Annotated in this window: 57 protein-coding genes and 1 riboswitch (1 of these 58 running past the window's edge); of the genes, 23 read left to right on the forward strand and 34 right to left on the reverse strand. The window is 43.7% G+C overall.

Annotation, left to right across the window (positions count from 1 at the left end):
* The first annotated feature begins 216 nt into the window (after window positions 1–216).
* A complete protein-coding gene (locus tag EKM80_RS06915) occupies window positions 217–453 on the forward strand; it encodes a DUF1858 domain-containing protein (protein ID WP_125552388.1) in 237 nt (78 codons plus the stop codon).
* Window positions 440–2059, forward strand: a complete 1620-nt coding sequence (locus tag EKM80_RS06920) for a DUF438 domain-containing protein (RefSeq protein WP_125552438.1) — start codon at window positions 440–442, stop codon at window positions 2057–2059. Before EKM80_RS06915 ends, EKM80_RS06920 begins: the two co-directional genes overlap by 14 nt.
* A gap of 73 nt (window positions 2060–2132) precedes the next feature.
* On the opposite strand, the gene EKM80_RS06925 is transcribed toward EKM80_RS06920, so the two are convergent.
* The 14 genes from EKM80_RS06925 to EKM80_RS06990 all read right to left on the reverse strand — a co-directional run bounded on the left by EKM80_RS06925 (window position 2133) and on the right by EKM80_RS06990 (window position 12584).
* A complete protein-coding gene (locus EKM80_RS06925; RefSeq protein ID WP_125552389.1) occupies window positions 2133–3110 on the reverse strand; it encodes a polyprenyl synthetase family protein in 978 nt (325 codons plus the stop codon).
* A gap of 15 nt (window positions 3111–3125) precedes the next feature.
* A complete protein-coding gene (locus tag EKM80_RS06930; protein WP_125552390.1) occupies window positions 3126–4109 on the reverse strand; it encodes a hypothetical protein in 984 nt (327 codons plus the stop codon).
* Between the two features lie 116 nt (window positions 4110–4225).
* Window positions 4226–4486, reverse strand: coding sequence for a hypothetical protein (locus EKM80_RS06935; RefSeq protein WP_125552391.1), 261 nt, complete (start codon window positions 4484–4486; stop codon window positions 4226–4228).
* Between the two features lie 27 nt (window positions 4487–4513).
* Window positions 4514–5275 (reverse strand): flavodoxin family protein, encoded by a 762-nt coding sequence (locus EKM80_RS06940; RefSeq protein WP_125552392.1) that lies wholly within the window; start codon window positions 5273–5275, stop codon window positions 4514–4516.
* A gap of 246 nt (window positions 5276–5521) precedes the next feature.
* Window positions 5522–6181 (reverse strand): response regulator, encoded by a 660-nt coding sequence (locus EKM80_RS06945; protein WP_125552393.1) that lies wholly within the window; start codon window positions 6179–6181, stop codon window positions 5522–5524.
* Window positions 6182–6294: 113 nt separating this feature from the next.
* Entirely contained in the window at window positions 6295–7323 is a 1029-nt protein-coding gene (locus tag EKM80_RS06950) for a sensor histidine kinase (RefSeq protein ID WP_125552394.1), read from the reverse strand.
* Between the two features lie 231 nt (window positions 7324–7554).
* Entirely contained in the window at window positions 7555–7992 is a 438-nt protein-coding gene (locus tag EKM80_RS06955) for a GAF domain-containing protein (RefSeq protein ID WP_125552395.1), read from the reverse strand.
* Between the two features lie 110 nt (window positions 7993–8102).
* Window positions 8103–8330, reverse strand: coding sequence for a hypothetical protein (locus tag EKM80_RS06960; protein ID WP_125552396.1), 228 nt, complete (start codon window positions 8328–8330; stop codon window positions 8103–8105).
* Window positions 8320–8937, reverse strand: coding sequence for a molybdenum cofactor guanylyltransferase (locus EKM80_RS06965; RefSeq protein ID WP_225418831.1), 618 nt, complete (start codon window positions 8935–8937; stop codon window positions 8320–8322). The genes EKM80_RS06960 and EKM80_RS06965 overlap by 11 nt, the downstream gene beginning before the upstream one ends.
* Complete coding sequence (gene moaC, locus EKM80_RS15020; protein WP_386699622.1) at window positions 8894–9334, reverse strand: cyclic pyranopterin monophosphate synthase MoaC; 441 nt, start codon at window positions 9332–9334, stop codon at window positions 8894–8896. Before moaC ends, EKM80_RS06965 begins: the two co-directional genes overlap by 44 nt.
* A 42-nt stretch (window positions 9335–9376) precedes the next feature.
* The gene (gene mobB / locus EKM80_RS15025) at window positions 9377–9871 is read right to left on the reverse strand and encodes a molybdopterin-guanine dinucleotide biosynthesis protein B (RefSeq protein ID WP_125552398.1); all 495 of its coding nucleotides are present in this window, start codon (window positions 9869–9871) and stop codon (window positions 9377–9379) included.
* Entirely contained in the window at window positions 9850–11070 is a 1221-nt protein-coding gene (locus EKM80_RS06980; RefSeq protein ID WP_125552399.1) for a molybdopterin molybdotransferase MoeA, read from the reverse strand. Before EKM80_RS06980 ends, mobB begins: the two co-directional genes overlap by 22 nt.
* 9 nt (window positions 11071–11079) lie before the next feature.
* On the reverse strand, window positions 11080–11547 hold the full coding sequence (locus tag EKM80_RS06985) for a MogA/MoaB family molybdenum cofactor biosynthesis protein (protein ID WP_125552400.1): 468 nt from the start codon (window positions 11545–11547) through the stop codon (window positions 11080–11082).
* Window positions 11544–12584, reverse strand: coding sequence for a HesA/MoeB/ThiF family protein (locus tag EKM80_RS06990; RefSeq protein ID WP_125552401.1), 1041 nt, complete (start codon window positions 12582–12584; stop codon window positions 11544–11546). The genes EKM80_RS06985 and EKM80_RS06990 overlap by 4 nt, the downstream gene beginning before the upstream one ends.
* Before the next feature lie 401 nt (window positions 12585–12985).
* Here EKM80_RS06990 and EKM80_RS06995 point away from each other — a divergent pair, with 401 nt between their 5' ends.
* From EKM80_RS06995 to ahpF, 6 genes are all read left to right on the forward strand, one after another.
* Window positions 12986–16657 carry a nitrate reductase subunit alpha gene (locus EKM80_RS06995; RefSeq protein ID WP_164509513.1) on the forward strand — a complete coding sequence of 1224 codons (3672 nt, stop codon included), beginning with the start codon at window positions 12986–12988 and terminating at the stop codon, window positions 16655–16657.
* Entirely contained in the window at window positions 16647–18206 is a 1560-nt protein-coding gene (gene narH / locus EKM80_RS07000; RefSeq protein ID WP_125552403.1) for a nitrate reductase subunit beta, read from the forward strand. The genes EKM80_RS06995 and narH overlap by 11 nt, the downstream gene beginning before the upstream one ends.
* On the forward strand, window positions 18199–18771 hold the full coding sequence (gene narJ, locus EKM80_RS07005) for a nitrate reductase molybdenum cofactor assembly chaperone (RefSeq protein ID WP_125552404.1): 573 nt from the start codon (window positions 18199–18201) through the stop codon (window positions 18769–18771). Before narH ends, narJ begins: the two co-directional genes overlap by 8 nt.
* Window positions 18772–19470: a respiratory nitrate reductase subunit gamma gene (gene narI / locus EKM80_RS07010; protein WP_125552405.1), complete on the forward strand. Its 699-nt coding sequence runs from the start codon at window positions 18772–18774 to the stop codon at window positions 19468–19470. It begins immediately after the preceding gene.
* 165 nt (window positions 19471–19635) lie between these two features.
* On the forward strand, window positions 19636–20199 hold the full coding sequence (gene ahpC, locus EKM80_RS07015) for an alkyl hydroperoxide reductase subunit C (RefSeq protein ID WP_125552406.1): 564 nt from the start codon (window positions 19636–19638) through the stop codon (window positions 20197–20199).
* A 313-nt stretch (window positions 20200–20512) separates the two neighbouring features.
* A complete protein-coding gene (ahpF, locus tag EKM80_RS07020) occupies window positions 20513–22081 on the forward strand; it encodes an alkyl hydroperoxide reductase subunit F (RefSeq protein ID WP_125552407.1) in 1569 nt (522 codons plus the stop codon).
* An 87-nt stretch (window positions 22082–22168) separates the two neighbouring features.
* Here ahpF and EKM80_RS07025 read toward each other — a convergent pair whose 3' ends face one another.
* Window positions 22169–23500 (reverse strand): metallophosphoesterase, encoded by a 1332-nt coding sequence (locus tag EKM80_RS07025; RefSeq protein ID WP_386699620.1) that lies wholly within the window; start codon window positions 23498–23500, stop codon window positions 22169–22171.
* Window positions 23501–23721: 221 nt separating this feature from the next.
* Between EKM80_RS07025 and EKM80_RS15185 the strand changes: the two genes are divergently transcribed.
* Together EKM80_RS15185 and EKM80_RS07035 are read left to right on the forward strand one after the other, a co-directional pair.
* Window positions 23722–23850, forward strand: a complete 129-nt coding sequence (locus tag EKM80_RS15185) for a type II toxin-antitoxin system PemK/MazF family toxin (protein WP_125552440.1) — start codon at window positions 23722–23724, stop codon at window positions 23848–23850.
* A gap of 3 nt (window positions 23851–23853) precedes the next feature.
* A complete protein-coding gene (locus EKM80_RS07035; protein WP_125552409.1) occupies window positions 23854–24039 on the forward strand; it encodes a hypothetical protein in 186 nt (61 codons plus the stop codon).
* Between the two features lie 84 nt (window positions 24040–24123).
* Here EKM80_RS07035 and EKM80_RS07040 read toward each other — a convergent pair whose 3' ends face one another.
* Window positions 24124–25293: an iron-containing alcohol dehydrogenase gene (locus EKM80_RS07040; RefSeq protein WP_125552410.1), complete on the reverse strand. Its 1170-nt coding sequence runs from the start codon at window positions 25291–25293 to the stop codon at window positions 24124–24126.
* A 247-nt stretch (window positions 25294–25540) separates the two neighbouring features.
* Between EKM80_RS07040 and map the strand changes: the two genes are divergently transcribed.
* The gene (gene map / locus EKM80_RS07045; protein ID WP_125552411.1) at window positions 25541–26335 is read left to right on the forward strand and encodes a type I methionyl aminopeptidase; all 795 of its coding nucleotides are present in this window, start codon (window positions 25541–25543) and stop codon (window positions 26333–26335) included.
* 46 nt (window positions 26336–26381) lie between these two features.
* Here the strand turns inward: map and EKM80_RS15110 are convergent, their stop codons facing one another.
* Window positions 26382–26708 (reverse strand): WYL domain-containing protein, encoded by a 327-nt coding sequence (locus tag EKM80_RS15110; RefSeq protein ID WP_263853731.1) that lies wholly within the window; start codon window positions 26706–26708, stop codon window positions 26382–26384.
* Window positions 26671–27318 carry a helix-turn-helix transcriptional regulator gene (locus EKM80_RS07050; RefSeq protein ID WP_263853732.1) on the reverse strand — a complete coding sequence of 216 codons (648 nt, stop codon included), beginning with the start codon at window positions 27316–27318 and terminating at the stop codon, window positions 26671–26673. The genes EKM80_RS15110 and EKM80_RS07050 overlap by 38 nt, the downstream gene beginning before the upstream one ends.
* 81 nt (window positions 27319–27399) lie before the next feature.
* Between EKM80_RS07050 and EKM80_RS07055 the strand changes: the two genes are divergently transcribed.
* A complete protein-coding gene (locus EKM80_RS07055; RefSeq protein ID WP_125552412.1) occupies window positions 27400–28026 on the forward strand; it encodes an FMN-dependent NADH-azoreductase in 627 nt (208 codons plus the stop codon).
* Between the two features lie 305 nt (window positions 28027–28331).
* Here EKM80_RS07055 and EKM80_RS07060 read toward each other — a convergent pair whose 3' ends face one another.
* Both EKM80_RS07060 and EKM80_RS07065 read right to left on the reverse strand, forming a co-directional pair.
* Window positions 28332–29264 (reverse strand): FAD:protein FMN transferase, encoded by a 933-nt coding sequence (locus EKM80_RS07060; RefSeq protein WP_125552413.1) that lies wholly within the window; start codon window positions 29262–29264, stop codon window positions 28332–28334.
* Window positions 29265–29269: 5 nt separating this feature from the next.
* The gene (locus EKM80_RS07065; protein ID WP_125552414.1) at window positions 29270–31666 is read right to left on the reverse strand and encodes an NAD(P)H-dependent oxidoreductase; all 2397 of its coding nucleotides are present in this window, start codon (window positions 31664–31666) and stop codon (window positions 29270–29272) included.
* 218 nt (window positions 31667–31884) lie between these two features.
* Between EKM80_RS07065 and EKM80_RS07070 the strand changes: the two genes are divergently transcribed.
* Window positions 31885–32811 (forward strand): LysR family transcriptional regulator, encoded by a 927-nt coding sequence (locus tag EKM80_RS07070; RefSeq protein WP_125552415.1) that lies wholly within the window; start codon window positions 31885–31887, stop codon window positions 32809–32811.
* A 32-nt stretch (window positions 32812–32843) separates the two neighbouring features.
* On the opposite strand, the gene EKM80_RS07075 is transcribed toward EKM80_RS07070, so the two are convergent.
* The 4 genes from EKM80_RS07075 to EKM80_RS07090 all read right to left on the reverse strand — a co-directional run bounded on the left by EKM80_RS07075 (window position 32844) and on the right by EKM80_RS07090 (window position 35752).
* The gene (locus EKM80_RS07075; RefSeq protein ID WP_125552416.1) at window positions 32844–33242 is read right to left on the reverse strand and encodes a hypothetical protein; all 399 of its coding nucleotides are present in this window, start codon (window positions 33240–33242) and stop codon (window positions 32844–32846) included.
* A gap of 53 nt (window positions 33243–33295) precedes the next feature.
* A complete protein-coding gene (locus EKM80_RS07080; protein ID WP_125552417.1) occupies window positions 33296–34279 on the reverse strand; it encodes a hypothetical protein in 984 nt (327 codons plus the stop codon).
* 84 nt (window positions 34280–34363) lie between these two features.
* A complete protein-coding gene (locus tag EKM80_RS07085; protein ID WP_125552418.1) occupies window positions 34364–34654 on the reverse strand; it encodes a hypothetical protein in 291 nt (96 codons plus the stop codon).
* Between the two features lie 309 nt (window positions 34655–34963).
* Window positions 34964–35752: a hypothetical protein gene (locus EKM80_RS07090; RefSeq protein ID WP_125552419.1), complete on the reverse strand. Its 789-nt coding sequence runs from the start codon at window positions 35750–35752 to the stop codon at window positions 34964–34966.
* Between the two features lie 204 nt (window positions 35753–35956).
* Window positions 35957–36001: riboswitch (PreQ1 riboswitch) on the forward strand.
* A gap of 17 nt (window positions 36002–36018) precedes the next feature.
* Between EKM80_RS07090 and EKM80_RS07095 the strand changes: the two genes are divergently transcribed.
* Together EKM80_RS07095 and EKM80_RS07100 are read left to right on the forward strand one after the other, a co-directional pair.
* Window positions 36019–37008 (forward strand): nucleoside hydrolase, encoded by a 990-nt coding sequence (locus EKM80_RS07095; RefSeq protein ID WP_125552420.1) that lies wholly within the window; start codon window positions 36019–36021, stop codon window positions 37006–37008.
* Complete coding sequence (locus tag EKM80_RS07100) at window positions 37005–37559, forward strand: ECF transporter S component (protein ID WP_125552421.1); 555 nt, start codon at window positions 37005–37007, stop codon at window positions 37557–37559. Before EKM80_RS07095 ends, EKM80_RS07100 begins: the two co-directional genes overlap by 4 nt.
* Window positions 37560–37650: 91 nt before the next feature.
* On the opposite strand, the gene EKM80_RS07105 is transcribed toward EKM80_RS07100, so the two are convergent.
* Window positions 37651–38592, reverse strand: a complete 942-nt coding sequence (locus tag EKM80_RS07105) for an alpha/beta hydrolase (RefSeq protein WP_125552422.1) — start codon at window positions 38590–38592, stop codon at window positions 37651–37653.
* A gap of 71 nt (window positions 38593–38663) precedes the next feature.
* Window positions 38664–39905 carry an MFS transporter gene (locus EKM80_RS07110; protein WP_125552423.1) on the reverse strand — a complete coding sequence of 414 codons (1242 nt, stop codon included), beginning with the start codon at window positions 39903–39905 and terminating at the stop codon, window positions 38664–38666.
* Window positions 39906–40158: 253 nt separating this feature from the next.
* Between EKM80_RS07110 and EKM80_RS07115 the strand changes: the two genes are divergently transcribed.
* Window positions 40159–40845 (forward strand): DUF975 family protein, encoded by a 687-nt coding sequence (locus EKM80_RS07115; protein WP_125552424.1) that lies wholly within the window; start codon window positions 40159–40161, stop codon window positions 40843–40845.
* 96 nt (window positions 40846–40941) lie between these two features.
* Here EKM80_RS07115 and EKM80_RS14835 read toward each other — a convergent pair whose 3' ends face one another.
* The 3 genes from EKM80_RS14835 to thrC all read right to left on the reverse strand — a co-directional run bounded on the left by EKM80_RS14835 (window position 40942) and on the right by thrC (window position 43103).
* Complete coding sequence (locus EKM80_RS14835) at window positions 40942–41097, reverse strand: hypothetical protein (protein WP_164509514.1); 156 nt, start codon at window positions 41095–41097, stop codon at window positions 40942–40944.
* Window positions 41098–41128: 31 nt separating this feature from the next.
* Window positions 41129–41386 (reverse strand): hypothetical protein, encoded by a 258-nt coding sequence (locus EKM80_RS07120; protein WP_125552425.1) that lies wholly within the window; start codon window positions 41384–41386, stop codon window positions 41129–41131.
* Between the two features lie 220 nt (window positions 41387–41606).
* Window positions 41607–43103, reverse strand: a complete 1497-nt coding sequence (thrC, locus tag EKM80_RS07125; RefSeq protein ID WP_125552426.1) for a threonine synthase — start codon at window positions 43101–43103, stop codon at window positions 41607–41609.
* A gap of 521 nt (window positions 43104–43624) precedes the next feature.
* On the opposite strand from thrC, the gene EKM80_RS07130 reads away from it, so the two are divergent.
* The 5 genes from EKM80_RS07130 (at window position 43625) to EKM80_RS07150 (ending at window position 49396) form a co-directional block, all read left to right on the forward strand.
* Window positions 43625–44791 (forward strand): 2-isopropylmalate synthase, encoded by a 1167-nt coding sequence (locus EKM80_RS07130; RefSeq protein ID WP_191985938.1) that lies wholly within the window; start codon window positions 43625–43627, stop codon window positions 44789–44791.
* Window positions 44788–45849, forward strand: a complete 1062-nt coding sequence (leuB, locus tag EKM80_RS07135) for a 3-isopropylmalate dehydrogenase (RefSeq protein WP_125552428.1) — start codon at window positions 44788–44790, stop codon at window positions 45847–45849. Before EKM80_RS07130 ends, leuB begins: the two co-directional genes overlap by 4 nt.
* Entirely contained in the window at window positions 45849–47222 is a 1374-nt protein-coding gene (gene leuC, locus EKM80_RS07140; RefSeq protein WP_125552429.1) for a 3-isopropylmalate dehydratase large subunit, read from the forward strand. Before leuB ends, leuC begins: the two co-directional genes overlap by 1 nt.
* A gap of 182 nt (window positions 47223–47404) precedes the next feature.
* Window positions 47405–47992, forward strand: a complete 588-nt coding sequence (leuD, locus tag EKM80_RS07145; protein ID WP_125552430.1) for a 3-isopropylmalate dehydratase small subunit — start codon at window positions 47405–47407, stop codon at window positions 47990–47992.
* Between the two features lie 114 nt (window positions 47993–48106).
* Entirely contained in the window at window positions 48107–49396 is a 1290-nt protein-coding gene (locus EKM80_RS07150; protein ID WP_125552431.1) for an MFS transporter, read from the forward strand.
* 60 nt (window positions 49397–49456) lie between these two features.
* Here the strand turns inward: EKM80_RS07150 and EKM80_RS07155 are convergent, their stop codons facing one another.
* Window positions 49457–50461 (reverse strand): LacI family DNA-binding transcriptional regulator, encoded by a 1005-nt coding sequence (locus tag EKM80_RS07155; RefSeq protein WP_125552432.1) that lies wholly within the window; start codon window positions 50459–50461, stop codon window positions 49457–49459.
* Between the two features lie 175 nt (window positions 50462–50636).
* On the opposite strand from EKM80_RS07155, the gene EKM80_RS07160 reads away from it, so the two are divergent.
* Together EKM80_RS07160 and EKM80_RS07165 are read left to right on the forward strand one after the other, a co-directional pair.
* Window positions 50637–52658, forward strand: coding sequence for an alpha-L-rhamnosidase-related protein (locus EKM80_RS07160; RefSeq protein WP_225418832.1), 2022 nt, complete (start codon window positions 50637–50639; stop codon window positions 52656–52658).
* Between the two features lie 59 nt (window positions 52659–52717).
* The gene (locus tag EKM80_RS07165; RefSeq protein ID WP_164509515.1) at window positions 52718–54031 is read left to right on the forward strand and encodes an MFS transporter; all 1314 of its coding nucleotides are present in this window, start codon (window positions 52718–52720) and stop codon (window positions 54029–54031) included.
* Window positions 54032–54253: 222 nt separating this feature from the next.
* On the opposite strand, the gene EKM80_RS07170 is transcribed toward EKM80_RS07165, so the two are convergent.
* The 4 genes in view from EKM80_RS07170 to EKM80_RS07185 are tightly spaced (at most 16 nt apart) and all read right to left on the reverse strand, a layout consistent with a single transcriptional unit that may run on beyond the window.
* Window positions 54254–55180 carry an ABC transporter substrate-binding protein gene (locus EKM80_RS07170; RefSeq protein ID WP_125552433.1) on the reverse strand — a complete coding sequence of 309 codons (927 nt, stop codon included), beginning with the start codon at window positions 55178–55180 and terminating at the stop codon, window positions 54254–54256.
* A 16-nt stretch (window positions 55181–55196) separates the two neighbouring features.
* Window positions 55197–56198 (reverse strand): FecCD family ABC transporter permease, encoded by a 1002-nt coding sequence (locus EKM80_RS07175; RefSeq protein WP_125552434.1) that lies wholly within the window; start codon window positions 56196–56198, stop codon window positions 55197–55199.
* Window positions 56195–57175, reverse strand: a complete 981-nt coding sequence (locus EKM80_RS07180; RefSeq protein WP_125552435.1) for a FecCD family ABC transporter permease — start codon at window positions 57173–57175, stop codon at window positions 56195–56197. Before EKM80_RS07180 ends, EKM80_RS07175 begins: the two co-directional genes overlap by 4 nt.
* On the reverse strand, window positions 57175–57671 hold the 3' portion of the coding sequence (locus EKM80_RS07185; RefSeq protein ID WP_125552436.1) for an ABC transporter ATP-binding protein. It continues 316 nt past the right edge of the window; 497 of the gene's 813 nt are visible here — the last part of the coding sequence; the start codon falls outside the window, past its right edge; its stop codon occupies window positions 57175–57177. The genes EKM80_RS07180 and EKM80_RS07185 overlap by 1 nt, the downstream gene beginning before the upstream one ends.

Below are 57671 nucleotides of genomic sequence, written 5' to 3' on the forward strand. Positions count from 1 at the left end.
GATTTTGACTTAAATTATTAGTTTTTACCCTCTTGACTTATAACCACAAGGCTTACTTAATAGCTTCAATGGTACCACGACTCCGTTTGCAGTTGGTAGTGGATCGGCTTAGACAAATTAAAGTTAGGGCTGACCCTAATTTTTCATTGAGAATCGTTCTCAATGGTAGCGTTAACTGTTATAATTGAAGTTATTTAGTAGAAGGGGGTTTAGTCTATGGCAACACTCGATCTGCAACAATCAGTTTATGAATTAGTAACGGCACACCCTGAAGTGGCCGATGTTTTATATGAAATTGGACTAAAAGATATTAAGAATCCGGCGATTCTCAACACAATGGGCCGGTTTATGACAATTCCTAAAGGGGCAGCTATGAAAAAAGTCCCACTGACGGAAATTATCGATAAATTAGAAGCAAAGGGATTTGAGGTGATCAATGATGCCGGAAACTGAACATAATAGCGTTTATCGCCAGAAAAAAATTGTCGAAATTCTAAAAATGTTGCACAACGGTGGTAGTTTTGATGAAGCCAAGCGAGTTTTTGATAGCACCTTCTCCAGCGTTGATGTGTCAGAAATTACCTCAGCCGAGCGCGAATTGATTGGTAGCGGCTTAAACCCGATGGAAATTCAACGGCTATGTAACGTCCATGCCGCTGTTTTTAAAGGGTCGATCAATCCTGGCTCCGGTGATAGCGTTGAGGAAGTCCCAGGCCATCCCGTTGCCGTCATCAAGTTGGAAAATACCGTCATCACGTCACTGCTAGATGATGAGTTATTGCCAGTCTTGAAAAAGTGGCAACAATCCAGTAATGACGATACGCCAGCACCACGCGACCAAGAATATTTACGACGCATGAAAACGGCTTTAAATGATTTGCGTACGATCGATAAGCACTATTTGCGCAAAGAAAATTTGTTGTTCCCAATTATGGATCGGTATGGCATCACCGCACCACCAAAGGTTATGTGGGGTGTCGATGATGATATTCGTAGCTGGATCAAGGATGCCATTCGGCTGGTCAACGCTGAGCCGACGCCACCTAAATACGATATCGAGGCCGCCATCGAAAAGGCGCGCAAGGATATTGAAGAAATGATCTTCAAGGAAGAACAGATCTTGTTGCCAATGGTCGCTGAGGTTTTCACGCCAGATGATTGGGCGCTGATTCAAAGCGAAAGTGACGATATCGGCTACACGCTGATTTCGGAACCACTACCTTGGCAGCCGTCAGAGCGCGATTACGCGGAAGCTGCCAAGCGTAAACCGTCAAAAATGGCCCAAGAATTGAATAAAATGGCGCAATCGATGGCAGACGAGCAAGAATTAGCTAATAAACGCCACCTTGAAACACCGGCACCAACTGATGATGAACCGCTGATTCCTGATGATTTAAAAGCAAAAGCTGATGATCCTGCAGCAATAGCGGCATTACCGTTACATTTACGTGCTGAAATGGGTCAAGTCCAAGCCGATGAACCAGCTAAGGAAGACGCACGAGCGCAAATCAACGTTAATATTAGCCAACCACCAGTAGAAAAGAAGCCAGAAATGCCTGATTTTGTTAAGCAGATGTTGGCTGATGAAGACGCAAAGCCGGCACACAAACGGCGGCCGCGGATCACGGAATCGCATTTGGAGATTGGGGCAGATAATCATGCCACGATCGTCATGCCAACCGGTGATCTTGATTTAAGCCAGTTAACGGCTGTTTTCAGCGTATTACCAGTTGATGTCACCTTCGTTGATGCCGGCGATATTGTGCGCTGGTTCTCCGACAATGGCGACCGAATTTTCCCACGGACACGCGCAGTCATCGGTCGTGCGGTGGTCAATTGTCACCCACCTAAGAGTATGGGCAAGGTTCAAAAAATCTTGGACGATTTCCGCAGCGGGGCGCAACAACATGCTGATTTCTGGATCGACTTACACGGTACTAAGAAAGTCTACATTCGCTACTTCGCCATGCACGATACCAAAGGCAAGTACCTTGGCTGTTTAGAAGTTTCTCAGGACATTACGGAAATTCAACAACTAGGTGGCGAAAAACGCCTGTAAGCAAAAAAGCTGTTCGCAATTGCGAGCAGCTTTTTTGGGTTTCGAACAGTATAAGTTAAGCGAAAGGTACTATTTATTTTTGGCGCTTTAGTAACCGGCGGGTCAATTTTTCTAGATCATTGCGTGCCCGTGAGTCCGGTAAAGTTTGAATATCGAGTAGTGCTTGATCAGTGAGCTCATTGGCCATGGTTTGTGCTTGTTCAAGGCCGCCGCTATCAATGACTAGCTGTTGTAATTCTTGTAGCTCAACCGGGGTCAAACGCGCTTGCTTACTGAGTAAGGCGCGTGTTGCTTCTGGCTGTGTTTCCAGCGTGAATAATAGCGGTAAGGTGTAGATGCCTTGTTGGATATCTTGCAAAATTGGTTTGCGGATACTATCTTGCGTCCCGGTGTAGTCGAGAATATCGTCAAGAATTTGATAGGCTAGGCCAAGTGAGCGGCCGATTTGTTCACCAGTTTCAACAATGATTTCGTCAGCGTGGGCCAACTTAGCGCCTTGTGCACAGGCTAAGGCGAATAACTTGGCTGTTTTGCCTTCAATTTCACGCAAATATTGGGCAACGGTTTCGTTGAGCCGATAATTCAGATCATATTGATCTAGCTCACCGGATAAAATACCGTGCATAGCTTTAACGTTGGTGTCGATATCGTCAAAACTCTCTGCAGAGCGCAACACTTGGTCAAAATACAGCGTAAATAACAGATCACCGGCATAAACGGCATTGCGATTGCCAACGCTGGTTTGCACCGTTGCTGTATGGCGGCGTTCAGTGGCTTGATCGATCACATCATCATGGATCAATGTGGCTAAATGTAAAAGTTCGATGGCTGCCGCGCCGGCCTGTAACCGGGCTGGATCTGCAGTTGTACCGAATTCGCTGAACAGATAAAATAGCCCGGCGCGGACTAATTTACCCCCATTTTGGATCAAAGCTTGCACACGCTGATTGACAGCGGGCTGCTTAACGCGTGCAGCCTTAAGCAAATAAGGTGTCAGCGGGGTTAGTTTTTCTTGAATGTGGGGGAAGTCATCCCAAATTTGAAGCGTCATAGGCTACCTCTTGTTCTAGTGATTGAATTTGGCGATCTCGCCGGTTAATTGCTCAGCCAGTGGCATAAACACGGCGCTGAACATCCGTTCGAGATCTTTTTGAGTGGTTTTAGTATCGGTGGCTAATTCGCTGGACTTGTCCCAAGCGTCTTTGCGCATTCGCGATAACAAGCCACCCTTAATATGATTTAAATGCTTGGCTAACTTACTATCTTCAGCGGTATATTTGCGCAAAAAGTAGTAAAAGATTTCATGGAAAGTATTGTCTAGATCCCAGAAGAAGGTACTCCGTAAAATCCGATCATTCATCGCTTGGCCAAATAACTGCTCACCGACGATCTCGTGAGTGGCAAAGGCGGCTGCGGAAGAAATCACCGTTTTAACTTCATGATTATCTGATAAATAACGACTAAATTGATCTAATTCAGCATCAGGTAATTCAAAGCCGACCATTTTTTCACGTTCGGCGGCCGACATATCAGTTAATTGGCCGACAAATTTAGGCGCGATTTTCTTGCTATCAGTGATCAGGTCAGCAACTAATTCTTCTAATAAAGCTTGGTTTTTGGCTAAGTAAATTTTGACTTGCGCCCAGATTTTATCAAAAGCTGTGGTGAAGTCACTGAAAAGTTCATCAGCAGTGGTGACCAATTCGCGTTCAATCGTGGCTTTTTCAGTATGTGGTTCAAATTGTACCACTAATGGCAGTGCAAAGGTATCCTCGCCGGCAATTAAGGCCTCGGTTTGGCGCTTTTTAGCAGTGTAGTCACGTAATTCCTGTAGATCCAACAAGCCGAGCGGGGCGATGGTCAATTCAGAGTTAGTCGCCATAATTTGCAGGGCAAAGGGGCTGGTTGCATCTTGATTTTGGGTAAATGACTTCAGTGTTGTTAATAATGTGGACCGACTTTTTAGCGGATCTTCAGGATCAGCGTAAAAGCCAGATGTATAGATTGGTGTATTTTCGTATTTTGCATTTAATTTTGCTTGAATATCCATTTGATCAGTCCTTTTGTAGGGTACCAGTCAACGCGTGTGCTGGCAAGTCGCAATTAGCGTGTTTTTGGAAAAGCAACTAACGCTAAGACAGATAATTTTATGCTGATAGCCGCAATCTAGGCTGTCGGTTGGTGCGCTGCCAAAAATTCTTCGCCAGCTTTAGTCAAGCTAGCTTGGTGCAGGTCGATGCTGGCGATTGGCTTGTTGGTGCCATCTTCAACGAACGCATCAGTAATTAATTTTTCCTGCACGGCATAATGCGTGGTTTGGTAGAGCATTGATTCTGGGTTGATGCTGCGTGCTTGGCGGAACCGATGCCGCGAAACATCGGTTAAAATACCAATCAATTCTTCAGTGCGACTAACATTATGAGCCATAAGGAGACCTGCTTTCTTTGTGTGAGTTTAGCGCCGCCGATGCCGTAAAAAAGTGAAAAAGTGCAATAAACTGGCTAGCAGAACATAGAAAATGAGGACAAAAGTAGCGTATGTGATCCAAAATTTACCACCACTAAAGACGCCGAAAATCAATTGTTGTAAGCCCATTGTGACTAGTGCCATCACGGCAATCATGCAAAATAACTGTATGTATCGTTTCACGGTATTGTCATCCTTTTTTTGTTTAGTGGCGAGCTTGGCGCCCCAACGCTGACACAAAGCCAATTTAGCTGGATCAGGTTGCTTTTGGCTCCAAGTGCCGGTGCCGACAATTTCGGTAACTTTGATCAAGCCAGCACCAGTCATGGCGCGGTCGATGGTTTTAAACGTGTCATCAGTGATACCGACAAAGAAGTTCTCCAAGCTGGACTGAAAACAAGTGGTCAGTGATAAATAGTGTTTATCTTTAAATTGGGCTGGTAGCGTGTCGGCAGCTTTAGTCATTCGAACCATCCGTGGGCGCATACAATCTAAGAAATTCTTCATGACACCGGACAGCGCACCCCAATAAGTTGGTGCGGCCATGATCCAAATATCACTTTCCTGCAGCTTTTTTTCTAATTTATCTAAAACTGGGTTCAGCTGACCTGTGTCTGGTGTGATCGTATAATCAGCCAGATAAAGGCATTCATAAGTAACGGTTTGCGGTAAGCCCTTAGCAATCGCTGCCAAGTACTGCGCCGTTAAACCGTCTTTTTTATGCGCACCCAAAATTCCTAAAACTTTCACGGTGACGATTTCCTCCTACTACACAATTAAGGTAATTTGTTAGCCTAGCTGCTAATAAATCAGGTTGTTGGCGGTGATATCTATTTTTTAGCACGATTAAAGGCGCATAGGGATAACAGGCGCAGCTTTTGCCGTAAGAAATATGATTTCAAAAATAGATCTATGTAAAAACTATATACAAAAAGTATATAGTTACTAACTCTTATCATAATAATTTTGGCGTGCCACCGCCATTAGGGTATTACCTCAAAAGTCGATCAAACCGTGATGGAGTGCATAGTGAACTAACTCGACGCGATTTTTAAAACCTAGCTTACGGTTAATGCTGGCTTTGTGCGCTTCAACGGTTTTGATCGAAATATATAATTTTTTAGCAATTTCTTTGTTTGAATAGCCTAGCGCAATCAAGGGTAAGACTTCACGCTCACGGCTAGAAAGGTCTGCATAGCCCTCCATTTTTAGGTTGACATTATTATCGTTATCATTGATTTCCGCCACATCTGTTTTGGTCAAAATAATATTTTGATCAACGTAGGTTTGGTGGTTGGCCACTGCCTTCAAAGCACTAAGTAACTCGGTATCTGGTGAGCTTTTTAGCACATATGAATCAGCACCATTTTGCATTGCACGGTCAATATAATCCTGCTCTTCATGCATTGAAAGAATGACGATGCCAACCTTAGGAAAGCGGTCATGGATTCGCTGCGTGGTGATCAGACCATTTTCACCAGGTGGCATATTTAAATCAAGGACGATCAGGTCAACGCCAGCACGCTCCACTTCGAAAAACGCTTCGTTGCCACTAGCTGCTTGCGCAACAACTTGAAAATTAGCTTGCTGGTTGATAAGGAATGACAGACCACTACGCACGATGGCATGGTCATCGGCAATCAATACTTTATACAAGCGCGGTCCCTGCTTTCTGCGGTTAAGGCAAGATTGCTGCCTTAACGATTTATTTTTAGCTGACTTTTCACTTAAATCACGCTGCGAAAAGGCGCTTAGCGATGCTGATAAAATTAGGCGATTGGAAAAGTAGCTGTCACGGTGGTGCCACTACCTGGTTCTGACGTGATCTGGAAGGTACCGTTTAACGACTTAACGCGTTCATTCATGTTGAGCAAGCCCAGCGAATGACCATTGAAGCTAATGTGTTGTTTAACGTCAAAGCCCGTGCCATCATCGATGACCTCTAAACTGATTTCGTGCTCGTGGGCAACGAGGAATAAATTAATTTCGTTGGCCTGAGCATGCTTTAAAGCGTTGGTCATAGCTTCTTGTGCGATCCGATAAAGCACTGTTTGGACGTCTTCCGATAATTTGAGTTCCGCGGTATCGCGGGCGACAACGGTAATATCGATACCGGTATTTTCCTCTAATCGTTTAGCCAACGCTTTTAGTGCAGCTGGCAGTCCAAAACTATCAAGAACTGACGGCCGAATATCCAGTGCCATACCCTTGATTTCCTGCAAAGTAGCATACAATTGACTTTCGATTTGCTTGGTTTGCCGTTCAAATGCGGCTGAATCGGCATCCTGGACAGCTGATTCCAAGTGACGCACGCCCATGATCGACGAGTAAACGCCTTGCGCAATACTGTCATGTAAATCTTGTGACAGCCGCTTACGCTCTTCTTCATGCGCGCGGTTGACGTACTGCACTAACTTACGCTGCTGCGCCAATTGATCGACCCGTTGCATCAAATCATTACTTTTCAACGTCAGGGAATAAACGTTTTGTGCAGGATCTAACTCAGAATACACTAGGAAAAAGGACAATGAGTGGCCATCTTTGACCGGCAATGTGAATGGAATCGCCGTTTTGGCCATATCTAAAGCAGCACAGTTAAAGCAATCATTGGTATTGGACCGTTGTTGCCTAACAACACTGTTCATTAATTTAGTAATATAAGCGGTGCTCAACGCATAGTCAGCCTGCAGCGCTTGGGCCGCATGGTTGCTGACTAGTAATTGATCATCACGAAAAATGAAAATCGCATCTGGCGTTTCATTGAAATTTTTTTCAACCCAACTGACAGATTCTAACATGTTGTTCACCTCGAAACTTAACAGTTACTATGATAGCAGATTAGCAAAGCGCTTTCAGCTGTTTTTAACCGACTTCGCAATTAAAAATTGTAGTACATTAGATTGTTAGCAATTCGTAGTCCTGCAGATATAGGTAGAATAACGAACTAACACCCCTAATAGCAAGTTTTTGAATTGAAAAGGGTATAAAAAAAGTGACAAGGAAGACCTTGCCACGTGATGAAGCGTGATTTACTGGAATTGTTGTAAATATTCCTGCAACACGTGACTGGAGTGAGCAGTGACTGATTGTTGTTGCCGATAGCCGGCTAATAAAACACCAATGACGATTTGATCCTCATCAAAAATTGGTACCGCCACCGCACTAGTCAAGTGTTCGATCATCGTGATCGGCTGCGACATATAGCCTGCGTATTGATGATGAGCTAAGTCGTTTTCAGCAAATGGTTCGCCGGTACGAATGACCAATCCAGCAATACCGATACCGCTACGCAAAATGATTTTGCGGAAACGTTGGTTGGTATTACCAGCCGCATACTGCCAGCGAATCTTGTGCCAGCTGGTCGCATCTTGTAAGGCAACGCCAACAAAATCAAAGTCTTCTTGCTGATGGATTGTACGTACTAGTTCGTGATAAGCGATGTTTTTGGCGATCTTTTCGTCACCCATATCAGTGTCACTCCTTCCTGAGTATAGCATAATTTAGTCGGTTTTTTACGCTAGAACTAGATTTTAATCACATAGATGTCGAAAAAACTAGTTAAAATTTATAATTTATGTTATTTTTCAGTTTCTAAAAATTGTTTATAATGATCGTAATCGCGCCGAATTGGCTGAATTTGTTGTTCGAGATCCTCAATCGCTTCATCCTGTTCCAAGGTGCGTAGATCAGCACGTTGATCGGCAATTTCATTTTCGAGTAGGGTACGATGAATGCGCAGGTCCATTAATGCAATGTTCAATAATTTTTGAAAATCAGCATCGGACATGTCGTTTTTATTTAGCATGGGGTTCACTTCCTATATTTTGATTCAGATTAGTCAATGCGTTACTGGCAGGTACGTTTAGGGGCTGACAGCGGGCGATGTTGACGATAAAGGTTTGTAACCGGCGCTGGCCACTGGTTAAAAATTGGCGGACGGTAGCCTGCTCAGTGTAAAAATGGGCCAACGCGTAATGCGCTTGTGCAGGCGTTTGTAGAAAATGCCGCGGCTGTTGTGCCAGTTTTGTTAGCAGGTCCGGGGTTAGATAAGGATAATCGGTTGCCACCATTAGATAGTCGCGGCGCCGCGGTTGTTGTGCCGTAACGGCGTACAAACCGCCAAGTGGCCCGCAATCTGTAAACTCAGGCTGATCGACGCAAACTTGCACGTGATCATTGGTGGCGAATAAATGCTGTAAGGCGACGGCATTATCAGCGTTGGCGGCAATAAAAATTTGTGCCGTTAAGGGCAATAAATGTTGCACCGCTAAAACTACATTCGGTTGTGTTTGCGCCGCCACGATAGCCAATGCTTTATCACGGCCAAAGCGGCGCGAACGCCCACCGGCCAGCACGATACCAGTTGGTTTATTTTTCAGCATGATAGGTGAAGTGGCCGCTTTTGCCGCCATCCTTCTCCAATAAATGCACGTTGCTGATCAGCATGCCGCGATCCATGGCTTTACACATGTCGTAAATCGTTAGTAGGCTGATCTGACAGGCGTTCAAGGCTTCAATTTCTACACCGGTAACGTGCTTAGTCTTAACGGTGACCACCGCTGTGATCGTATCTTGCTCGTTATCGCTAAAATGAATATCAACACCAGTTAATGGAATTAAATGGCACATTGGAATGAGGTTACTGGTTTGCTTAGCGGCCATGATACCAGCGACTTGGGCCACGGCCAGCACGTCACCTTTTTTCATAGTGCCGGCGTGGATGCGGTCTAAGGTTTCTGGATGCATCGTGATCTGGCCGGTGGCTTTGGCAGTACGTGCCGTGACGGCTTTAGCAGTCACATCAACCATTTTGGCGCGATTTTGGTCGTTGAAATGAGTTAGTTCAGCCAATTAGAGTCCTTCTTTCTGTAAATAGGTCGTAAACCAAGCTTGGCGCGCTGCGGTAGTACCGAAATCAAGGCAGTCGTTGAACTCAGGTGCGTGTAAGCTGGCGTAGGCCATAATGTGACTTAAGTGATCAAAGTCGCTGGGCCGTTCACCTGGACGCACCAAAACAATTTTCGGATAGGCGGCTTTTTTAAAGCCTTCTAATAGGCAAAATTGGCCTGGCTGCGCGTAAGTGGCAATCAATTGTGCAGCGGTTGGCGGTTGGGTCACCTGCTGCTGTAACATGACAGCCTGATCCGTTGCTAGCAAAACCGTTTGGGTGCCGGCAGCGGTGAAACGCGATGTGTCAGTACCTGGTTGATCCATTTGGCCACGATGCACGTCGTGTTTAAGCACAAAAACGGCGTGCTGGCGCTGTTTTAAAATGACCAAAAAGTCATTAACAGTCGTCGTTTTACCACTTTTTTTAAAGCCGACTACTTGAAGGGGAGTAACCATGTTTCCACCTCGCTGTGCAGTGGTAACGGTTCATGGCTGTGCGGAATTTTGAATAGGCAGGTGGTTGATTGTAAGTTGCCTAGCGCACCAGAAACGTCACTGCCGTTTAATTGGACTTGATAATGACCATCGACTAGTTGATAAACACCACGCAAGACTTTATCGTAGCCGTTAGTTTTCGGATAAACACGTGCCAATCTAGCGCTGACTTTTTGGCTGCGTGATGGCTGATGAACCCAACGGCGTAGTAAAGGTTCAGTGAATAAGTAAAAACCAGTATAGCAAGCACCAGGGTTGCCTGACAAGGCAAAAATTAAAGTATCGTCATCGACAAAAGCGGTGGTGACACTGCCGGGGCGCATTTTCAATTTATTAAATAATAATTGATCGGAATCGCGTGCGGTAGTGGCTAAGTAATCGAAATCGCCGACTGAGACGCCACCATCAGTAATGATTAAGTCATTGGTCTTTTTCAACCGCTCTAAGTTGGTTTGAAGTAGTTCGAAATCATCAATTAGTTGAATCGTTTCGGTGACGATGGCGCCGCTTTCTGCGACTAAGTTAGCGATCAATGGACCATTACTGTTGAAAATTTTACCAGGTTGTGGTGCATCGCCGGACTGCAATAATTCGGTGCCAGTGGTGACGATGGCAACGCGTGGTTGGCGGTAAACGTTAACTTCAGTGGCGCCAAAAGCAGTCAATAGACTAAGGCCGCCAGGGTTTAATTCAGTACCAGCGGCAATCAACAAGGCGCCGGCTTTGAACTCGGAGCCAGCCGGGGTAATGTTATCGCGGTCTTGGCTGACCATAATTTTAACGGCATCTGGCTGGTCAGGCACGCTGCGGGTTTGTTCCAGCATAATTACTTTAGCGGCATTGTCTGGTACAAAGGCACCAGTCATGATCCGTGCTGTTTCATTTTCACCCAGGTCGCCGTCAAAGGTAGCACCGGCCTGAATTTCGCCTACAACATGAAAATTCTTGGGAAAATCGTGATCGTCGGCGTCACGAATGGCATAACCGTCGTAACCAGAGCGACGGAAATTGGGATAATCGTACGCCGCTAATGCATCTTCAGCGAGAACGCGATGATTGGCGTCGCTGATGGCGATGGTTTCAACTTGTTGTGGTAGCTTTAAAGCTACCAATTTAGCTTGAGCTTCTTCTAATGTAATTGGTTTACGTCGTTCTAACATAAATGTAACCTACTTTCGTCTTTCAAATAACAAATGGTGTAATTCTGGCAAAATTAGCTGCTGCAGTGCCGTTTGACAAGCACTGGTCGAGCCGGGCAACACAAAGCACAATTGCTCGCGGACGTTGAAGCCAGCCAAGGCCCGTGAGGCTAGGGCGTGGGTGCCGATTTCTTCAAAACTAATTTGACGAAATTGTTCGCCAAAGCCGGGAATCGTTACAGGCAGCAGTGGTTCTAAAGCGTCAAAGGTAACATCGCGGCGGGCGATACCAGTGCCACCGTTGGTAATAATAATATCAGGATCAGTTTGTTCTTCCTTTAAGAAGGCACTTTGAATCGCCACAATATCATCAGGGACAACTAAGCGCTGACTAACAGAGATTTCTGCAGTCGCTAACGCGGTAGCAATCGTTTGACCACTTTTGTCATTGTCTAAGGTACGGGTATCGCTGATGGTTAAAATTGTTGCCGTAGTCATTGTGGTTGACCTTCTTTCTTGATTGGAGCTTTCAGTAGCTGCCACAGCGCGCGATAATGCTGCTGGGCTTGTTGTTCATTTAATTTATAGAGTTGTACTTTGCCGGTTTTAAAGTAGCTGGCCGGTGCCTCATGCCAAGTGAAGGTCACCATACTTGGTGTTACCCGATACGCAACTTGATTGGCGGCTAACGTAGCCGTCACTTCGGTAATGCTACGGCTTTGAGGCAAATACACGGACCACGCATCGCTGCCACATAAGCGGCGCAATAACGTTCTATCATTGAGCTTGATTGAAACCTGTTCGTGCTGACAAACAGGACAGTCCGGCTGCTTTTTAACGTGAAAGGTTTGCTGAGCAGGCGGCCAACAACTGACCGTCGTTAACTGGTCGAGCGCACCTTCACCGCTAACAATGTAACGCATGGCAATTGCTACTTGTAAGCTGGAGACCAAGGGAATCAGCGGGGTGGCCACACCTAAAATGTCGCAGTCACGTTCTTTTAGCTTGGTTAGATCAGGGAAGACGCATTCTAGGCAAGGACCCTGACTGGGATTTAGCAACATCAATTGGCCGGAAACACCAGCACAAGCGGCAAAGACAAACGGAAAATGCTGATTTAGCGCTAACCGGTTGAGCATATCGCGCACGCTAAAATTGTCGCTACAATCGAGTGCTAATGTCAATGGCTGCATTTGTGCTAACAGCTCTGGCCGCAGTTCTACTGGGAAAACTTCGATTTGAACTTCGTGATTGATTTGGCGTAATTTGGCGGCGGCGGCATCGACCTTGAATAGCTCGTTGGCCGCATCAGCTTCGGTGAACAGGCTTTGTCGCTGTAAGTTAGTCTCACTAACGGTATCAGGGTCGACGAGATAAAGCGTGCCGACACCAGCACGGACTAATTGTTCCGCGGCGTAAGTGCCTAAGGCGCCGCAGCCGACGAGCATAATCGTGCTGGCACTGATTTCAGCTTGGCCAGCGGCACCAATTTGTTTGACGCGAATTTGCCGATCATAGCGTTCGATGATGTTCACCTCCACTTGGTTTCTAGATCAGGGTTATAAGTTGAGTTTGAAATACTTTTAATGGCAAAATAAGAGCTGTAAACGGAAAAATTAAGCGCTCACACAAAATCTGCTCATTTTTTACAAAAACTTCTATGTTTTTCGCAAAATTCGGGCAATTCCCTAATCGAAGTATAGCATTGTAAATGATATTGTGAATATTAGGGAAAAGTCTTACTTTTGTGTGCAACTTTTCGCCAACCAAGATAGCGGCACCAAATGATCCAATTGAACAAATTAGTTCACTGAGTTATTTTGGACGTTTTTTTGATTGTTAAACCTTCAGTAAAGTTAATGTGTAGTAACCAGTGGTACAGCAACGATAACGTTCAAAAAATCGCAATCAAGTTCTGGAAGGGACGTGAGTCATCGTGAAATCTCGCTTTTTCAAGCAAGTTGAGAAGTTTAACGGCAGTTTTACCCAGCTAGAAGAAAATAACCGTCGTTGGGAAAAATTGTACAAGCAACGTTGGGCCCATGACAAAGTCGTTCGTACGACACATGGGGTCAATTGTACAGGTTCTTGTAGTTGGAATGTTTATGTCAAACAAGGCATTATTACTTGGGAACATCAAGCAACGGATTACCCGTCGTGCGGCCCGAATATGCCAGAATTTGAACCCCGTGGCTGCCCACGTGGTGCTAGCTTTTCTTGGTATGAATATAGCCCGGTTCGGATCAAGTATCCTTATATCCGCGGCAAGTTGTGGCAATTATGGACTGACGCGAAAAAAGCTACCGGTGATCCAGTAGCAGCGTGGCAAAGTATTGTTGAAGATAAAGAAAAAACTAAATACTACAAGAGTGCCCGCGGTCATGGTGGCTTAGTTCGTGTTCATTGGAACGAAGCGCTGGAATTGATTTCTACCATGCTGATCTACACGTTGAAAAAATATGGTCCTGATCGTATCGCTGGTTTTTCACCGATTCCAGCTATGTCGATGATCAGTTACGCTTCTGGTGCCCGTTTCCTTTCATTATTAGGCTCAGAAATGTTGAGTTTCTATGATTGGTACGCGGATCTACCACCGGCTTCACCACAAGTTTGGGGTGAACAAACCGACGTGCCAGAATCCAGTGACTGGTATAACAGTCAATACATCATGATGTGGGGCTCCAATGTGCCATTGACACGGACGCCTGATGCGCATTTCATGACCGAAGCACGTTATCATGGTGCTAAAATTGTGGCCGTCAGCCCTGATTATGCGGAAAACGTTAAGTTCGCCGATAACTGGTTAGCGCCACATCCCGGGACCGACGCGGCATTAGCGCAAGGGATGACCCACGTTATTTTAAATGAATATTATCAAAAGCGGCAAGAGCCACAATTTATTAACTACGCTAAGCAATTTACTGACTTACCGTTCTTAGTTTTCTTAGATCCAAGTGCCGCTAATGATAGTCACTTTACATCAGGTCGCTTTGTTCGTATTAGTGATTTGACTAGCGACGAAGCAGTCGCCAATGCGGAATGGAAACCAGTTGTTTGGGACGAAGATACGCAGAAAATCGTCGTACCAAATGGCACAGTCGGCCAACGCTGGGAAGATAACCGTAAGTGGAATCTGACCTTGAAGGACGACGATGGGAACCCAATTAATCCTGAATTAAGTGTTGGCGCCGATAGCGAAAATGTTATCGTTGACTTTCCAGTATTTGACAGCCAAGGTAATTCTGTTTTACCACGGCATTTACCAGTCCGTTCGGTGACGCTCGCTAATGGTCAACAAAAATTAGTTACTACCGTTTACGATTTGATGATGAGTCAATACGGCATTAAGCGCAATGCGGATGACGATTTGGCTGCCAATGGCTACGATGATGCAGCTAGCACATACACACCAGCGTGGCAAGAAGGTGTGACTGGCGTTAAGCAAAGTATCGTTGTGCAAATTGCACGTGAATTCGCGCAAAATGCCATCGACACTGGCGGTAAATCAATGGTGATCATGGGTGCCGGAATTAATCACTGGTTTAACAGCGATATGAATTACCGGACGATCATTAATATGTTACTGCTGTGTGGCTGTGAAGGCGTTTCTGGTGGCGGCTGGGCCCATTATGTTGGCCAAGAAAAGCTACGACCAGCTGAAGGTTGGGCGACAATTGCCTTTGCCAATGACTGGCAACCAGGTGGCGCCCGCCAGCAAAATGGGACTTCCTTCTTCTATTTTGCCAGCGATCAGTGGAAGTACGACGAATTGGACAATCGCGCGTTGAAGTCACCAGTTAAAAAGGTGAAACACAGCTACGATCATCCTGCCGACTACAACCAAATGGCGATCCGCCTTGGTTGGTTGCCTGGTTATCCACAATTTAACCGCAACTCCTTGGACTTTGCCAAGCAGTATCAGACCACCGATATTGGTGAAATTAGCAAAAAAGTGGTTAGCGAGCTGAAATCTGGCGACTTACATTTTGCTGCTGAAGATCCTGATGCACCATTGAATCAGCCTAAAGCGATGTTTGTTTGGCGCTCGAACTTATTTGCTTCATCTGGTAAGGGCCAAGAATATTTCATGAAACACTTATTAGGCGCTGAAAATGGGTTATTGGCGAAGAGTAATGATAACTTCAAGCCAACTGAAATGAAGTGGAACGACGAAACGGTCGAAGGCAAGCTAGACTTGTTGGTTTCCTTAGATTTCCGGATGGTTACGACGCCATTGTATGCTGATGTTGTTTTGCCGGCAGCAACTTGGTACGAAAAGGAAGATTTGTCATCTACTGATATGCATCCGTTTATCCATCCATTTAACGCTGCTGTTAGCCCATTATGGGAATCTAAGAGTGATTGGCAGACCTTTGCTGCTATTGCCCGTAAGTTCTCTAGTATGGCGGCTAAATACATGCCAGAGCCAGTTTATGATTTGAAGACACAACCATTGGCGCATGATACCAAGCAAGAAATCTCACAACCATTAGGCGAGATCAAGGATTGGAAGTACGGCGAAGTTGAACCAATTCCGGGTAAAACAATGCCAAGCTTATCCTTAGTCAAGCGTGATTATACGCAGGTTTACTCAAAGTATGTTGCCTTAGGACCACATGCTAACGGTAATACTGGCGCCACTGGTTATTCTTACAGTGTTAAGCCAGAATACGCGGAGTTACGTGATCGTAACTCGGTTTGGGATGATGGTATCAACGCTGATTGTCCAAAACTAGATCAAGATAAGAAAGTTGCGGAAGCAGTCTTATTGCTGTCTAGTGCAACCAATGGTCATGTGGCACAACGGGCTTGGGCTGATGCTGAAGCTAAAACTGGCCGTAAGCTGCAAGATATTAGTGCTGGGCGTACTGAGGAGAAGATCACCTTTAAGGCCATCACCACTGAGCCACGGGAAGCCATCCCAACGCCAGTTTTCAGTAGCTCCAAGCATGACGGTAATCGCTATTCACCATTTACCTTAAATATTGAACGTTTAGTGCCATTCCGAACCTTAACCGGTCGGCAACAGTTCTATTTGGATCACGAAACGTTCCAAGAATACGGTGAAGAACTCGCCACGTACAAGCCAACCTTGCCACCGACAGTCATGGGGCCAAAAGACACCAAGATCACGCCGGAAGCTAACGAGTTGACGCTACGTTATATGACACCGCATGGTAAGTGGAATATTCACACGATGTACTACGATAATTTGACCATGTTAACGTTATTCCGCGGTGGCCCTAACGTTTGGCTCAGCCCAGTAGACGCTGATAAAATCGGCATCAAGGATAACGATTGGTTGGAACTTTATAACCGTAATGGTGTTGTCACCGCGCGGGCTGTCGTTAGTCACCGGATGCCTGAAGGTTCCATGTATATGTATCATGCACAAGATATGGAAATTCAAGAACCGCTGTCAGTTATCACTGGTAACCGTGGTGGTAGCCATAATGCGCCAACGCAAATTCACATTAAGCCAACGCAAATGGTTGGTGGCTATGCACAATTGAGTTACGGCTTTAACTATTATGGTCCAATCGGTAACCAACGTGATCTTTACGTTAAAGTCAGAAAATTGAAGAAGGTGAACTGGAATGAGGATTAAAGCGCAAATTGGGATGGTCTTAAACTTAGACAAATGTATCGGCTGTCACACGTGTTCAGTAACGTGTAAAAATACTTGGACGAATCGCCCAGGGGCTGAGTACATGTGGTTTAACAACGTTGAGACTAAGCCTGGTGTCGGCTACCCAAAACGTTGGGAAGATGAAAGTCACTATCATGGTGGCTGGGAACTTAACAGCAAGGGTAAATTACAATTAAAAGCAGGCAACAAATTAAATAAAATTGCTTTAGGTAAGATTTTTTACAATCCCGACATGCCAGAACTAGATGATTATTACGAACCATGGACCTATGATTACCAAACGTTATTTGGCCCTGAAAAGAAGCATCAGCCTGTCGCACGGGCAAAATCACAAATCACCGGCGAATATATGGATCTTAAAAATGGTCCAAACTGGGATGATGATTTAGCAGGCTCACCAAATACGTTTGATCAAGATCCAAATATGCAAAAAATTGAAACTGACATCAAGGCTAACTTTGAACAGGCCTTCATGATGTACCTGCCACGGTTGTGTGAGCATTGTTTGAACGCACCCTGTGTAGCTTCTTGCCCATCTGGTGCGATGTACAAACGGGACGAAGACGGCATTGTGTTAGTCGATCAAGAACGCTGCCGCGGCTGGCGTTTCTGCATGACGGGCTGCCCTTACAAGAAAGTCTACTTCAACTGGCGGACGAATAAAGCAGAAAAATGTACTTTCTGTTATCCAAGAATTGAAGAAGGCATGCCAACTGTTTGTGCTGAAACTTGTGTTGGCCGGATTCGCTACATCGGTGTTATGTTATACGACGCTGATCGCGTGGCTGAAGCTGCCGAAGAACCTGATGATACTAAGTTATACGAAAGCCAATTAAGCTTATTCTTAGATCCCAATGATCCTGACATTATCGAACAAGCTTATGCAGACGGTATCAGCGATGAAATGATCACTGCTGCCCAAAATTCACCGATTTACCGGATGGCCGTTACTGAAAAAATTGCCTTCCCATTGCATCCCGAATATCGGACAATGCCAATGGTTTGGTACGTACCGCCTTTATCACCAATCATGAACTACTTTGAAGGCCGCGATTCGATCGGTGATCCAGAAATGATTTTCCCTGGTATTGATGAAATGCGGATTCCAGTTGATTATCTAGCTAACTTGTTAACTGGTGGTAACCGGATCGCGATTAAATCAGCCTTGTACAAATTAGCGATGATGCGCTTGTACATGCGGGCACGGACTAGTGGCAAGGATTTCGATACTGAAAAGTTAGCACGCGTTGATTTAACTGAACGTAGCGCAACATCATTGTATCGCTTGTTGGCCATCGCTAAATACGAAGATCGTTTTGTTATTCCAATGAACCATAAAGAACAAGTTGAAGATGCTTACGACGAACAAGGCACATTAGGCTATGATGAATGCCAAGGCTGTAGCTTAGCACCACAGCACAGCAGTATGTTCCGCAAAGCTGAAGCTGGTAAGTCAACGGCAGAAATTTATGCCGAAACATTCTATGGGGGGATCTGGCGTGATTAATATTGAACGCGTGGACCAATTACGGCCTGGCTTCGTTTATTTTTCGCACTGGCTGGATTACCCTAGCGACGAATTATTGCGGCCAACGCTGGTTGCTGATTTTGCTCGCGACTATCCAGAAACACCGAATAAAGCGGCGTTGGTGGACTGGATCAAGCAATTACAGCAGAAATCGTTATTTGACCTACAGCAGGAATATTCAAATCTCTTTGACTTGAATAAGCGGTTTACGCTATATTTAAGTTACTACCGTTATCAGGACTCGCGGGAACGCGGGCAACTGTTAGCTAAATTGAAGATGTTGTATGAAATGTTTGGCGTCTCCGTTGACGGCGACGAACTGGCGGATTATTTTCCGTTGATGCTGGAATTTTTGACCTATGGCAATTGGGATCAGGACGAGCGTCAACAAGATATCGACCTAGTATTCCAAGTCATTGAAGATGGCACCTACAATCTATTGAAAAATGAAGCTGAATATGCCGGAGAAGCGTATCTTGAATTGATTCGCCTACTACGGCAAGAATTCAAATCCTGCATCGTCGCACAACAGGAGGTGTCATAGATGATTGCGAGCCATCCGTTTCAATTTTTCTTGTGGTCAATTTATCCGTATCTTATGCTGGGGTCATTTGTCTTCGGCACAATCATCCGCTTCGCCTTTTTCCACCCAACGGTCACCGCTAAATCTAGTGAACTGTTGGAAAAGAAGACGTTGATGATCGGTAGCATTATGTTTCACGTCGGCATTATCGGTGTGTTCTTTGGCCATATTATCGGGGTGCTGATCCCGAAAGCATGGACTGACGCGCTAGGTATCAGCGATGAGTTTTACCATCATATTATTGCGATGCCAGCCGGTGCGTTTTTCGGCATCTTGGCAACAGTCGGGGTCTACATCTTGTGCTTCCGCCGTTTCCATGATCACCGTGTGTTCCATGCCAGCTCGACTGGTGATTTAGTCGTCATTGTGGCGTTGACTGCCGAAATTACATTAGGGATGCTGTCCTCATTTGTTGCTGGACCAACCAATCCTGACTTTAATTATCGGACGTCACTAGCAATCTGGGTACGCCAAATTTTCATGTTCCACCCAGATTTTCGCTTAATGCTCCAAGTACCATTAATGTTTAAATTCCACGTGATTTTCGGTTTTATGATTTTTGGTGCCTTTCCATATACACGTCTGGTGCACGCTTTGGCGTTACCATGGCAGTATGTTTCACGGCGCTTTATCGTTTATCGGCGGCGGCCAAAAATTTAAGGTTAATAATAAGTTCTTACTCTTTTTTAGAGTAAGAACTTTTTTGTTGTCTTAATCATGATTAGCACAGATTAATTATTTTTACTTTTGATTTAGACTTGACTTAGAATGATTATCATTTAGAATAAAGGTTGTAGGCAATTAAATTTTAGGAGGCTACCACTTATGTCATTAGTTGGAAAAAAGATTGGCGAATTTAACGCACATGCATATCGGCAGGGAGAATTTGTTGACGTTTCAGATAAAGATCTATTAGGTCATTGGAGTATTGTCATGTTCTATCCCGCGGATTTTTCATTTGTTTGTCCGACTGAATTAGAAGATTTACAAGATAATTATGCTCAATTACAGTCATTGGGTGTTGAAGTTTATTCTGTTTCTGCAGATACACACTTTGTACATAAAGCGTGGCACGATGATTCTGAAGCTGTTGGCAAGGTTCAATATACAATGATTGGCGATCCTTCTCAGAAAATTATTCGGCTATTCGATGTTTTAGACGAAGAACAAGGTCTGGCGCAACGTGGGACTTTCATTCTTGATCCAGAAGGTGTTGTTCAAACGATGGAAGTCAACGCTGATGGCATCGGCCGTAACGCTAGTGAATACTTAGACCGCATCAAGGCTGGCCAATACGTCGCTGCGCATCCTGGCGAAGTTTGTCCTGCTAAGTGGAAGGAAGACGAAGCAACCCTCACGCCTGGTTTGGATTTAGTTGGCAAAATCTAAATAGTGCTAAAAGGCGCTTAGATTTGAGCACTAGCCTACTACTCCGCAATCAGAGAAGTTTATTAGCAAAGAACGCTAATAAACATTGATGTTACGGGCGTTGGCCATTCTTGTGGCAAAAAGCTTGCCGCAAGAAACATGGCAGTAAGGCAATAAGTAACGCGTAGTGATGCGTTTGACCTTACGTAGCTAGGCGCAATAATCTGCCTTTTTTTGCACGTTTCAACCAACTCAGTCTAAAGAACAATATGAAAAGGCCGTTAACACGGTCTTTTTTCAAACAGATTCAAGCTTTTAAGGAGGGTCTACGTTTATGGCAATTGATGAAACAATTAAACAACAACTTGCTGGATACTTAAAATTATTGGAACATGATGTGGTGATCACCGTCGATTTAGGAACTGATCAGCGTTCGCAAAAAGTCAGTGATTTTGTGAACGAAGTGAGCGCACTATCACCTAAAATTACGGTAGCGAGTGGTCAATTAAAACGGCAACCAAGCTTTGCCCTTGATCAAGCTGGCCAAGCTAGTAGCGGTATTGAATTTGCCGGTGTTCCCCTAGGTCATGAATTTACCTCATTTGTGTTGGCGCTGCTACAAGTGTCTGGGCATGCACCAAAAATCAGTGCTGAAACAAAGCAACGAATCGAAGCTATCACCACTGACTTATATTTTGAAACTTTTGCTAGTCTTAGCTGTCATAACTGTCCTGATGTTGTGCAGGCACTGAATATTATGAGCGTGCTGAATCCACATATTAGCCACACCATGATCGAAGGTGGCATGTATCAAGATGAAGCCACGGAGAAAAATATTCTTGCCGTACCAACCGTCTTTTTAAACGATGAAGAATGGCACAATGGTCGTGCTACGCTGGAAGAATTAGTCGATAAAGCTGCTGGCGCGGCGCCACAACATGTCGCTGAAGATTGGACTGACCAAGAATTCGACGTTGTGATCGTTGGTGCTGGTCCAGCTGCGGGTAGTGCTGCAATTTACGCGGCGCGCAAAGGTATTTCTACAGCGATTGTTGCTGATCATTTTGGTGGTCAACCACTTGATACAGTAGGAATTGAGAACTTGGCTGGAACTGATTATGTTGAAGGCGAACAGTTGATGGCTAATATTCAAACTCAGGTCGAAAAATACGGCGTTAAAGTATTAACTGGCCAACGCGTTGAACATATTGCTAAGCATGAAACGGTAGAACTGACATTGGCGTCCGGCGATGTGCTGAAAGCCAAAACAGCAATCATCGCTACAGGGGCACAGTGGCGGACAATCGGCGTTCCTGGCGAAGCTGAGTTTAAGAATAAGGGTGTTGCGTACTGCCCACATTGTGATGGCCCGCTGTACGCCGGTAAAGACGTTGCCGTCATTGGTGGCGGTAATTCTGGCATTGAAGCCGCAATCGATCTAGCCGGTATTTGCAATCACGTCACCGTACTTGAATTTGCACCAGCGCTTGGTGCTGATAGTGTTTTGCAGGCTAAAGCGAACAGCTCAGCTAACATCACCTTGATTACTAACGCTGCCACCAAAGAAATTACCGGTGCTGGTCGCGTTAACGGCTTAACTTACACTGATCGTACTAGTCAAACAGAACATCATTTGGATCTAGAAGGTGTCTTCGTCCAAATCGGCTTAGTACCAAATACAGATTGGATCAGCGCACCACTCGAAGTTAGTTCACATCATGAAATTGTCACTGATGCGCGCCAAGCAACTAACGTAGATGGTATCTTTGCCGCTGGTGATTGCACTGATTCCGCTTATAAGCAAATTATTATTGCCATGGGTGCTGGCGCTACTGCAGCCTTAAGTGCTTTTGATTATTTGGTTAGAACTAGCGTTAAAAAAACTGAAAAAGTAATGGCTTAGATGATAAAAGTCACGCGCTAGTTATACTAGTACGTGACTTTTTTTGTGCTATATTTCTCCTGTTGATGGACATAACGTAGTAGTCATTCAATAATGCAACGTCAACTGATGATCTGGTAAGTTATGATCGCCGTTTAAGGTATTGAATGGCTGCGTTAATTGCGGATTTTGCGCTGCTAATTTATAACCAGTGGTGCGTTTTAACTTAACAAATGCGGCTGACTTAGCGAAATCATTACCAGTTTCGAAGCGCCAATTCAGGTCAATCAAACAGTTGATTTCAGCGCTAGTCTGTTGCTTAGTTAAGCCATTGTCAGTTGTGCCTAGTCGTGCAACCATATTGCGGTTCATCTGCTGAAATAGCTGTTTCAAATGTTGCTGGTAGTGAACTAAATTTGGTTGTTGCCGCTGCTTAGTGGTTAGGTAAGGCGTTAAATTAAGTTGGTGCATTTGGTAGTGAAATTTATGCGGCGTTAAGGTGACAACGCCGTAGCTAGCCGGTGTCATCGAGAAGCTACCGCTGACAATTTCAGTGGTGGCGCATTTTTTAGCCGGATCGGCGGAAATATCTTGGGCGTGGATGTGACCGGAAAACAATACGGGTACGTGGTAGCGATTAAGCAGTCGGCGTAAGGTAGCCGCATTATCCAGCACCCAGCCTTCTTTCATCTGTGAGTGGGCGTACAAATTGTGATGCGTGAAAACCAGCGTTTGCTGTCCGGCCGCCTTGGCGCTGTGTAACTGTTCCTCGATCCAAAGCAGGGTGCTTTGCTTGAGTTTACCGCCAGTATTCGGCGCGTCGGTGGTAGGCTGGGTCGAATAAGTATTGTCGTCTAGCATTAGGAGCCGATAACGCTTGTTCAAATTAACTGCATAGCTCAACGAATCATTATCGACAGCGCAGGCAGCTTGATAGTCGTCAGCAAAAATTTGTCGCCACGCGCTGGGGCTAATTTGCGTCGTCGCTTTTTGTTGCTTACCGGAAAACTGACGGGCCCAGCCGTCGTTAATATCGTGGTTGCCGGGAATAATCAGCACAGCAATCCCCGCTTGGCGTAGTGGTTGCAGCCGCTGAGTTAAACTTTTAGCACTGGCTAATTCGCAATTAAACGTAATATCGCCAGTGATGATCACTGCAGTTGGCCGTTTTTTCAAAGCGGTTTGCACTAAAGCGTGTAGTGCGACTGGCTGATCAGTTAAATCCTTACCGGCCGCTGTTTTAATGATCTGATTAAAGGCCGACTGATTATCATGCAGACTAGGCGCGATAAAATGGGGATCTGATAGCACCCAAAAACTTGGCTTGGAACTTTTAGTTAAGTAGTGATCAGCGGCGTGAGTCGTGGTCAAGCCTAGAGTCAACAAACAAGCGGTGATCAATAACGTTAGAATAATCGGTACCCGACGCACGGTGGTCACTTCCTTTTTATATCTATTGTAGAAAACTCTGCCGAGAAAAACAAATACGTAGCGAAGTCAGCAGACATAGCCGGATGGAGCTACTTCGCGCCGATAATAATTTTTAAGGTGCAATTATTTTGTTACTACCAAACCAGACGGGCTTTATACACTGGCGCACAAGGTTAGTTATGCCTCACATGACAGTGAGGTTGGCGAATAAATAACGTGAACTTCTCCACATTGATTTTGAGCCAACGCGCAGCTATAAAATCAAAAAGTGCCGACCAATGTTAATGATGCGTCAAGATAGTTATAATCGCGCGCCGCAGCTAGTTATTGGTTGTCCAATTAATTCAACAATGAAATAGCGATTGCTTTTAGTACCAAGCACAACGGCTGTTCTTTCTGAGGCCAGTGTTGTCAATACCAATCAATTATTTTCACTGGATTATACTGAACAGGCTGGCCGTAAACTAGAAGGATTGGGCGTATTGGATGAAGCAACCTTTTACCAAGTTGCACAGAATATTCTGTGCAACTTTAACGCACCACTGTGAGTTAGCACAGTTTTTACCAATAAAAAAACCATTCAATTAAATTATGTCATTGAATGGTTTATTTTTATTGAATTTGCTAATCGTTTACGCTTGGTCGTAAGCTGTTTGGAACAATTTAACGATATCAGCTTTAGTGCCTTTGCGTGGATTAGAAAAGGCGTTACCATCTTTCAAAGCGTTAGTAGCCATCAATTCAAAGTCTTCTGGCTTAGCGCCGATTTCTTTGATGCTGGTAGGAATACCAACATCGCGGGACATTTGACGCATCGCCTTGATGGCTAATTCGGCAGCATCGCGAGTTGATAACCCAGCGATATTTTCGCCCATGGCTTGTGCTAATTCAGCAAAGCGTTCTGGGCAGGCTACGATATTATATTCTTCGACTGCTGGCAACAGTAAGGCACAGCAGACACCATGAGGCGCGTCATATTGACCACCGAGTTGATGAGCCATGGCGTGCACATAGCCTAGATCAGCATTATTAAAGGCCATCCCAGCTAACATTTCTGCTTGAACCATATCGGTACGTGCTTGAACGTTATGACCGTTAGCAACGGCTTCGCGCAAGCTACCTTCAATCAATTTAATAGCTTGCAAGCACATACCATCAGTAATGGCGTTGTGGTTGGTCGAGACAAATGGCTCAATTGCCTGAACAAAGGCATCCATCCCAGTGGCGGCAGTCAATGAAGCAGGGACATCAAGTTGTAACATCGGATCGTTAAATGAAACTAGTGGGACATTGCGCCAAGAAACGATGACAAATTTTAAATGTGTTTCCTGATTAGTGATCACACAATGACGCGTTAATTCAGAGCCAGTACCCGCAGTAGTATTGACAGCAATCAATGGTGGCAAAGCGTTTTTCAGCGTTTCGATACCGGCTAATTTGGTAATGTCATCACCATTAGTCAAAATAATGCCGGTTCCTTTACCAGTATCATGGGCAGAGCCACCGCCAATTGTAATCAAGCTATCGCAATTATTTTCTTGATAGACTTGTTTAGCAGCTTGGATATTGTGAATTTTTGGATTAGGTTCAACACCAGTATAAATAGCGTACTCAACCTGTGCTTTTTTGAGTGATGCCAGTGTTTGTTCCACTGGACCATTCGGCACACCAGCTAAGAAGTTATCCGTTATGATCAGGGGTTTCTGCATATTAAGTGCGTTAACTCGATCACCAATTTTTTCAATCACGCCTGGGCCAAAAAAGTTCACACTAGGCATTAAAAAATCAAAGTTTTTCGCCATGTCTCTTCCTCCATGCACTTTATTTAACAAAGTTTATTCTAGTACTTTTAAATTGTAAGTCAAGTTATTACAGTATAATAAATAGCTGATGTTAGCGCTTTTTGCTAGTGTTATTAGGCATTTTTTACGTGACTGTAAAAAATAATAATAACGTTTATAATGGAAGATGCTTGAATTATTGTGAAAAGGTGTCTATTTTTGTAGTGCTAATAAATAAATGGTTTTAAACCATAGGAGGATTCAACTAATGTCACTTATTACGTTAAAATCAGACCGCGAAATTCGCGGGATGCAAAAATCAGGTGCAGTTTTAGCCGGTATGCACCTAGGCTTGCGCAAAATTATTAAACCAGGAATTTCTAGCTGGGATATTGAAAAGTTTGCGCTGCGCTATTTGGCGGAAAATAACGCTAAGCCAGAAGAAAAGGGCTTTGAAGGCTATGAATATGCGACTTGTGTTAGTATCAATAACGAAATCTGTCACGGTTTTCCGCGTAAGGATGTTTTGTTGAAAAACGGCGACTTAGTCAAAGTCGATACCGTGGTTTCTGTAGATGGCTACATGTCTGATTCTTGCTGGGCTTATGCTGTCGGTGAGGTCAGTGATGAAGTCAAGGACTTGATGGCAGTTACTAAAAAGGCACTCTACTTAGGTATCGATCAAGCCATTGTTGGTAACCGTATTGGCGATATCGGTAATGCCATTCAAACCTACGTTGAAGACGAACACGGGTATGGAGATGTGCGCGATTATATCGGTCACGGCATTCAACCGACCATGCACGAATCACCTGATGTGCCCGGCTACGGTAAGGCTGGTAAAGGCCTGCGCTTGCGGGCTGGTATGACGATTACCATCGAACCAATGGTTAATGCGGGTGACTGGCGTTGCGATAGCTCAGCCCCCGATGGTTGGACGGTAACCACGGTTGATGGTTCATTGAGCTGCCAATACGAGCATACTTTAGTCATCACTGATGATGGTCCCAAAATTTTGACCTCACAAGATCCTGAATATGACGCTAAATATTTACTCAAATAAACAAACGCAACCATCAAGCTGATAGCCAGTTTGGTCGTTGCGTTTTTTATTGATAACGGTGCATGATCGTCTGTAATTGTTGTAAGTAGCTTGCTTTTAGCTGTTCCGGATATTCAATGGTTATGTGCTCGCCGAAAGTGATCAGATAGTGGGTCATATAGGCCAACTCTTCGCGATTATAACCGCCAGTAAGATAGGTCACACCGGCAATTGTTTCTAGGGTCATGTTAGGGTAGTTATTTTTCAAAAAGAGTTCCTTACCAAATGCGGTCAGCCGACATTTAAACGGGATGTTATGGTAACTGTGTTCGTAATCCGCCTGTAATTGACTTAATTCAGCTTGGGAGTAGGTTGGCGGCGCTTGTTCGGTCAATGGCCAGTTCAGTCATATAATCGCACCGATAAGTGCCCCACTGCTTTTTTTGAATAGGATAGGCGCTACAAAACCAAATCCCATTGCGGTAAAAAAGCTCATAGATCTGCAATTGCACTTTTTCCAGCGTGTATTGGGTGTAAGTGACATCGACCAGTTTGCTTTCTAAAATGGCCTGGGTAATTGTTGCTAGGTTCGCCGGCGCATTGATCGGCGCAACATTGTAATAATGAATCACATCGAGAATCTTGGTGATATCAGCTTGTTGTGCCACCGGCATCGTTGCCAACAGTTTCTGGCGAATTTGTGAGTAGGATTTTTCAAAGGGGGTACTCGATAGTGAGTTTAACGCTTCTAAAGCAAAAAAGATGGCGCGAACTTCTTCCTTGTTAAAATAAATCGGGGTTAACAGTTTTTGGCTGATCAAGTGATAGCCACCGTGACGACCATTTTCAACGTAGAAGGGTAAGCCTAAGGTCTCTAATTCAGCAATGTCGCGCAAGGCGGTCCGTTTGGAAATGTTAAATTCCATGATCAAATCACGAAGCTGAAAATGATGTTTAGCACTTAGAAAAATAAGTTCTTGATTTAAGCGTTCTGATTTTTTCATTGTAACTCCTTAGTTAAAGGTGCCGTATTTTGGCACCTTTTATCGTTATACTCAGTTTAACAAATACAAGGGAGCTTTAACATGCAAACATTAATCATTAATGCACAGCCAGATTTATCTAGCGCCGATCACTTTTCAACCAAATTACAGGAGCTATTCTTAGCTAAATTTACAGCCCAATTTCCGGACGACAAGCCGACCATTTTAAATCTGTATGACACCCAGATTCCACGGATCGAAGCTGGCCAGTTATTAGATGTTTGGAACCAAGCGGATTTAGCGACTGATACGGCCGCATTAGCGCAGGTCTCGGCTGAGTTGTTGGCACAGTTTAAGGCCCACCACCGAATTGTGATCGTATCACCACTGCACAATTTCAATGTGACCTCGCGGATGAAAGATTATTTGGATAATATTTTGATTGCGCGCGAAACCTTTAAATATACCGCTGTCGGCTCAGTGGGGCTGATGACCGATGATTATAAAGTGCTGTTGTTGCAGGCTAGCGGTTCGATCTACACCAACAATGATCGTTACACGTCACTAGATATTTCCCGCTTTTATTTGCAGAAAATGTTTGAAGAGATTATGGGCTTTGACCAATTCTATATTGCGCGCGCTCAAGGAACCGCCACATTAGCGGCCAATCAAGTTCTAGCGGCTGCAGCTGCGGAGCTAGACCAAGCATTCGCGCAATTTTACGTATAAACAAAAAGGAGAGTGTAACATAAGACGATTAGCTCCTGAGCATTAGCCTTCTACTCCGCAATCGTAGATATATTAGCAAAGTTCGCTAATATATCCTGGATGCTACGGACGATGACCATTCTTGTGGCAAAAACCTTGCCGCAAGAAACATGGCAGATTGACGAATAATACACGTAGTGGATTATTCGGCGATCGTAGCTAAGCGGAGGGAGCTGTCTTATGTTACACGTTTAAGCTATAATGTTCGGCAATAAAAAAGAGGCTGCGACATAATATTACTTATGTCGCAGCCTCTTTTTAACGAGCTATTGAATTTGATAAGCATTATCCAGCAACTCAACTTTGGCTTTTAATCCGGCGGTTAAATAGATCTGCTGGTTTTTGGTCACATAAATAGCAGCTAAATCAGCCTGTTGCGCAATTAATTTGCTGCTGGCCAATCCCTGATAAAAGGCAATTGTTGTCCAGATATCCGCGGTCAACGAGTCAGGGGCAATAATCGTTACGCTGGCTAAATTATTTTCAATCGGGTAGCCAGTCTGACTATCAAACATATGATGGTAATCGTGGCCATCAAGTTGTAAGTGGCGTTCGTAAATACCAGAGGTCACCACTGCGGCGGCCGTTGTCGTTAAACGTAAAATCATTTGGCCGCGTTGCTGCTGTGGCGCTTGAATGCCAACGCGCCATTGCTGCTGACCAACTAAGAGAATATTGCCGCCAAGATCGATAATTCCTTGAGCCACGTGGCGTTGTTGCCACAGTGTGCGGATCGCGTCAGCAATATAGCCTTTGGCGATAGCGCCGAGATCAAGCTCCATCCCGCTTTGCCGTAGAAAAACGCTGTGTTGCTGCTCATTGAGTTCGATCTGCTGTGGATCGATCAAGGGTAACTTAGTAGTGATTGCTCGGTCGCTAGGTTTATGGGCATCGCTAAAGCCGATGCGCCAAAGCTTAACTAATGGGCCGATTGCAACGTTAAAACCAAGTTGTTGCAAGCTAACATTAACGGCGGTTTGCACTAACTGATAGACCAGCGCAGAAACAACGACTGCATGTTGTCCAGCAGCATGGTTGATCGCCATAACTTCTGATTGCGGCCGGTTAACGGTCAGTAGATCTTCGTAATGCTGGATCAGTTGGTAAGCGGCCTTAATGTCAGCTTCAGTTGCTGGTGCAAAAACAGTTAAATTGATCAAAGTTCCTAAGGCAAAATAACTTTTCTTAAGCGGTGGCATTTAAATTAAGCCTTAACCGTTTTGGCGATAGCGTTTTTAACCGCACTCTTGATGGCGTTGCTGGAAGCTGAAGCGCCAGAAACGGCGTCAACATCGTAACTATTAGCGGCGACCATTGCTGCTGGTAATTGTTCAACCGCAGCTTTACCGACGTCTTCACTTTCACTTTGCTTAACCACTTCAACGGCTTGAATTTTATCGTCAGTGTAGGTGACGCGGACGACTACTTGGCCACCAATACCGGCTTCACTAACACCTAAATATTGGTTAGGTCCCACGGTGATATCTTGCAATGAATCTTCAGCACCTAAATCATTACCACCAAGTTCAACAGTGGTGGTCGGTGTGACTGTAGCGGCGGTCGTTGTTTCCGCTTTTGCTTTAGCAGCATTTTCACCGGCAATTTTACCGAAAATCAAACATTCAGCTAAGTTACTCCCACCGGCATATTGGTTAGCGTTGGCGCCACCAAGTTCACCTGCACCGTATAAATGCGGAATTGGTTGTTGCTTCGTATTCAGAATTTCAGCGTTAGCATTGCGGCGTGGGCCACCTTGCGTATTGAGCATGCCGGATTCTAATTTAACGGCGTAGTAGGGGCCAGCAGTGAAGGCGCGCATAGTTGCAGCGTCACGGTGTTGACTATAGTCGACGCCATTTTCAGCAAAGCTGTTAAATTCAGTGACCGTCTGTTGTAACGTCGTTGCATCTAAATCAGTTTTAGCAGCTAAATCAGCTAAACTAGCAGCCTTAATTAAGCGGCTAAAGAAGTCAGGATCAGGTAGTTGGTCTGCAGCCTTGAATTGGTCATATTGCTGTTGATCAAAAATCAAGTAAGGATGATCCTGAGCCGTTGGGATGCGCCAAGTACCATGATTGTACAAGCGACCGTGGCGGTTAGCTTCGTCTTCGCGGAAGTAGCGGCTGCCATCATCGCCGGCAACAAAAATACTACCAGTGTACAAGTCAGACCAAGGCGCCAAAATCAATTTGCCGCGTTCGCCGGGATGAGTCGCAAAGGTCATGCCAGCTAGCATACCGAGACCTTCGTAGCTCTTCATGTGCCACATATCGGCGCCAATTTCTTCGGCCATTTTAATGCCATCGCCTTGGTTGTACAATGTGCCAATTGGTGCCAAATGGGGAGCGCCTAAGTAATCCTGGATCGCCTGTTTATCAGTTTCAAAACCGCCACAAGCGAGAACAACACCGTTTTTAGCTTGAATGTTGACGCTTTGGCCATTGCGCTTGATCGTGACGCCGGTGATTGCTTTAGTCAACGGGTCTTGAATCAGATGTTGCGCGGGTGATGCTAACCAAACATCAATATTTTGATGACGGTCAACGACATGTTGACGCAAGTTTTTCCATAGAGCAGCATCGAAAAAGCCTTCGTGGACCATGCTCAGATCAAAGGTATCGGCACCTGCATATTCTGGATATTCTGGTGCTAAACCTTTAGCAACTTCGCCTTTAGTTCCATTTTTGTAGGTATCGTTGTAGCTGACAGGTTCGACATCCAAATAATCGCGGAAATAGTCGCGCATCTTAGTCATGCCGTGAACGTAGGTTTGTAATAAGTCGGCATCTAAATCAATTGGGCCGAGCATGGCTTTGTAGTAAGCCAACATTTTATCGTAGTCAGTCCCAGTGGCAACCACTTGGCCGGCATAACGAACATTGCCGCCTTCATGGCCTTCTGGTGCTGCATCAGTCAATAAGACCTTAGCACCGTTATCAGCAGCAAAACGAGCAGCAGTGGCCCCTGCTGCACCGAAGCCGATGACAACAACATCATACGCACCGTGCCAAGTAATTTGTGGTTTTTCAACCATTTTTGGTGCTTCCTTTCTGTATTGTTGATTAATGATCCGTGCAAAATCAACGTAATGCGCAAAGCATTCCTCTAGGAAACTAATTGTTTGTGCATCTTTTAATTGGTGTTGGGCGTCAAAGGCATCCTTAACGTGGCCGAGTAAGAACTCGTCGCCTGGTAGAACGATGGCGCCAACACCAGGTGAATCTAAAATTTGGCGTAAATGTTGTTGTGCGCGGGAAGAGCCTTGTGGGCCGTACGAAGCGCCAACAATCATCACCGGCTTGTGAGTTAACGGATGAACTTGGCAGGATAACCATTCTAGCGCGCTTTTTAGGGCAGCGGGGATAGAATGATCATATTCTGGGGTCGCAATGATCACACCGTCAGCACTATCGATTTTAGCCGCTAGTTGCGCGACAGTTGCCGGCGTTGGCTTCATGATATTTTCGTTAAATAAGGGTAATTGATTAATTTCACAAATTTCGATCGTATGCTGTGCGCCGAAATGTGCTTGCATATATTGTAGCAAAATACGGTTATTTGAATAATCCGCATTTGTACCAACGAGACCAATAAATTTCATTATATAAAACAACCTTCTTTACACAAGATTATGCGCTAAACGTAATAAGACATTTTTGCAAGTAAAAAAACAGATTGAATAATGAAAGGGCTTACCTTGGAGACAAGCTCTTTCACTCTTTATAATAACTCATTTAACTAAATTGTGAAATAATTATTTTGTGTTAAAGTTATGCAACTTTTGGCATATAATGAAAATAGAAATGAAGGTGAGTCGCAATGACCCCGCTACAAAAAGATAAACAATTCATTACGATCTTGGAAACTGTTGCTCAGGTTGGCAACATTACGGCAGCAGCCGAAGCATTATTTATGACCCAGCCGGCTGTTAGTAAATTAATTCACCAGCGTGAAACTCAATTGGAAACGCAGTTGATCAAGCGGCAACATCACCCGCTACAATTGACCTACGCCGGTGAATATTATTTGCAACGACTACAACACATTACGGCGCAATATGACTCGCTATATCATGGGCTGGCGACGCTAAATGAAGCGGGCCACGGCCGTTTGACTATTGGCGTGACCCAATCATTAGGGGAGCAAATTTTACCACGCCTATTACCCCAATTTCACGCGGCCTATCCACAAGTTGAGTTACGGCTAGTCGAATATCCAAGTAGCGAAGTGGAAAATGAATTACTCAATGACAATCTTGACTTATATATTGGCGTGTTACCAGTGGATAATCGCAAGATCCATTATCATTTATTTGATCGTGAGCCCATATATTTACTACTTCCGCCTAGTCATCCAGCCTATCAGCGCTCAACCAAAAAAGTGACGGTGATCAATGATTGCCGCGCACTGATCGATGGGCAGCCACTGATCTTGGAAAATGAAAATTCTGGCTTTCAGCGCTTAATTGCTCAATATTTAGCAAAAAATGATCTATATCCAAACATCGTATTACGCACCGCCAGCCTTGATACTGGTATCAAATTAGTTCAGCAGAATTTCACTGCCGCCACTTTTGTACCACGCTCCGTTTGGCAAAGTCACCCCACGACGACACCCTTGGCGACGTACCAGCTGACGACGACCGAATTACAAAGTGAAACGGTAATTGCCTATAAGCGTGACCGCTTACTGACTAAACAAGAAAAAGCGTTTATTGATTTGGCGGTGCAGGTGGGCGAAAAATAAGCAAAATAAAAAAGCCAACTAAAAAGTTGACTTTAAGCGCCCATCTTCCAATAGCCAATATTACTGGCGGCTAAGGTTTCAAAATAGGCGAGTACTTCAATGGCAGCGTGGCGATCGACATGCGCAATCGCGTTAAAACCAGAGCCAGTCGGAACGACGTTGCTCATACTAGTGATTTGATTGCCATTTTCAATGGTAACTTCGGCAAAGGTGGCCGACCAATCGTTGCCTATATTTTGCGCAAAAACAAAGAATAAATTGAAATCAGCGCTTAAATAGGCAGGCATAGCCCAAGCTTCAGCGTCCATTGGTTCAGGGGTGACATTCTCCTGAAAAACTAATAGTGGGGCAGTTTTAGCTGTAATTGGTTGATTTAAAATAAAAATGGCGTTTTCGAATTCGGGACTACCCGGTTCTGCAGGTAAATTCAAGGCAGAGCCTCCTTAAGTGGCTTATTTTTGAAATCTAAATAGACAAACAGTGTCTAGTCACTGAAGTTATCTAAATAAAATGCGTATTTCGTTTTAATTTGTTTGATTGGTTCATCCATCACATGTTCGTAACCTTGGTCATCAACTAAGAAATATTTGTAGATGATCGCCGTTAAACGTCTGCGTAAAACCGCGTTAGCAACAGGAATTGGCGTGGTATGAATTTCAAAGTCCTTCAAATAGGCTGGCGTCAATAATTCAGCGAAGTCGTTAAAAGTATCAGCAAAAACTTGTGCGTAAGCCTTATCGGCATATTTTAGCTCGGTTTCTTCTAATTTTGTGTAATAGACTTTGTCGTCCAGCTTTTTTTCATTTTTGATAATGTGCTGTGCGTCGTATTCATGTGTCAAGTAGGCATCCCAATCACGGAACGCATAGGCGGATAAACGTTCAACAAATTTTTGGCCTTCAGACGATAGATTTTGGCGTTTTAGGGCATGGGAATCATTAATGAAATAAGGATGCGCTAAACGCTGAATGACAAAATCATAGAAAGTTGCTGGTTCGATTTCACGAACACTATCTGGATTATACAAGGGTCCTTCACCATCCTTAGTTGGTAAGTTACGTAGACCTTGACGCGTTTGATCCACCGCGAAAATTAAATCTTCTACATCGGTGTTATTAGGGTCGGGGTTACGACTGATGACTTGGAGTACTTGCGTGTATAAGCGCACCAAGTCATTTAATTCAGTTTTTTGATTATTGAAAACTGCTTTTTGTGCCTCGTATTTACGCGTTTCACGTTCTAATTGTTCTTCTAGCGCAACGGCCATCCGTTCAATCTGTACAGGTAAAACCGGCTGATCAAATGATTCCTCAGCCACGGTATGTACAGCTTTACGCAATGGCGGCCGCATTTCAATGAAGTCAGGATAATCGAAAACGTTATGGAACTCTTCTTGTGGTTTCGCAGCATGCGTTGGCTCATTTTGATTACCAGTTAACGCTGCGTGGTCAATATGAAAATGTGCCATGATGGATCCACCTATCTTTCTGAGTATAAAACTACGTCTACTATAAATGTTTTGTCGCTAAATGGGAATTAGTGAAATGCCTAATTAAAATTGATTAAGTTGACCGAATAGATTTAATAAGATCACAACGAAAACGGCAATGTTGCCTAAAAAAGAAAAAATAATGATGGCAAAGCGCCACGTGAAAATTTGGTAGCCGCGCTGCTGATAGTCAGAACGCTGTTTGCGACCGCGGTAACTGAAGACGGCGCGAATCGTAGCAATCAATAAAACCGTTTGCAATAAGCTGCCGATTAATGGCGAATATGTCTGACCAGTTAGGAAATAATAATTGGCTAGTGTTAAAAAACCAGTAACAATGGCTAATAAAGACATTAAGGTACCTCCAATACATATTCTAACAAAATTTAGCCGCAAGCGGTGCTTTTTTTAGGTGAAATTTGTTCCAATTAATGGTAAATATAAGTTTATAGTGAAACGTTTGCATAATGAAATGAAAATAACGTCCTTTTTCGTTCCACGTGAAACGGTAACGACAGGTAAGCCACTTAATTAGTATGGCTGGAAAATAGGCTTTATATCAAAAAAGTGCTGTGAACAGCGCAACCAGCAATCAGGTTGGCCTACACGGCACTTTTTTGGTGATCAGAACATTAATGATTAGTAAGTTTAAGATAGCAGGGTTTAATGAGCGAGCCGTAATAAGCGCAACAGGGCATTTAATAACCCGCTGATGATCACGGACAGAATCAACCAGCTGGCAATCAGTAAACCAGCACGCTTGACCAAACTGGTTGTTGAACGACTTAATCCTAAAAAAGTGAGCAAGCAACTAATAACTAGCACTAGCAGTAAGGCTGGTAAGACGCCACTAGCCGAGTTTTTGAAATCAGCTGAGCTTAAATCAAAGCCACCTAAAGTGATATTGATCATCAGTAGTAACCAAATAAGTAACAGGGGAAATGAACTGAAGGCTTGGCCGAAACTACTGAGTAACCACTGCAATGAATCACCAGTAGGCGCCATAATAAATGCGTTCAGCCGCTGATAAGTTGTTGGCAGTAGTAGATAGGTACTGAGATACATGGCGGCAGTACAGCCAAAAATCGGCGCGATCCCGATGAATAAATTGCCCAGCGTTGGCCATAAACGCTTAGTTGAAGCGTGTTGAACGTACCCAAGTGCTTGTTCTGAAGAATTAGCGTTAAGGTGCCACGGCAGGACGACTAATTTAAAGCCGATAATTTTGTGGTGAAAAAGTAATGCCGTTAATAAATGGCTGGTTTCGTGTAAAATAATGCCTAAACCGCCTAAATAAACTTGGGCTTGCAGACCAAACTGATTGACCAGCATTTGTTTGGAACTACGATTTAGGTAAGTGAGTAGCAGCACCAATAAAAATGGCAGTAAAAATAGATAACCAATGATCGGCAAAAAGGTGGCAATAAATGCCGCTATAAAATGTGAAAACATCGTTGTATCCCTTCTAAATTAAGCTAAATATGACTCAGTTTAGCATTTTGAGAGTGAATAAAAAGGCAAAGACACTTTTTGTAATTCATTTTTAAACTTCAGCCAAAAGTGGGCGTAAAACTAAAGGCCTTTCTAAATCCATGCTAGGCAAATCAAAGGTTAACTCGTATACTAAAAATGTGCATTTATAAAATCAGACAGCGGTCTGGACTGGTTCGGAAACTTCCCAGGATAAAAAACCAAGCATCTCAAATGGAGGTCGGAGAATGAATGCAAAGAAAGTCATTATTGATTGTGATCCAGGCATTGACGATAGTCTAGCGTTGATGCTAGCGGTGGCATCACCTGAGTTCGATATTATCGGGATCACGATTGTCTGTGGCAATGTGCCCACAGGCTTAGGCGCAGAAAATGCGCTGAAAATTTTACAACAAGCACAGCGTTTGGATATTCCGGTTTATTTAGGTGCCACGCAGCCGTTGAAGCGCGAGTACGTTAGCGCTCAAGATACCCACGGCATGGATGGTTTAGGTGAATCAGAATTACCTAATGTGACCACGGTGCGACCACATGTTGGTGCAATTGGTTTTTTGAACCATACGTTGCAGGCTAACAGTGATGTAACCGTGATTGCACTAGGACCGTTGACAAATATTGCTCTAGCGCTACAACAAGAACCAGCAGCATGGCAGCACGTTAGCGAATTTGTGTCGATGGGTGGTAGCTTCCACAGCCCAGGTAACTGTTCACCGGTCGCCGAATATAATTATTGGTGTGATCCTGATGCGGCCCAACAGGTTTACGCAAAAATGCCAGTGCCAATTAAAATGATCGGCTTAGACGTAACGCGACAAATTGTGTTAACGCCGAGTTTGCTGGCCTACGCCCAACGCGTTAATCCAGTTGTCGGCGGCTTTATCGCCCAGATCACTAAATTTTATTTTGATTTTCATTGGCAACAGGAGCGGGTAATTGGTTGTGTGATCAACGACCCGTTGGCAGTCGCATACGCCTTAGATCCTAGCTTGTGCCAAGGCTTTACCAGCTACACAACTGTAGTCACTGATGGCATTGCGCTAGGGCAGTCGATCAGTGATACCGCCAATTTTTGGCACCAACCAAATAATAGTCTCATTTTAACCGAAGTAGCGGCTTTTCGTTTTTGGCAATTGTTCTTGAATCGGGTTATAAATGCACAAGAACCTGAATTAAGTGATATTTTAAAACAATTACATTATACGGAGGCACAAGGATGAAACGGAAAATGAAACCGCGAGTGCTGGTTTTTCTAGCACTGTGTGTGGCTTTGAATTTAGTTGGTGGCAACTTGGCGCTACTGTTACGTTTGCCGGTTTACTTAGATACGTTAGGGACCATTTTAGCCGCGGCTTGTTTAGGCCCTGGAGCAGGGATGCTAGTTGGTTTAACTAGTAGCTTGGTCACTGGTTTAACCACCGACCTCTTCTCGCTATATTATTTGCCGGTACAGTTGGTCGTCGGCTTAACTGCTGGGTTAGTTTATCGTTACCGACCACAAGCTCAAGCCAAAAATGTTTGGTGGCGGGCGCTGGCAATTTCGTTACCCGGAACGTTGATCAGTACATTAATTACGGTGCTGCTTTTTAACGGGATCACTTCATCTGGTTCGAGTCTACTAGTCCAAGTGTTAGCTGGCTTAGGTTTAGGTAAAACCGCGGCAGTATTTATTGTTCAAGTCGGTACTGATTATTTAGATCGGGTGATCGGTGTTACTTTTGTCGCTGCTGTGTATCGAGTAGTCACAACACGTCTACCTGCTAATAACTGAAAAAAGAGGCTGTGACATAGATAAAATTATGTCGCAGTCTCATTTTTATTGCCGAGCATTATAGGTTAACTGTCTGCTGGCACACTCTTTTTTAATTTTCTGGCAAATATTTTTTTAAGAAGTCAACAATGTGGCGTTGATAGCGTTCGGGGTCCTGCCAGAAGCTTTCAACGTGAGTTGCACCTTTGACTAACCAAAATTCGCGGGGGCCTTGCGTTGCCCGATAGTTACTAAAAGCCATTTCACTGGGAACAAAAACATCATGATCACCATGAATGAAGAAAATAGGTAAGTGATTTTTCTGTAACTGAGTGGTTGATTGCACTGCATTCAGGTAATAGCCTAATCGGCGCTTATTGATCAAGCTAACTAATGGAACAAACGGATATTTTGGTAAATGAAACTGCTTTTTTAGTAAGTAAGCTAGCTCGGCTTCAATGCTGGAATAGCCACTATCGGCGATCAAAACTTTAACTTGCGGTGGTAGTTTTTCACCGCTCATCATTTCCACTGTAGCACCGCCCATGCTGGCACCAAATAAAACAATTTCAGCGTCGGTACCGATCGTGTCGATGATTTTTTTCAACCAATCCAAGTAATCTACGCGATCTAACCAACCAAAATTGATGTATTCACCAGCGCTGTGACCGTGACTGCGATTATCAGGTAGTAGCACGTTAAAGCCTAAGCGATGAAACATTTGCGCGTAATTGGCCATGGTTGCACCATCACCTTTGTAACCGTGAGAAATGATCACGACCCGCTTGCTATTAGCCGCTGGAATGAAATGGGCAACTAAGTGATTGGCTGCATCATCAGGATGTAATTGCCAAGTGGCCTTATCCACTTGCTTATACCAATCCATGTATTGCCAATAAGCATCCGCATATTTTTGCTTGTCGGCGGACGTTTCTGGAACATAATCGACACGCTTGAAGGCGTAGTCGAACAGGCGCAGACTGGCACCGAAGACACCGGAAGCGACGACGATTGGTGCCGCTAGTTCCGCTGCCGTTCGTTTATTTATTTTCATTTTGTTATCGCCTCTTCTAAGTAAGTAGGCTTATTATACGCGGTTTTCATGAAAAATCCCACTGACTTAGCTTATTCATCTTGTATTTTTGGTCGTAGCCAATGGCCAACCAGTTCACGGTTACTGAATAGTACTGGGACCAATAAAACCAAAGCTAACAGCCCACATGCGGGAAAGCCCCAAAAGCCAGAGAAAATATCCATCACACCACCAACATAGAGACTGCCAATTGGTGTCGTACCTTGATTCAGTAGGACGTAAACACTCATAATGCGACCGCGCAGTTCATTGGGAATAGCGAATTGAAACGATGCATTTGATTGGTTCAAGAAAATCATATTGCAGAAGCCGTTGACCACCATCATTGCCATGGCAAGGCTAAATGAGTGAACAAAAAGCATTAGTGACTGGACAGCTGCGGCACCAATACCGGCAAATAAGTAGATATTACGTTGCAGGCCAAAGCGCGACATATAACTCATCAAAAAAGCGGCAATTAACGAACCAATACCAGTGGCTGATAGCAAGTTGGCGTAAGTTTGCGCACCAGAATGCAGCACCGTTTTGGCAAAAATTGGGATGATCACGTTGTTGTTGAAGTTCAGGGTACAAACGATCAACATTAATTCGGCGCTTAAACGAATATTAGCATGCGACCAAGCGTAGTTCAGACCTGACTTAACATCAGCCCAAATACGCTTATGTGAGGGAGTTGCTACCACAGCTTTTTGCTTGATCAAAAATAGACCTACTAACACGGCCACGTAACTGATCGTATCGACTAGAAAACAGAAACCAACGCTATATTTTACCATTAACAAGCCGGCTAAGGATGGGCCAGCAATTTTACCTAAATTAAAAATGGTTGAGTTTAATGAAATACCATTCATTAGATCCTTTTGGCCAACTAATTCAACGACAAACGACTGCCGGGCTGGGGTATCAAAACTTTGTAGAATACCATAACCAATCGCAATCAGTAGGACTTGCCAATATTGAACAACTTTTAGATAGACAATGGTCGTCATGGTCAGGCCTAAAATTAAAAAGCCTAATTGTGTTAAAATCAGGATTTTACGCTTAGAATAACGGTCGATCAAGGTACCGGCGACTAAGGTCAATAGTAAGATTGGGATGAATTGGCAAGCGGATAAAATACCAACTAATAAAGCTGATTTAGTCATTTCATAAACGAGCCAAGTTTGGGCAGTACGCTGGACCCAAGTCCCCATAATCGAAACACATTGGCCCAGCCAGAAGTAACGAAAATTCTTGACGCGTAGTGAAGAAAAAGTACTACGTAAAACGTTCATAACAGCCGCCAGCTTTTCATTTTAATTAAAGACTAACAGCTGAAAAATTGATTTCAGCTGCTGAATAAACATATTATTAGACTTCTGTGCGGGGATGTCAATTAGTTGTGTGCGTCGTAGCACTATCTATTTCCCACTCATCAGGTTTTCAGGTATACTAGACTCTGAACTTAAATTGTTAGCTATATTTTAAGTAGCAACAGCGGCGTGTGAAAGTTGAGCCGCTGTTTATGAAGTAAGGAGCGAATATTTAATGACGAAAACTCGAGCCGAACTGAAGGCTGAGGCAAAAGCGTTACTACGTGGCCATTGGGGCAAGGCGATTTTACTGAATTTAGTACCAACTGTTTTAACGGTGGTTTTAGTTGGCGTCATGATGTCAACTGGCATGCTCCAAGATGACGTCAGTACGTTAGCTTGGCTATTCCAGGTCTTAAGTCAAGTTGTGATCACCTTAACGACGGCAGGGGTCGCAATGACTTATGTGCGTTGGTTAAGGGATCTAGAACATAAAGTACGACCATTTCGCGAACCGTTTATCCCATTTGACGCGGGCTGGTTTATCCCGTTACTCGTTCTGGCGATTGCTATTGACGTTTATACGACATTATGGTCGTTACTGTTTATCATTCCTGGTGTCATCAAGTCATTTTCTTACAGTCAGACGTATTTGATTTACCAAGATGATCGTTTGGCGGGGCAAAAGCCGGCGACACCATTAGCGGCAATCACCCGTAGTCGTCAGCTGATGGATGGTCATAAAATGGCGTACTTTATCTTAATGTTAAGTTTTCTCGGCTGGGATATTTTAGGCGTGGTCACTGCTGGGATTGGTTTCTTGTGGATTGCACCATATCAATCCGCCACTTACGCCGCTTTTTACAATGATTTAGTGCGGATACAAGCACAAGAATTAGATAATGAACAACCAACTGCATAGAATGTACGAGTCACTTCGCGATGGAAGTGACTTTTTTTGCGTAAAAAAGCGGCTGAGGTAGGGGTAGGCCTACTTCAGCCGCTTAGTGCGCGGAAATTAGTGGGTGTCTTTGACAACGGTGTGCGCTTTGCCTTTTTCTGCATGTAACAATGGCGAATTCTTCGTTTGACGGTTGATCCAGAGCACACTGGCTTGGCCCAACAGAATTGGTGTAAACAGTGCAACGACAATGATTTCAATATCTTTCAGCATCGTGCTCACTTCCTTTCAACGCAGCGGCTAACTAGATCGTTGCCGCATTAGGAACCATCCAGTCAAATGAAAGTAACTGGTGAAAATGGCGACCAACTGGGATCCAGAGGCCAGAAGTAAGAATATTTTTAAGTGAAGCCCAAAATAGAGGATCTTCACGCTGTTTTTCTGATGTTTTAATTGTTAAGACGTCACCATTTTCAGCTTTGGCAATAATCTGGGGGTAGGCCACGCTAACGAGCTGGGCGGTAATTATATTTTGCATTTTTTTATCGTAATCAAGAATCATATTTACTCATCCCTTGCTTTAGTTGATAAATACAGTTTACGGCTGCTGGCTTAAAGCAAACCTAAAAAAGTATGACGGATTTGTAGCGATTTACTTAGGAAAAGATTAAATGGTTAAGACAAAGTAAAAAAGTGACTGACAGTAGTGCAAGCTTGACGTTCGATAACAAAAATCGGGCCACAGCATCATTTTGCTGTGGCTCGATTGGTTTGATTTTAAGTTAAGCGTGTAATTTCAAAATATCCGCAATGATGCTGCGCATTTGTTCCGGAGTAGTTTCCCGGTTGTGTAGTACTGGGGCGCCAATCAATTCACTAATTGCAGGTGGTAATGGTTGGTTGATAAAGTCGGCTAAACGTTGATCAGCTAAAATACCGTCAGTTGATTCACTATCACCGGCTAGCGCAGTCAAAACTGTATTCGGGAACTTAAATGGACTTGCAGTCGAAATGGTGACCGTCAGCGTTTTGTCACCAGTTGCTTCATGATACTGGCGGGCAACCGCGGAAGCGACAGCCGTATGCGGATCGATCGTGTACTGATTTTCGCGGAAAATGCGGTTGATTTCCTTAGTGGTAGCTGCTTCGTCAGCGTAACCGGCGTAAAAATCACTTAATTCAGCGCGCATCGTATCGTTGATTTCATAGTGCCCCGTGGTAGTTAGTGCATCCATTAAATGCTTTGTGGCCGCACTATTATGGCCGGTTAGGCGGAATAATAGGCGTTCTAGGTTACTAGAAACTAAAATATCCATTGATGGCGATGATGTAACATGGAATTCGCGGTTGCGGTCATAGGTGCCAGTGCGGAAAAAGTCGGTTAACACGTTATTACGGTTAGAAGCACAAATCAGTTTATTAACCGGTAAGCCTAATAATTTAGCGTAGTAAGCGGCCAAAATATTACCGAAATTACCAGTGGGCACACTGATGTTGATTTTATCGCCTAATTTAATCGCTTTTTGGTTCAGTAATTGGGCATAGGTATAGATGTAGTAAGCAATTTGTGGCACCAAACGACCGATATTGATCGAGTTTGCGGAAGAGAATTGATAATGATTGCGTGCTAATTCTTGGCGGAAGTCTTGGTCGTTAAAAATCTGCTTAACCTTAGTCTGTGCTTGATCAAAATTACCGGTCAACGCGACCACCGCAGTATTAGCACCAGTTTGGGTCACCATTTGTTGCTTTTGAATGGGGCTAACGCCATCACGTGGATAGAAGACAATGATCTTGGTGCCAGGAACGTCAGCAAAACCAGCCATTGCCGCTTTACCAGTGTCACCAGAAGTGGCCGTTAAAATCACGATATCCTTGTCCACGTGATTTTTCTTTGCGGCGGTTGTCATCAAATAAGGCAATAGGGAAAGCGCCATATCCTTAAAGGCAATCGTTGGGCCATGGAATAATTCCAGAAAATACCCATCTTGTGATTGGCGTAATGGAGCAATCGCTGGGGTATTAAATTTCTTATCATAAGCTTGATCAATACAAGCGCGCAGTTCTTCTTCAGTGAAATCGCTGAAAAACGCCTGCATCACATGATAAGCGACTTCTTGATAAGAAGCGGTACTCAAGCGCGCAAAATCTAGATCCAATTGTGGCATGGCTACTGGTACATACAAGCCGCCATCAGGGGTCAGACCTTGTAAAATAGCTTGTGAGGCGGTGACTGCCTTGGTAGCGGCGTCACGTGTGCTCCGATAAAGTGTTTCCATATTAAATTATGCTCCTACTCTTTTTTATTTCATTTGCTTTATATTTTAAATAATTTAGGTTACCGAATGATGGGCCTATGCGCGCTAATGACAACACACGCTACCCAAATCATACCATATTGTTAGCCAATTTTTTCGTCTAAGCCGTCAACTTTTATCGTTTTGAAACATTTAGAATACCATGAATTGTAAATGAGGGCTAGATGAAAAATAAATGAAAATTAGTGTTGACAATGAAAAAATAAATTGTTAGGATAAGGACATCAAATCAAGCAAATCAATTAAGAAAAGGAGCTGATCGTTATGAACAACCAAATGAATACTCAAACGAACAACTCCTTATTCTTTGCCCTCCTCCTCTAAACAGGACTCTACACATCAATGTGTTGAGTCCTATTCGTTTTAGGGAAGTAGGGCTCAATGCAAAGCGGTAATTTAGCTAGCACCCTATTTCTTAACCGAGATAGGGTGCTAATTTTTTTGCTGATAATTCTGAGAAAACAATGAGGAGCGTGTTCAAAATGAAAAAAATTCAATTCTTTGACACAACATTACGTGATGGTGAACAAACAATCGGCGTTAACTACAGCATTAAGCAAAAAGTGATGATCGCCAAACAATTAGAAAAATGGGGTGTTGATGTCATCGAAGCCGGTTTCCCAATTGCATCGCCAGAAGATTTTGCTGCTTGTAAGGCCGTCTCTGAAGCCGTGACGCACACCATGATCACTGGCTTGGCCCGCTGCAAAAATGCTGACATTGATTCTTGTGTCCAAGCCACACAAAATGCCCGCATCAAGCAAATCCACGTTTTTATCGCCACTAGCCCAATTCATCGTGAAGATAAGCTACATATGACGAAAGAAGAAGTGATTCAAAGCATTCATGATCACGTCACTTACGCGCGCCGCTTTTTCGATATTGTTGAGTTCTCACCAGAAGATGCGACACGGACTGAGCTTGATTTCTTAGCTGAAGCAGTGCAAACCGCCATTGACGCTGGCGCTACAGTTATCAACATTCCGGATACTGTTGGGTACACGAATCCAGCTGAATTTGGTCAATTGTTCCAATATTTACAGCAACACATTGCCAACTTTGCTGACATTACTTTTTCATCCCACTGTCACAATGACTTAGGCATGGCCACAGCTAATACCTTAGCTGCTATCGAAAATGGGGCTACCCGCGTTGAAGGAACAGTCAATGGTATCGGCGAACATGCTGGTAACGTTGCATTGGAACAAATTGCTGCTAACTTTTATGTCCGGCGTGACTATTATCAATGCACTGATAACATCAACTTGGAATACACCAAGGAAACCAGTGAGATGGTCAGCCGCTTCTCAGAAATGCAAGTGGCGAACAACCAACCGGTGACTGGGGTCAACTGTTTCGCAATTGAATCAGGGATCCATCAAGATGGCTTCTTAAAGAACCCACAAACGTACGAAATTTTGACACCACAAACTGTTGGCATGCCGGAAACATCCTTACCATTAGGCAAATTATCTGGTAGCCACGCGGTTATGGACAAATTAAATCATATCGGTTATGACATTGATCGCAGTGACATGCGGCGGATCTTCCCGCGCTTTAAAGCCATCGCTGACCAGACAAAACTGGTTTCAGATGCAGAATTACACACAATGATGCAAGACTATAAAAAGGACGTGATCTCGGCATGAGCGCAACAATCGCAGTATTACCTGGCGACTATATCGGACCAGAAATTATGCAAGCAGGATTAGCGGTGCTAAAAGCAGCCGCAGCAACAACGAATTTTGACTATCAACTGAAATCTTATCCGTTTGGTGGCGCTGCAATCGACGCAACTGGGGAACCATTGCCAGAAGCGACATTAAAGGGTGCGCAGGCCGCCGATGCGATATTATTGGCAGCAATTGGTGGTCCTAAATGGGACGATGCACCACAGCGGCCAGAAGCAGGATTGTTAGCAATTCGTAAAGCATTAGGCCTGTTCGCTAACATTCGACCCACTCAGGTGATTCCTGCGTTAGTACCACGCTCACCATTAAAAGCGGATATCGTCAGCGGAACTGATTTTGTGATCGTCCGCGAATTGACCAGTGGCATTTACTTTGGTGAACCACGTGAGTTAGCTGCCGATCATGCAATCGACACAATGGTCTATCAGGCCAGTGAAATCGAACGTATCCTGCGAGCTGGTTTTGAACTAGCGCAAACACGGCGCCGCCACGTCACGGTTGTCGATAAAGCCAATGTTTTAGCAACTAGTAAATTGTGGCGACAAATTGCTGAGCAAGTTGCACCAGATTATCCTGATGTGACGGTGGATTACGAATATGTTGACGCCGCCGCAATGAAAATTGTTCAGCAGCCGACTCACTTTGATGTCATCATTACCGAAAACTTGTTTGGTGACATTCTGAGTGACGAAGCAGCAACCATTACTGGTTCGTTGGGGACAATTCCATCTGAAAGCCGTGGTATCAGTGGCCCAAGCCTATATGAACCAATTCACGGTTCCGCACCAGACATTGCCGGTACGGGCAAGGCGGACCCATTATCAATGATCAATTCAATTATGCTAATGTTGCGTAATAGTTTTCAGGCTAACACAACAGCCGATAAAATTGCCAAAGCTGTGGCAGCAACGCTGGCAGCGGGCATCATGCCACCAGATCTAGGCGGTACAGCAACAACTGAGTCAATGACCAACGCAATCATTGAACAAATCAAAACGAGAGAAGCGATGAACTAATGGCACAGACAATGTTTGATAAAATTTGGGCTAAACATGTAATTACTGGTGAAACTGGCCAGCCCCAACTGATCTACGTTGATCTTCATCTTGTGCATGAAGTAACATCGCCACAAGCATTTGAAGGCTTACGGGAAAATAACCGTAAAGTACGTCGTCCCGAGCGAACATTTGCCACAATGGATCATAATGTTCCGACTGAAGATATTTTCAACGTCAAGGACGTTATTTCACGTAAACAAATGGACACGCTAAAGAAAAATTGTGATGAATTTGGTGTTCGTTTGGCTGCTTTAGGTGACCGCCAACAAGGAATCATCCATGCAATCAGTCCTCAGCTAGGGCTGACACAACCCGGTCAAGTTGTCGTTTGTGGCGACTCACATACCTCGACGCATGGTGCATTTGGCTCCATTGCTTTTGGGATTGGGACCTCTGAAGTTGAACATGTTTTCGCTACCCAGACCATCTGGCAAGCAAAACCAAAAACTATGGGGATTCATGTCTCAGGGCAACTACCTAAGGGTGTGTATGCTAAGGATTTGATCATGGCTTTAATTGCGCAAAATGGGGTGGATTTCGGTACTGGTTATGCCATTGAATTTTATGGTGACACGATTGAACGCATGTCAATGGAAGAACGGATGACCATTTGTAACATGGTTATCGAAGGTGGCGCTAAATCCGGAATTATCAAGCCGGATCAAACAACCTTTAACTACGTTGCTGGCCGTGAATATGCGCCACAAGATATGGCAGCAGCTAGTGACTATTGGTCACAGTTCTACACTGATGACGAAAGTGCCTTTGACCAACAATATGACTTTGATGCAACTAAATTAGCACCTTACGTTTCCTGGGGGACAAATCCGGGGATGGCGGTACCAATCGATCAGCCATTTCCTGAGCCTAAAGATATCAACATGCAGAAAGCTTACGATTACGAGGGCTTAACGCCACAAGGGCAGGCACGGGATATTGATTTAGGCTTCATTTTCATTGGCTCGTGTACTAATGGTCGCCTATCTGATCTAGAAATTGCCGCCAATATTATGCGTGGTCGTAAAATTGCGCCTAACATTACAGCACTAGTTGTACCAGCTTCACGCGCGATTCGTGATGAAGCTGAACGCCGCGGCTACGGTAAAATTTTCCGCGATGCTGGCTGTGAATGGCGTGAACCCGGTTGCTCAGCTTGCTTAGGGATGAACCCCGACCAAGTCCCTGCTGGTGTTCATTGCGCGTCAACATCTAACCGTAATTTTGAAGGCCGCCAAGGTGCTGGCTCCATGACACATTTGGCCAGTCCCGCTATGGTGGCTGCCGCAGCACTGCATGGCCATTTTATTGATATCCGCAGTGAAGCAATTTAGAGTGTCTTGTTCAATTGAAGATTTTAAAATAAATTTAGCTGAAACGTGTTTAAAAAGGCAGATTATTACATATAGCTACGCTTAGTCAACGATACATTTCATATATCTTATGCCTAAGCTAGCCTATACTTCATAATCTGAGCGCCTTTTTAAACACTCTTTAAAGAAAGGCGGCATTTAACATGGAACCAATTACAATTCATACAGGTAAAGGTGTTGCCTTGATGCGCAACGATATTGATACAGATCAGATCATTCCTAAGCAATTTTTGAAAAATATTCTGAAAACAGGTTACGGTATTCATGCTTTTTATGATTGGCGCTATTTAAAAGATAGCGGGCGGCCCAATCCTGACTTTATCTTAAATAAGCCTAGTTCTAAAGGTGCGACGATTCTAGTAACTGGGAATAACTTTGGTTGTGGGTCATCACGGGAACATGCCGCGTGGGCAATCAAGGACTGGGGCTTCAAGGTGATCATTGCCGGCGGTTACAGCGATATTTTCTACATGAATTGCACTAAAAACGGCTTATTGCCAATTGTTTTGCCGCAAGCAGCGCGTGATATTCTAGCTAAAGCAACGCCAGAAGAGACGATCACCGTTGATCTAGAACATCAAAAAGTTAAATATGCTGACCACGAGTTTGCTTTTGACATCAATCCAACTTGGAAAGAGAAGTTTATCAACGGAATTGATGATATCGATCTAACCATGAGTTATGAGCAAAAAATTGAGGATTTCGAAGCACGGATTCCCAGCTTTGGTTAGTTTAAGCTATAGCCAGTAGTAAGATTAGCGTCATTATAGGCGCACATTAACGAAAAGCGGCGTTGTGGCGAAAGCCCAATGCCGCTTATTTTTAAAGAAAACGGAGGAACAGCGATGGAAATCACTTCATTAGAACGACGCATGGATAATAGTGCGACAACGCCATTATTTTATAAAATTTTTGCTTTAGTTTCCGGTGGCATGTTCCTCGATGGCATTGATATCTATATGGCCAGTGGCGTCAGCAGCGTCTTGTTAAAATCAGGCTGGTCAACCTTAATGGAAAATACAGTTTTCTTATCAGTCGGTTTTTTAGGCTTATTCATCGGTTCGTTGTTAGCTGGCCTAGTTGGTGACCGTTATGGCCGCCGTCGTGCCTACCAAATGAATTTGCTATTATTCGGTGGCTTTACCTTTTTAGGCGCAGTTGCCCCTAATATGACGCTACTGATTGCGTGTCGCTTTTTCAGTAGTATTGGCTTAGGGTCAGAAATTGTGACTGGCTATGCCATGCTAAATGAATTTGCACCGATTAAATCGCGCGGGCGCTGGTGTGCCAGTGCGTCGTTAATTGCCAATTGTGGTGCACCGATCACCATGTTACTGTGTGCGGTACTAATTCCAAGATTTGGCTGGCGGATTATGTTTGTTTTAGTTGGCGCCTTTGCCATTGTTTTGTGGATTTTACGTCGTGATATTCCCGAATCACCACGTTGGTTGATGGCACAACATCGATACACCGAAGCTGAAGGAATCATTCAACAGTTGGAGGATGCGCATACGCACGAACAAGCTGATTTTAAGGCGCCAGTAACGCCAGAAGCACATGAACCAAAAATTGGCCGTAGCTTATTTGTTGCCATGGTTGCCGTTTCAGCTACGATCATTTGCCAATATACCTTCACAACTTGGGTACCGACCTTATTAGTTAAACGTGGAATCAACGTGGTCAATTCATTAAGCTTTTCAACGGTGATGATGTTAGGCGCACCAGTTGGCGCCTTGATCGGAGTTTTGCTGGTTGATCGGATCGGCCGTAAAAAACTGATTGTCCCCACCTTTATTTTAACCGCTGTTTTCGGTTTATTATACGCCGTGCAAACTAACGCGACAGCAGTTATGATCGTTGGGTTCTTGTTAACGGCTTGCTTATACGTTTTGATGGCTAGTGTGGTCGCCGTCTATGTTGCCGAATTATTTCCCACTGCATTTCGCTTCCGTGGCTCAGGTATTGCCAACGCCACTGCCAAATTATTAACCGTCGGCATGCCTTATGCCGTCGCTGCATTCTTAACTTGGTTCAGTGCAACTTGGATTTTTGTCACAATCAGTGCAATTGCGCTGTTAGCTGCCATCGTTGTTTGGTGGTTTGGTCCAGAAACGCGACAAAAAGCGATTCGTTAAACGCCAAATAAGCCAGTTTACTCGTCTTAAACACGAGCAGACTGGCTTATTTTTGTGCGCTTATAAACTACTGGCGCGCAGAATTAATTTACTGGCAAAGGTTAGCATATGCGGCACGGCGTCAGGTTCAGCCACACGTTCTAAAAGTAAACTAACTGCATTTTCGCCTAAAGTTTCAGTGTAGGCATGGACGGTGCTTAATGTTGGATTAGTAAATTGGGCGATAGAAATATCATTAAAGCTGATCAAACTAACTCGTTCTGGTATTTTAATATCTGCTTCTTGCAGTGCATGAATTGCGCCGATTGCCATTGTATCGTTACCAATGATAAAACCATGGGGTAGATCAGTGCCTAATTCAGTGATTGCTTGCTGCATCAGATTATAACCAGATTGTGGTGTGAAATCACCAGCGAAGATTAATTTGTCATTGAAATAGCCTAACTTTTCTAAATAGGTTTTATAGGTCTGTTCTCGTGGATCCGGTAATACTAGTTTCTCTGTTTTGGTGTGCTCAATACCAATTAATAAACCGATATCGGTTATTTTTTTGGTGAAGAAGTAATCAATTATTTGCCGGGTTGCTAAAGTATAGTCACCGTTTACGCAATCAAAGCCGAGGCCTAGTGTATTAACACCGATAAAAACAATTGGTAGCTGGTAGCGACTAAGGGCCGTGATTTCAGTATGATCAAATTTACCAACAGCGATAATACCGATATATGAGCTATCAAAATCAATTTTTTCTATGATTTGATCGATCGAATAGACTGTGCTAGCAAATTTTAGGTCATGCGCTTTGGCTTCAATGCCATATTGAATTTGCATATAAAATAAATCGCCTAGTTCTTCAGTGTTTGAGTGCCATTGAACGATCGCAATCTTTTTCTTTTTGAGCCGGTATTTGGCAAGTTTCTTTTTTTGATAATTCATTTCTTCAGCAATTTTAAATACACGTTGGCGAGTTTCATCACTAACAGATAGCTTGTCGTCATAATTCAGAATACGCGAAACGGTTGCAGGCGATACTTTAGCATGCTCAGCGATATCTTTAATTGTGGTCATATAAGATCTCCCGTTTCTTAAATTTTAGTAAGTAAATTCATTATAAAGCTTTTGGTTTAAAAATTGAAATTTGAATTAGTAAACGTTTTAAGTAAAACTTGACATTTACCAAGTAAAGAATATAATTTACTTATTGTAAACGGTAACAAAAGTTCTGAAAAAGGAGTTGTTTCTTTTGTCTAAATGGATCTGGTATCAAGGCGATTTTGAAATTTATCATAGTATGAAACAGAATTTTGATCGTGAAGAACGCGGTGGTATGTGGCCGGCATACTGGTACACCTCGGGTTGGAATCATAATGTTGTCTTTTCAAAAGTTTATGAATTAACTGAACCACAGAATTTTAATCTTGTATTTCAGGGTCATGGCTATGTGAAAATCACAGAACTGGCAACTGCAAAAGAAAGTAAATTCCCACTTGATGCAACTATAAATTGTCCAGCGGGGCAGGTTAAAATTGAAATTTCAGTTGGGAACTTGTCCGGTTTACCTTGTATCTACGTTATGGGCAAAAAAATTAATTCAGATAGTGATTGGTTAGTCACAAACTTTATTGGCGATGCAATATCAGTCGGCTGTAGCTCAATGTTTGTAAATAAAGAACAGAATCCAATGGTGTTTGAGTATCAACATGAATTGCGGCAAGCAAATAAGGTTGAGCATGTTAATGGTGGGACGTTGTTTGATTTCGGCCATGATATTACGGCACAAGTTATTGTTCAGTATGAACGCAAGTTTACGCCAATCACATTATGCTACGGAGAGAGTAAAACCGAAGCTTTGGATGTTGAAGCGTGTTATTTAAAGCATAATATTAATACACCGGCCAATGATAAGTTTGGTCAATACGATACCAAGAAATTGGCATTCAAAACGCGCTTACGGGCATTTCGTTATTTATTTTTACCTAACCTAGATACAAATGGCGTATTACAAATAACTGCTGATTATCAATTTGTCCCGTTTCCCCAAAAAGGATATTTTACTTCGGTTGATCAGCAGCTAAACCAGATTTGGCAAGTGGCTGATCGTACATTTAGACTTTGCTCAGGAAACTTTTTTATTGATGGTATTAAGCGTGATCGTTGGGTTTGGTCAGGTGACGCTTTTCAAAGTTATTTTATTAATCAATATGACTTTTTTGACAAAGAAATTGTTAAACGTACGATTCTGGGACTACGTGGCGAATTAGAGGTTAAGCAGCATTTAAATACTATTGTCGATTATTCGATGTATTGGATCATTAGTATTGAACTATATTATCAAACCTTTGCGGACAAAGAATTTGTTCGACAAACATATCCAAAAATGAAAGCGCTGCTAGATTACTGCTTAGCACAGACCAATAATCTTGGTTTTATTTTAGGCCGTTCAGGAGATTGGATCTACATTGACTGGGCTGATTTTGATCATGCGGGTGCACTCTGTGCGGAACAAATTTTGTTGGCACGAGCATTACAAAGCATGATTAGAGTTGAAAAGATTTTGGGCAAAGCAACGACCGAAACAGAGACACGCTACCAGAAATTGCGCGCCAACATTGATCGTTATTTCTGGGACGCTGACAAACAGGCTTATATTGATAGTTATGAGTCAGGTAAACGGAACGTCACGCGTCATGCTAATATTTTTGCTATTCTATTTGGTTATACGACGGAGGAGCAAACTAAAGAGATCGTGACCCATGTCATTCAAAATTCACAAGTACCACAAATTAATACACCATATTTTAAATTTTGGGAATTAGAAGTGTTGGCCCAAACTGGTCAATTTAAAAATGTTCTTCAACAAATCAAAAACTATTGGGGTGGCATGCTAGAAAATGGTGCCACTACATTCTGGGAATATTTTGATCCAACAGAACAAGGCGCTGCTAAATATGCAATGTATGGTGATAAATATGGTAAAAGCTTATGCCATGCTTGGGGTGCAAGTCCAATCTATTTAATTGGTCGCTATTTAATGGGTGTTGAACCGACTAGCCCTGGTTATCAGACCTTCAAAGTCACACCGCAAGTCGAGCTATTTCAGAATGTCGACTGTGCCTTTCCGCTAAATGAAGCTGGCGATTCAGTCCAGATTAAAACAACCGCTACTACGCTAGCTGTATTGGCAACTAAAGCAGGCGGCACGCTGATCTATCAAGGAAAGCAAATTGAGTTACCACCAAATCAACAGGTTACGGTGACGTTGTAAAAACGCGTGCACTTATTAAAACCTAAATTAAACGTAATAAATAAAAAGGAGTGAACAATTTGAATCAAGAAAATGAAAAGCTATCAAAACGAGATTGGTCGTTGATTTCAGTTGCAGCAATTGCGTCATACTTAGATGCTGCGCTACTTGTTAGTACAGGTGTTGCATTATCGATTTGGGCAGGATATTTTCATATGTCGCCATGGTTGGCTGGTATTTTAAGTACGATGTTAACCATTTCAGTTGCAGTGGGGTCATATGTTGGCGGGAATTTGTCTGATCGTTTTGGCCGAGTTCGCGTATTTAATTTAGATATTTTATTAGTGGGAATTGGTACCGCTATTATCACATTTGCTTACAATATTCCAACGTTATTAATTGGTTTAGCAATTGCCGGGTTAGCATCTGGTGCCGACTTACCAACCTCGTTAGCTGTTATTTCTGAACGGATTCCACAGCAACATCATGGGCGTGCTATTTCTTCTACTGAAATTTTCTGGTTTTTAGGTATCATGATATCGCAAGGTATTGGTTTTGTAACTGCTAAGATGGGAATCATCGGTCCCCGCACAATGTTTGCTTGGTTGACCATTGTGGCAGTTGCTACTTGGGCCGTGCGTGCTTTTTCTAAGAAATTTAAACAAATTGAAGACCAGTTATTGGCTGAAAACCAAGCTAGTTCAGGTAATGGTAATGAAGAACAGCAAAAGGTTAAGCTATCTACTTTATTAAAGAATCCGCACTATTTAATGCCACTGATTTTATTAACGGTATTCTATCTTTTTTGGAATCTACCGGCGAATACATGGGGCTCATTTTTAAACTACTTTATGGTTGTCGTTAATCATCAATCTCAGTCAACAGCAACGTTAATTGGTTTTGTGACGAACATTGTTGCAGTAATTATTCTTTATAGTATTTACATGCGTTTTGCGGATACTAAATATCGTTACGTGATGATGCATATTGGCTTAGGCCTCTCACTAGTTTCATTTGTTATTTCAGCATTTTTAGGTCGACTTTGGGTGATTTTTGCCATTTGTTATTTCGTTTATTCTGTCTGCAACGTATTAGATGGCGAGTCAATTTATAAAATTTGGACCCAGTCGTTTTATCCAGCAGATGTAAGAGCAACTATGACTGGCTATTCATACGCAATTGTGCGTGCTTTTACAGCCGTATTTTCAATTTTCACACCGGTAATTATGAATTTCTCACCTGATCTATTAATGTGGTTATTGGCTGGCTCCTTAGCTATTTGTTGGCTATCCGCTATTATGTTAACAAGATTGGTTAAAGGGTATGGGTTAAGTGATCCCGTGTACAATCCTGTTTCAACTACAATAGAAGAAAATAGTAATACGGTTAAATAGTTTTCAAATATAGCTTAAGATAGGTTGCGTTACCTTGAAATGTGCGCAATCTATTTTTTCACCTATATTTTGGTGAGGTAATAAGTTATTGTATTAAATAATTTATACCGGTAGCATGAGTTGATTTTTACGCGGTAAGTGGGGATGAAGCCGATTGAATCGGATAAAAAGCACAAAAAAGGTTAGCAACCGTAAAAGGTGCTAACCTAAGTGGACATATCTTTATTTATTTGCTTTGATCAGCGCGTCGGTTACGATTTTCAACTGTGCACGCGTTGCAAATGGATCATAGTAGTACATTTTATTAAATGGTAATTCAATGACTCGATTGGCTTTAACTGCGGCCAATGATTGCCAAATTGGGTTCTTCTTCATCGCTACTAAGGCTGGATCTTTCTGACCTTTGGTGCTAGAAGTGGTGACGAACATGTAATGCGCTTGGTATTTTGGTAAGGATTCAACTGAGATCTCCTTGAAACCAGCGCTAGAATCTACTTTTTGTAAAGGTTTAGAGAGCTTGAAGCCTAGTGCCAACATAGCTTGGGCGCCACGGCTAAAGCCGGAACCATAAGCATAAAGTTTACTGCTCTGCATTTCATAAACCCCGAAGGAACTCTTGCGGCTAATTTTAGCGGCTTCTAAACGCTTAACCTGTTTTTTAGCGGCGGCGTTGAAGGACTGTTTGAAGGCTTTAGCTTGCTTGGGCTGATTCAATAACTTAGAAAAATAATTCATTGATGCAGTAAACTGCTGTGTTTTTTGATAAGGAATTTGCACGGTAGGCGCAATTTTTTCCATTTTCTTAGTATCAGCTTCGTTGCTAGTAATGATCAAATCAGGTTTTAGCTTCAAAACAGCTTCAGCACTCATCGGCGTACCAACGTCGGTGATTTTTTTAACCTTACTTTGATTTAGGTAAGGATTGGCCATTTCTAACTTGGTGGAGCCAACGACGTTAACGTTCAGGGCCATTACTTGACCTAGGTATAAGCCGGCAACCACACGCTTGGGATGATTGGGGACTTGGATGGTACCGTTAGCTGCCTTAAAGGCGTGGGTATCAGCCGCAGCAACTGGTCGCGGAACAAAGACTAGCAAAGCGAATGCAGCTAACAAAACGCCGCAGATCCGCTGTAATTTTTTTGACATAATAAGGACCTCCAGATTAAATTGATTCTTGATCAGCTTGGTGGAGCAAAAGATAAACGAAGTAAGGCATTGTGATCACCGCAACGACTAATCCAACTGGTAATTGGCTCGGGGCAAAAATATTTTCGGCGACTACTGCTGCAAATAAAATTAAATTGACGCCGATCAGTGCGGTTAACGGTAAATAATGGCGGCCATGATTACCGACTAGGCGGCGGGCAATGTGCGGTGCCATTAAGCCGACAAAGCTGATTGCACCGCCACCAGCGACCGCTAAGCCAGCTAATAAAACGGCTAGCAATAACAAAACTTGGCGCTTGCCAGCTACTGCCAAGCCGAGGCCACTGGCAGCTTGCTGGCCTAAAGTGAGAATATCACTGGCCCACAAACCACGTAAAGTTAGTGGTAATAAAATAAGTAGTGCGCCGCCAAGAACAGCGATATAGGACCAATCTTGGTTCCAGAAATCACCGCTGATCCAGACGATTAATTTATCAAAATCGAACTGATCTAATTGCAGCTCGATCAATAGAATAATGCCATTAAGTAAAGTCCCACTGGCGATTCCTAATAACAGGAGTTGTAACGGCTGTTGTAGCCGCCGCTGAATAAAGACGATGCAGGCGCCAACTAAGCTACCAAGTACGGCAAAAATAGGTAAGCCGACCGTTTGGCTCAAAGGAATATTTAGATGGCTAATGGCTAGAAAGACCACTGCACCTAAGCTAGCACCAGCGTTGATGCCCATAATGCTGGTGTCAGCTAATGGATTTTCCGTTACTAATTGTAAAATAGCACCACTTAAGCCTAAACAAACGCCACAGATGACGCTTAAAGCGATTTGTGGCAACCGAAATTGAAGCAAAACTAAGTCTGCTTGCGCACTACCATGACCGCTAAAAACTTGGCGAATATCAGTCCATGAAAGGTGAATACTGCCATGGGTCAGTTGGAAGATGACCAAGCCGACAAATAACAAGCTGAACAAGGTACACCAAATTTGAAAACTTCGCTTCATGTGGTTAACGCCCCCTGTTTACGCCAGAGAAAGGCGAATAGAAAGATGCCGCCAAGAATGGCACTTAACGCGCCTAATGGCAATTCAAATGGTGGCCGTGCTGATTTGGCTAGTGCATCACCGAAGCTGAGAAAGGCACCGCCAGCTAACAACACTTGGCCAACCGTTTGCTTAAAACGATGACCACTAATAATCGCGATACATTGCGGTATGCCTAAGCCGACAAAAGCAATATTGCCCGCCACAGCGACACAGCCGCCCGCTGCTAACACGATTAAAATCGATGCAAGCACCCGCGTGCCGTTACGCTTACTACCCAAACTTTGCGCTAATTGATCATTTAACGTCAAGATTGTTAATGAGTTGCGTAAGTAAACAATGGCTAGTAACACAATTAATAAAATCAACGCTAGCAACCAAACGGAATCGTAAGTGACACCGGAAAAGCCGCCAACCAATAAAGTTCGGTATTGCGCTGTTGTTTGCGTTAATAGGCTGACCGCGTATGCCACGCTGACTAGAAAGCCAGAAAAAATACTGCCACCCAGAATTAGCCGCAACGGTTGCATACCGTTACGAGTCAATGATAACCCCAATACGACGCAAAACGCCAGCAGCGCACCAACTAACGCTAAGCCGAAGCGCGCGCGGATGGTGAAGGGAATGCCTAACACGGTACCGACAATCAAAGCTAGATTGGCGCCACTATTAACGCCTAAAATGGCTGGATCTGCGATTGGATTGCGTGAAATTGTTTGCAGTAACTGACCAGCCACGGCTAATTCAGCACCGACTAGGACACTCGCTAAGGCCCGTGGTAGCCGAACTGATAGAATCGTTTGCGCCTGCAAACCTGGTTGGGGATGAAGCACCGTTAATGGGCTAAACCAAGTTGGACCGCTACAAAGATTGATGATAAAACCAGCAATTAACAGAACAATCAAAACGAGGTAGATCCGTTGCGTTCGCTTGATCATTAGTGCGCCTCCGCAGCAGTAGGCGCTGCTATGAATGTATCGTAGCTAGTGATCATCGGACAGCCCAAACGTGGTTCTGGCGCCACTGTCGCATCGATCTGAAAAACTTTAGCTAGCATTCGTGACGTAAAAATCTGATCAGGTCGGCCTTGATACATGACTTGACCGTCTTTTAAGCAAACTAAAAAATCACAAAAGCGCGCGGCTTGATTTAAGTCATGGAGTACGATGATGATCGTTTTATGTTGTTCTTGATTCAATTCCTGTAATAACTTAAGAATCTCAAGCTGATGGGTCAAATCAAGATAAGTTGTTGGTTCATCTAACAATAAAATATCGCTATTTTGCGCTAACGTCATCGCGATAAAGGCACGCTGACGTTGACCGCCAGATAAATTAGCTAGACTACGAGTGGCTAGGCCCTCTAAGTTAGCGGCAATCAAAGCTTGGTCGATCGCCGTTTCATCATCTGTTTGTAAACCGTGCAGCGGTTTTT

Origin of the sequence: Loigolactobacillus jiayinensis (assembly GCF_003946445.1) — a bacterium.
GTDB lineage: Bacteria > Bacillota > Bacilli > Lactobacillales > Lactobacillaceae > Loigolactobacillus > Loigolactobacillus jiayinensis.

Excerpts from the sequence above, each read along its gene's own strand:
- EKM80_RS06920 (WP_125552438.1), top strand. The coding sequence starts at position 440 with ATGCCGGAAACTGAACATAATAGCGTTTATCGCCAGAAAAAAATTGTC.
- leuD (WP_125552430.1), top strand. The coding sequence starts at position 47,405 with ATGGAACCAATTACAATTCATACAGGTAAAGGTGTTGCCTTGATGCGC.
- EKM80_RS07115 (WP_125552424.1), top strand. The coding sequence starts at position 40,159 with ATGACGAAAACTCGAGCCGAACTGAAGGCTGAGGCAAAAGCGTTACTA.
- EKM80_RS06915 (WP_125552388.1), top strand. The coding sequence starts at position 217 with ATGGCAACACTCGATCTGCAACAATCAGTTTATGAATTAGTAACGGCA.
- EKM80_RS07105 (WP_125552422.1), bottom strand. The coding sequence starts at position 38,592 with ATGAAAATAAATAAACGAACGGCAGCGGAACTAGCGGCACCAATCGTC.
- EKM80_RS07090 (WP_125552419.1), bottom strand. The coding sequence starts at position 35,752 with ATGTTTTCACATTTTATAGCGGCATTTATTGCCACCTTTTTGCCGATC.
- EKM80_RS07110 (WP_125552423.1), bottom strand. The coding sequence starts at position 39,905 with ATGAACGTTTTACGTAGTACTTTTTCTTCACTACGCGTCAAGAATTTT.
- EKM80_RS07040 (WP_125552410.1), bottom strand. The coding sequence starts at position 25,293 with ATGGCGAAAAACTTTGATTTTTTAATGCCTAGTGTGAACTTTTTTGGC.
- leuB (WP_125552428.1), top strand. The coding sequence starts at position 44,788 with ATGAGCGCAACAATCGCAGTATTACCTGGCGACTATATCGGACCAGAA.
- mobB (WP_125552398.1), bottom strand. The coding sequence starts at position 9,871 with ATGGTTACTCCCCTTCAAGTAGTCGGCTTTAAAAAAAGTGGTAAAACG.
- EKM80_RS07055 (WP_125552412.1), top strand. The coding sequence starts at position 27,400 with ATGCAAACATTAATCATTAATGCACAGCCAGATTTATCTAGCGCCGAT.
- leuC (WP_125552429.1), top strand. The coding sequence starts at position 45,849 with ATGGCACAGACAATGTTTGATAAAATTTGGGCTAAACATGTAATTACT.
- EKM80_RS07180 (WP_125552435.1), bottom strand. The coding sequence starts at position 57,175 with ATGATCAAGCGAACGCAACGGATCTACCTCGTTTTGATTGTTCTGTTA.
- EKM80_RS07095 (WP_125552420.1), top strand. The coding sequence starts at position 36,019 with ATGAATGCAAAGAAAGTCATTATTGATTGTGATCCAGGCATTGACGAT.
- EKM80_RS07175 (WP_125552434.1), bottom strand. The coding sequence starts at position 56,198 with ATGAAGCGAAGTTTTCAAATTTGGTGTACCTTGTTCAGCTTGTTATTT.
- EKM80_RS07170 (WP_125552433.1), bottom strand. The coding sequence starts at position 55,180 with ATGTCAAAAAAATTACAGCGGATCTGCGGCGTTTTGTTAGCTGCATTC.
- ahpF (WP_125552407.1), top strand. The coding sequence starts at position 20,513 with ATGGCAATTGATGAAACAATTAAACAACAACTTGCTGGATACTTAAAA.
- EKM80_RS07070 (WP_125552415.1), top strand. The coding sequence starts at position 31,885 with ATGACCCCGCTACAAAAAGATAAACAATTCATTACGATCTTGGAAACT.
- EKM80_RS07155 (WP_125552432.1), bottom strand. The coding sequence starts at position 50,461 with ATGACCACAATTAAAGATATCGCTGAGCATGCTAAAGTATCGCCTGCA.
- EKM80_RS07130 (WP_191985938.1), top strand. The coding sequence starts at position 43,625 with ATGAAAAAAATTCAATTCTTTGACACAACATTACGTGATGGTGAACAA.
- narI (WP_125552405.1), top strand. The coding sequence starts at position 18,772 with ATGATTGCGAGCCATCCGTTTCAATTTTTCTTGTGGTCAATTTATCCG.
- EKM80_RS06930 (WP_125552390.1), bottom strand. The coding sequence starts at position 4,109 with ATGGATATTCAAGCAAAATTAAATGCAAAATACGAAAATACACCAATC.
- thrC (WP_125552426.1), bottom strand. The coding sequence starts at position 43,103 with ATGGAAACACTTTATCGGAGCACACGTGACGCCGCTACCAAGGCAGTC.
- EKM80_RS07065 (WP_125552414.1), bottom strand. The coding sequence starts at position 31,666 with ATGAAATTTATTGGTCTCGTTGGTACAAATGCGGATTATTCAAATAAC.
- moaC (WP_386699622.1), bottom strand. The coding sequence starts at position 9,334 with ATGGTTGATGTGACTGCTAAAGCCGTCACGGCACGTACTGCCAAAGCC.
- EKM80_RS07150 (WP_125552431.1), top strand. The coding sequence starts at position 48,107 with ATGGAAATCACTTCATTAGAACGACGCATGGATAATAGTGCGACAACG.
- EKM80_RS06950 (WP_125552394.1), bottom strand. The coding sequence starts at position 7,323 with ATGTTAGAATCTGTCAGTTGGGTTGAAAAAAATTTCAATGAAACGCCA.
- EKM80_RS14835 (WP_164509514.1), bottom strand. The coding sequence starts at position 41,097 with ATGCTGAAAGATATTGAAATCATTGTCGTTGCACTGTTTACACCAATT.
- narH (WP_125552403.1), top strand. The coding sequence starts at position 16,647 with ATGAGGATTAAAGCGCAAATTGGGATGGTCTTAAACTTAGACAAATGT.
- EKM80_RS06960 (WP_125552396.1), bottom strand. The coding sequence starts at position 8,330 with ATGCTAAATAAAAACGACATGTCCGATGCTGATTTTCAAAAATTATTG.
- EKM80_RS07085 (WP_125552418.1), bottom strand. The coding sequence starts at position 34,654 with ATGTCTTTATTAGCCATTGTTACTGGTTTTTTAACACTAGCCAATTAT.
- EKM80_RS06985 (WP_125552400.1), bottom strand. The coding sequence starts at position 11,547 with ATGACTACGGCAACAATTTTAACCATCAGCGATACCCGTACCTTAGAC.
- EKM80_RS06935 (WP_125552391.1), bottom strand. The coding sequence starts at position 4,486 with ATGGCTCATAATGTTAGTCGCACTGAAGAATTGATTGGTATTTTAACC.
- EKM80_RS07100 (WP_125552421.1), top strand. The coding sequence starts at position 37,005 with ATGAAACGGAAAATGAAACCGCGAGTGCTGGTTTTTCTAGCACTGTGT.
- EKM80_RS07060 (WP_125552413.1), bottom strand. The coding sequence starts at position 29,264 with ATGCCACCGCTTAAGAAAAGTTATTTTGCCTTAGGAACTTTGATCAAT.
- ahpC (WP_125552406.1), top strand. The coding sequence starts at position 19,636 with ATGTCATTAGTTGGAAAAAAGATTGGCGAATTTAACGCACATGCATAT.
- map (WP_125552411.1), top strand. The coding sequence starts at position 25,541 with ATGTCACTTATTACGTTAAAATCAGACCGCGAAATTCGCGGGATGCAA.
- EKM80_RS06980 (WP_125552399.1), bottom strand. The coding sequence starts at position 11,070 with ATGTTAGAACGACGTAAACCAATTACATTAGAAGAAGCTCAAGCTAAA.
- EKM80_RS07080 (WP_125552417.1), bottom strand. The coding sequence starts at position 34,279 with ATGGCACATTTTCATATTGACCACGCAGCGTTAACTGGTAATCAAAAT.
- EKM80_RS06965 (WP_225418831.1), bottom strand. The coding sequence starts at position 8,937 with ATGGCGGCAAAAGCGGCCACTTCACCTATCATGCTGAAAAATAAACCA.
- EKM80_RS06955 (WP_125552395.1), bottom strand. The coding sequence starts at position 7,992 with ATGGGTGACGAAAAGATCGCCAAAAACATCGCTTATCACGAACTAGTA.
- EKM80_RS07120 (WP_125552425.1), bottom strand. The coding sequence starts at position 41,386 with ATGATTCTTGATTACGATAAAAAAATGCAAAATATAATTACCGCCCAG.
- EKM80_RS07050 (WP_263853732.1), bottom strand. The coding sequence starts at position 27,318 with ATGAAAAAATCAGAACGCTTAAATCAAGAACTTATTTTTCTAAGTGCT.
- EKM80_RS06925 (WP_125552389.1), bottom strand. The coding sequence starts at position 3,110 with ATGACGCTTCAAATTTGGGATGACTTCCCCCACATTCAAGAAAAACTA.